General features: G+C 69.2%; 50 protein-coding genes, 1 tRNA gene and 1 other RNA gene (2 of these 52 cut by a window edge). 28 read left to right on the top strand and 24 right to left on the bottom strand.

The window, feature by feature from the left end; all coding sequences use genetic code 11:
- A protein-coding gene (locus tag ESP57_RS01370; protein WP_207904458.1) for a methyltransferase domain-containing protein crosses the window boundary here: on the top strand, positions 1-461 show its 3' portion. Its footprint begins 229 nt before the window's first position; only the last 461 of its 690 coding nucleotides appear in the window; its start codon lies beyond the left edge, outside the window; its stop codon occupies positions 459-461.
- 69 nt (positions 462-530) lie between these two features.
- On the opposite strand, the gene ESP57_RS01365 is transcribed toward ESP57_RS01370, so the two are convergent.
- From ESP57_RS01365 to ESP57_RS01345, 5 genes are all read right to left on the bottom strand, one after another.
- On the bottom strand, positions 531-962 hold the full coding sequence (locus ESP57_RS01365) for a cytochrome c oxidase subunit 4 (RefSeq protein WP_129230319.1): 432 nt from the start codon (positions 960-962) through the stop codon (positions 531-533).
- Complete coding sequence (gene ctaD / locus ESP57_RS01360; RefSeq protein WP_056008730.1) at positions 962-2,698, bottom strand: aa3-type cytochrome oxidase subunit I; 1,737 nt, start codon at positions 2,696-2,698, stop codon at positions 962-964. Before ctaD ends, ESP57_RS01365 begins: the two co-directional genes overlap by 1 nt.
- Before the next feature lie 6 nt (positions 2,699-2,704).
- Positions 2,705-3,598: an aa3-type cytochrome oxidase subunit II gene (gene ctaC / locus ESP57_RS01355; RefSeq protein ID WP_115958034.1), complete on the bottom strand. Its 894-nt coding sequence runs from the start codon at positions 3,596-3,598 to the stop codon at positions 2,705-2,707.
- Between the two features lie 198 nt (positions 3,599-3,796).
- Entirely contained in the window at positions 3,797-4,147 is a 351-nt protein-coding gene (erpA, locus tag ESP57_RS01350) for an iron-sulfur cluster insertion protein ErpA (RefSeq protein ID WP_022894430.1), read from the bottom strand.
- A gap of 79 nt (positions 4,148-4,226) precedes the next feature.
- Positions 4,227-5,669, bottom strand: a complete 1,443-nt coding sequence (locus tag ESP57_RS01345; RefSeq protein ID WP_129230317.1) for a dipeptidase — start codon at positions 5,667-5,669, stop codon at positions 4,227-4,229.
- Positions 5,670-5,705: 36 nt separating this feature from the next.
- On the opposite strand from ESP57_RS01345, the gene ESP57_RS01340 reads away from it, so the two are divergent.
- Positions 5,706-6,308, top strand: a complete 603-nt coding sequence (locus tag ESP57_RS01340) for a DUF3043 domain-containing protein (RefSeq protein ID WP_056008717.1) — start codon at positions 5,706-5,708, stop codon at positions 6,306-6,308.
- Between the two features lie 57 nt (positions 6,309-6,365).
- Here ESP57_RS01340 and ESP57_RS01335 read toward each other — a convergent pair whose 3' ends face one another.
- Entirely contained in the window at positions 6,366-7,514 is a 1,149-nt protein-coding gene (locus ESP57_RS01335) for an alkaline phosphatase family protein (RefSeq protein WP_129230313.1), read from the bottom strand.
- A 74-nt stretch (positions 7,515-7,588) separates the two neighbouring features.
- Between ESP57_RS01335 and ESP57_RS01330 the strand changes: the two genes are divergently transcribed.
- The 3 genes from ESP57_RS01330 to ESP57_RS01320 all read left to right on the top strand — a co-directional run bounded on the left by ESP57_RS01330 (position 7,589) and on the right by ESP57_RS01320 (position 12,506).
- The gene (locus tag ESP57_RS01330) at positions 7,589-10,063 is read left to right on the top strand and encodes a DNA gyrase/topoisomerase IV subunit A (RefSeq protein ID WP_129230311.1); all 2,475 of its coding nucleotides are present in this window, start codon (positions 7,589-7,591) and stop codon (positions 10,061-10,063) included.
- A 107-nt stretch (positions 10,064-10,170) separates the two neighbouring features.
- Entirely contained in the window at positions 10,171-11,523 is a 1,353-nt protein-coding gene (locus ESP57_RS01325) for an FAD-binding oxidoreductase (protein ID WP_115958044.1), read from the top strand.
- A gap of 173 nt (positions 11,524-11,696) precedes the next feature.
- Entirely contained in the window at positions 11,697-12,506 is an 810-nt protein-coding gene (locus tag ESP57_RS01320) for a M57 family metalloprotease (protein WP_056008706.1), read from the top strand.
- A 106-nt stretch (positions 12,507-12,612) separates the two neighbouring features.
- Here ESP57_RS01320 and ESP57_RS01315 read toward each other — a convergent pair whose 3' ends face one another.
- Positions 12,613-14,724 carry a DNA gyrase/topoisomerase IV subunit B gene (locus tag ESP57_RS01315; RefSeq protein WP_115958046.1) on the bottom strand — a complete coding sequence of 704 codons (2,112 nt, stop codon included), beginning with the start codon at positions 14,722-14,724 and terminating at the stop codon, positions 12,613-12,615.
- Positions 14,725-14,837: 113 nt separating this feature from the next.
- Between ESP57_RS01315 and ESP57_RS01310 the strand changes: the two genes are divergently transcribed.
- On the top strand, positions 14,838-15,071 hold the full coding sequence (locus tag ESP57_RS01310; protein ID WP_056008697.1) for a DUF7455 domain-containing protein: 234 nt from the start codon (positions 14,838-14,840) through the stop codon (positions 15,069-15,071).
- 135 nt (positions 15,072-15,206) lie between these two features.
- On the opposite strand, the gene ESP57_RS01305 is transcribed toward ESP57_RS01310, so the two are convergent.
- The 4 genes from ESP57_RS01305 to ESP57_RS01290 form a co-directional block, all read right to left on the bottom strand.
- Complete coding sequence (locus ESP57_RS01305; protein WP_115958048.1) at positions 15,207-15,944, bottom strand: type 1 glutamine amidotransferase; 738 nt, start codon at positions 15,942-15,944, stop codon at positions 15,207-15,209.
- A complete protein-coding gene (locus ESP57_RS01300) occupies positions 15,941-17,197 on the bottom strand; it encodes a Mur ligase family protein (protein WP_115958050.1) in 1,257 nt (418 codons plus the stop codon). Before ESP57_RS01300 ends, ESP57_RS01305 begins: the two co-directional genes overlap by 4 nt.
- 7 nt (positions 17,198-17,204) lie before the next feature.
- Positions 17,205-18,494, bottom strand: coding sequence for an RNA polymerase sigma factor (locus tag ESP57_RS01295; protein WP_056008684.1), 1,290 nt, complete (start codon positions 18,492-18,494; stop codon positions 17,205-17,207).
- Between the two features lie 251 nt (positions 18,495-18,745).
- Complete coding sequence (locus tag ESP57_RS01290; protein WP_056008681.1) at positions 18,746-19,672, bottom strand: proteasome assembly chaperone family protein; 927 nt, start codon at positions 19,670-19,672, stop codon at positions 18,746-18,748.
- Positions 19,673-19,760: 88 nt separating this feature from the next.
- Here ESP57_RS01290 and ESP57_RS01285 point away from each other — a divergent pair, with 88 nt between their 5' ends.
- The 3 genes from ESP57_RS01285 (at position 19,761) to ESP57_RS01275 (ending at position 24,303) form a co-directional block, all read left to right on the top strand.
- Entirely contained in the window at positions 19,761-21,233 is a 1,473-nt protein-coding gene (locus ESP57_RS01285; protein ID WP_129230309.1) for a leucyl aminopeptidase, read from the top strand.
- Between the two features lie 98 nt (positions 21,234-21,331).
- The gene (gene lpdA / locus ESP57_RS01280; RefSeq protein WP_129230307.1) at positions 21,332-22,705 is read left to right on the top strand and encodes a dihydrolipoyl dehydrogenase; all 1,374 of its coding nucleotides are present in this window, start codon (positions 21,332-21,334) and stop codon (positions 22,703-22,705) included.
- 68 nt (positions 22,706-22,773) lie between these two features.
- The gene (locus tag ESP57_RS01275) at positions 22,774-24,303 is read left to right on the top strand and encodes a 2-oxo acid dehydrogenase subunit E2 (RefSeq protein ID WP_129230304.1); all 1,530 of its coding nucleotides are present in this window, start codon (positions 22,774-22,776) and stop codon (positions 24,301-24,303) included.
- Here the strand turns inward: ESP57_RS01275 and ESP57_RS01270 are convergent.
- Positions 24,300-25,865, bottom strand: coding sequence for a serine/threonine-protein kinase (locus tag ESP57_RS01270; protein ID WP_129230302.1), 1,566 nt, complete (start codon positions 25,863-25,865; stop codon positions 24,300-24,302). The genes ESP57_RS01275 and ESP57_RS01270 overlap by 4 nt on opposite strands.
- Before the next feature lie 108 nt (positions 25,866-25,973).
- Here ESP57_RS01270 and lipB point away from each other — a divergent pair, with 108 nt between their 5' ends.
- The 3 genes from lipB to ESP57_RS01255 all read left to right on the top strand — a co-directional run bounded on the left by lipB (position 25,974) and on the right by ESP57_RS01255 (position 28,381).
- The gene (gene lipB / locus ESP57_RS01265) at positions 25,974-26,609 is read left to right on the top strand and encodes a lipoyl(octanoyl) transferase LipB (protein WP_129230300.1); all 636 of its coding nucleotides are present in this window, start codon (positions 25,974-25,976) and stop codon (positions 26,607-26,609) included.
- Positions 26,606-27,595: a lipoyl synthase gene (gene lipA / locus ESP57_RS01260; RefSeq protein WP_207904457.1), complete on the top strand. Its 990-nt coding sequence runs from the start codon at positions 26,606-26,608 to the stop codon at positions 27,593-27,595. The genes lipB and lipA overlap by 4 nt, the downstream gene beginning before the upstream one ends.
- Before the next feature lie 72 nt (positions 27,596-27,667).
- Positions 27,668-28,381: a DUF4191 domain-containing protein gene (locus ESP57_RS01255; protein WP_129230298.1), complete on the top strand. Its 714-nt coding sequence runs from the start codon at positions 27,668-27,670 to the stop codon at positions 28,379-28,381.
- Between the two features lie 99 nt (positions 28,382-28,480).
- Here ESP57_RS01255 and ESP57_RS01250 read toward each other — a convergent pair whose 3' ends face one another.
- A complete protein-coding gene (locus ESP57_RS01250; RefSeq protein WP_129230296.1) occupies positions 28,481-28,915 on the bottom strand; it encodes an RDD family protein in 435 nt (144 codons plus the stop codon).
- 137 nt (positions 28,916-29,052) lie between these two features.
- Between ESP57_RS01250 and glnA the strand changes: the two genes are divergently transcribed.
- The gene (glnA, locus tag ESP57_RS01245; protein ID WP_056008646.1) at positions 29,053-30,477 is read left to right on the top strand and encodes a type I glutamate--ammonia ligase; all 1,425 of its coding nucleotides are present in this window, start codon (positions 29,053-29,055) and stop codon (positions 30,475-30,477) included.
- 176 nt (positions 30,478-30,653) lie between these two features.
- Here glnA and ESP57_RS01240 read toward each other — a convergent pair whose 3' ends face one another.
- Positions 30,654-33,671: a bifunctional [glutamine synthetase] adenylyltransferase/[glutamine synthetase]-adenylyl-L-tyrosine phosphorylase gene (locus ESP57_RS01240; protein WP_129230294.1), complete on the bottom strand. Its 3,018-nt coding sequence runs from the start codon at positions 33,669-33,671 to the stop codon at positions 30,654-30,656.
- An 8-nt stretch (positions 33,672-33,679) separates the two neighbouring features.
- Positions 33,680-35,035 (bottom strand): glutamine synthetase family protein, encoded by a 1,356-nt coding sequence (locus ESP57_RS01235; RefSeq protein ID WP_115958064.1) that lies wholly within the window; start codon positions 35,033-35,035, stop codon positions 33,680-33,682.
- 99 nt (positions 35,036-35,134) lie between these two features.
- Between ESP57_RS01235 and panB the strand changes: the two genes are divergently transcribed.
- Positions 35,135-36,019 carry a 3-methyl-2-oxobutanoate hydroxymethyltransferase gene (gene panB / locus ESP57_RS01230; RefSeq protein WP_056008636.1) on the top strand — a complete coding sequence of 295 codons (885 nt, stop codon included), beginning with the start codon at positions 35,135-35,137 and terminating at the stop codon, positions 36,017-36,019.
- A 27-nt stretch (positions 36,020-36,046) separates the two neighbouring features.
- On the opposite strand, the gene ESP57_RS01225 is transcribed toward panB, so the two are convergent.
- Entirely contained in the window at positions 36,047-36,232 is a 186-nt protein-coding gene (locus ESP57_RS01225) for an SPOR domain-containing protein (RefSeq protein WP_056008634.1), read from the bottom strand.
- A gap of 11 nt (positions 36,233-36,243) precedes the next feature.
- On the opposite strand from ESP57_RS01225, the gene map reads away from it, so the two are divergent.
- The 3 genes from map (at position 36,244) to ESP57_RS01210 (ending at position 38,968) form a co-directional block, all read left to right on the top strand.
- Positions 36,244-37,110 (top strand): type I methionyl aminopeptidase, encoded by an 867-nt coding sequence (gene map / locus ESP57_RS01220; protein ID WP_129230292.1) that lies wholly within the window; start codon positions 36,244-36,246, stop codon positions 37,108-37,110.
- 36 nt (positions 37,111-37,146) lie between these two features.
- On the top strand, positions 37,147-37,899 hold the full coding sequence (gene ppgK / locus ESP57_RS01215; RefSeq protein WP_056008627.1) for a polyphosphate--glucose phosphotransferase: 753 nt from the start codon (positions 37,147-37,149) through the stop codon (positions 37,897-37,899).
- Positions 37,900-38,059: 160 nt separating this feature from the next.
- Positions 38,060-38,968 carry a patatin-like phospholipase family protein gene (locus ESP57_RS01210; RefSeq protein ID WP_129230290.1) on the top strand — a complete coding sequence of 303 codons (909 nt, stop codon included), beginning with the start codon at positions 38,060-38,062 and terminating at the stop codon, positions 38,966-38,968.
- Between the two features lie 54 nt (positions 38,969-39,022).
- Here ESP57_RS01210 and rnpB read toward each other — a convergent pair.
- The 4 genes from rnpB to ESP57_RS01190 all read right to left on the bottom strand — a co-directional run bounded on the left by rnpB (position 39,023) and on the right by ESP57_RS01190 (position 42,444).
- An RNA gene (gene rnpB / locus ESP57_RS01205) (RNase P RNA component class A) lies at positions 39,023-39,400 on the bottom strand.
- 95 nt (positions 39,401-39,495) lie between these two features.
- The gene (locus ESP57_RS01200; RefSeq protein WP_129230288.1) at positions 39,496-40,233 is read right to left on the bottom strand and encodes a zinc ribbon domain-containing protein; all 738 of its coding nucleotides are present in this window, start codon (positions 40,231-40,233) and stop codon (positions 39,496-39,498) included.
- 58 nt (positions 40,234-40,291) lie between these two features.
- Positions 40,292-41,110, bottom strand: coding sequence for a Nif3-like dinuclear metal center hexameric protein (locus ESP57_RS01195; protein WP_129230286.1), 819 nt, complete (start codon positions 41,108-41,110; stop codon positions 40,292-40,294).
- Positions 41,111-41,214: 104 nt separating this feature from the next.
- Positions 41,215-42,444, bottom strand: coding sequence for an NAD(P)/FAD-dependent oxidoreductase (locus ESP57_RS01190; RefSeq protein WP_243648363.1), 1,230 nt, complete (start codon positions 42,442-42,444; stop codon positions 41,215-41,217).
- A gap of 137 nt (positions 42,445-42,581) precedes the next feature.
- Here ESP57_RS01190 and ESP57_RS01185 point away from each other — a divergent pair, with 137 nt between their 5' ends.
- Entirely contained in the window at positions 42,582-43,283 is a 702-nt protein-coding gene (locus ESP57_RS01185) for a helix-turn-helix transcriptional regulator (protein ID WP_207904455.1), read from the top strand.
- Positions 43,284-43,332: 49 nt separating this feature from the next.
- Here ESP57_RS01185 and ESP57_RS01180 read toward each other — a convergent pair.
- Positions 43,333-43,405, bottom strand: a tRNA-Val gene (locus ESP57_RS01180).
- Positions 43,406-43,459: 54 nt separating this feature from the next.
- On the opposite strand from ESP57_RS01180, the gene ESP57_RS01175 reads away from it, so the two are divergent.
- Positions 43,460-44,161: a hypothetical protein gene (locus ESP57_RS01175; protein WP_243648362.1), complete on the top strand. Its 702-nt coding sequence runs from the start codon at positions 43,460-43,462 to the stop codon at positions 44,159-44,161.
- 42 nt (positions 44,162-44,203) lie between these two features.
- Here ESP57_RS01175 and ESP57_RS01170 read toward each other — a convergent pair whose 3' ends face one another.
- Positions 44,204-44,656, bottom strand: coding sequence for a peroxiredoxin (locus ESP57_RS01170; protein ID WP_129230844.1), 453 nt, complete (start codon positions 44,654-44,656; stop codon positions 44,204-44,206).
- 176 nt (positions 44,657-44,832) lie between these two features.
- Between ESP57_RS01170 and aceE the strand changes: the two genes are divergently transcribed.
- The 6 genes from aceE to ESP57_RS01140 all read left to right on the top strand — a co-directional run bounded on the left by aceE (position 44,833) and on the right by ESP57_RS01140 (position 52,461).
- Positions 44,833-47,559 (top strand): pyruvate dehydrogenase (acetyl-transferring), homodimeric type, encoded by a 2,727-nt coding sequence (gene aceE / locus ESP57_RS01165; RefSeq protein WP_115958083.1) that lies wholly within the window; start codon positions 44,833-44,835, stop codon positions 47,557-47,559.
- Between the two features lie 11 nt (positions 47,560-47,570).
- Positions 47,571-48,785 (top strand): PucR family transcriptional regulator, encoded by a 1,215-nt coding sequence (locus ESP57_RS01160; protein WP_115958085.1) that lies wholly within the window; start codon positions 47,571-47,573, stop codon positions 48,783-48,785.
- A 91-nt stretch (positions 48,786-48,876) separates the two neighbouring features.
- Positions 48,877-49,797, top strand: coding sequence for an ACP S-malonyltransferase (locus tag ESP57_RS01155; protein ID WP_115958519.1), 921 nt, complete (start codon positions 48,877-48,879; stop codon positions 49,795-49,797).
- A gap of 29 nt (positions 49,798-49,826) precedes the next feature.
- On the top strand, positions 49,827-50,831 hold the full coding sequence (locus ESP57_RS01150; protein ID WP_129230278.1) for a beta-ketoacyl-ACP synthase III: 1,005 nt from the start codon (positions 49,827-49,829) through the stop codon (positions 50,829-50,831).
- Between the two features lie 64 nt (positions 50,832-50,895).
- Positions 50,896-51,144 (top strand): acyl carrier protein, encoded by a 249-nt coding sequence (locus ESP57_RS01145; RefSeq protein ID WP_129230276.1) that lies wholly within the window; start codon positions 50,896-50,898, stop codon positions 51,142-51,144.
- A gap of 81 nt (positions 51,145-51,225) precedes the next feature.
- Positions 51,226-52,461: a beta-ketoacyl-[acyl-carrier-protein] synthase family protein gene (locus ESP57_RS01140; protein ID WP_129230274.1), complete on the top strand. Its 1,236-nt coding sequence runs from the start codon at positions 51,226-51,228 to the stop codon at positions 52,459-52,461.
- Between the two features lie 154 nt (positions 52,462-52,615).
- Here ESP57_RS01140 and ESP57_RS01135 read toward each other — a convergent pair whose 3' ends face one another.
- Complete coding sequence (locus tag ESP57_RS01135; RefSeq protein WP_115958091.1) at positions 52,616-53,137, bottom strand: DUF3145 domain-containing protein; 522 nt, start codon at positions 53,135-53,137, stop codon at positions 52,616-52,618.
- Between the two features lie 171 nt (positions 53,138-53,308).
- On the opposite strand from ESP57_RS01135, the gene ESP57_RS01130 reads away from it, so the two are divergent.
- On the top strand, positions 53,309-53,953 hold the full coding sequence (locus ESP57_RS01130; protein ID WP_129230272.1) for a PadR family transcriptional regulator: 645 nt from the start codon (positions 53,309-53,311) through the stop codon (positions 53,951-53,953).
- On the opposite strand, the gene ESP57_RS01125 is transcribed toward ESP57_RS01130, so the two are convergent.
- The gene (locus ESP57_RS01125) at positions 53,932-55,725 is read right to left on the bottom strand and encodes a bifunctional 3'-5' exonuclease/DNA polymerase (protein WP_129230270.1); all 1,794 of its coding nucleotides are present in this window, start codon (positions 55,723-55,725) and stop codon (positions 53,932-53,934) included. The two genes, ESP57_RS01130 and ESP57_RS01125, sit on opposite strands and share 22 nt — an antisense overlap.
- A 181-nt stretch (positions 55,726-55,906) precedes the next feature.
- Here ESP57_RS01125 and ESP57_RS01120 point away from each other — a divergent pair, with 181 nt between their 5' ends.
- Positions 55,907-56,581 (top strand): hypothetical protein, encoded by a 675-nt coding sequence (locus tag ESP57_RS01120; protein ID WP_129230268.1) that lies wholly within the window; start codon positions 55,907-55,909, stop codon positions 56,579-56,581.
- Positions 56,582-56,730: 149 nt separating this feature from the next.
- Positions 56,731-56,967, top strand: partial view of an NfeD family membrane protein gene (locus ESP57_RS01115; RefSeq protein ID WP_056008579.1) — the 5' portion only. The gene runs 234 nt beyond the window's last position; only the first 237 of its 471 coding nucleotides appear in the window; its start codon is at positions 56,731-56,733; the stop codon falls past the right edge of the window.

Raw genomic sequence — 56,967 nt, 5'->3', positions numbered from 1 at the left:
CCGTGAACCTGGAACTGTCGGACGCCTACGAAGGGAAGGCTGCGGAGTTGATTCGCCAGGCTGGAGTCGAATCCGCGGCAATGCGCATCGTCGGCATCGATCTCGCCGTGCCAGGCCACGACATCGCACCGGCCGATTTCGTGATCCTCCACCGTGTCGTGTGCTGCTATCCCGACTTCACGAATCTCCTCGGCGCTGCGGCCGCCCATGCGCGGCTCGCGATCGTCTTCACCTACCCGTCGCCGTCGTGGGTGACGCGCGCACTGGTTCGACTGGAGAACGCGTGGATGGCGATGCGTGGGAGTCGATACCGAGGCTTCATCCACTCCCCCGAGGCGATGATCGACGTGCTGCGACGCTCGGGCATGGTCGTCAGCGACCACGATCGCGTCGGCAACTGGAACGTCGCCGTGGCCCTCAGGGCACCGATCGGCAGCGCGGCGACAACGTCGACCGCCTGACGAATCGATGTCGCAGATACGCGAAGAGCCCCGAGACGGAAACCGTCTCGGGGCTCTTCGCGTTGAAACTCAGCGGGCGAAGTTACCGCGGTAGTACTCGTAGACCCAGCCGACGAGAGCGACGATTCCGAGGCCGACCGCGATGAACGAGATCCAGAACCCGATCGCGAGGCCCAGGAACATCAGCGCGGCAGCGGCGGCGAGCACGATCGGCCACCAGCTCCACGGGCTGAAGAACCCGAGTTCGGCGTCTCCATCGTCGATGTTCGCGTCGAGTCGGTCCTCGGGCAGTTCAGCGCCCTGCGCCTTGTGCACCCGACCGAGGTAGAACGCGATGAACGCGCTCAGGACCGCGGTCAGCGTGATGGCGACCGTGCCGGCCCACTCGGGGTGGTCGAGACCGTGCGCCGCGTTGTCGGCCCAGCTCCAGCCGATGTAGACGCCGGCGACGATCGCGAGGAAGACCGTCAGGATCCAGAAGAGGTTGACGTTGGCGCGCATTACTTGATCTCCTCCGTGGCAGCGTCATACGTAGGTGCCTGCGGTGCGTCCTTCGCCGGACCGATGCCGACCGGGATGCCGGCTTCGGGGTGGTTGAGGTCGAACGCAGGTCGCTCCGAACGGATGCGCGGGATCGAGGTGAAGTTGTGTCGCGGCGGCGGGCAACTGGTCGCCCACTCGAGCGAACCGCCGTAGCCCCACGGGTCGTTGACGGTGACCTTCGGAGCCCGACGAGCCGTGATGTACACGTTCAGGAAGAACGGGATCATCGAGACCGCCAGGATGCCGGCGCCGATCGTCGACAACTGGTTCATCCAGGTGATGTTGTCTTCGGGCAGGTACGAGTAGTACCGGCGGGGCATCGCCACGACGCCGAGCCAGTGCTGGATCAGGAACGTCGTGTGGAAGCCGATGAAGAGCAGCCAGAAGTGCCACTTGCCGAGCGTCTCGTTCAGCATCTTGCCGGTCCACTTCGGCCACCAGAAGTAGAAGCCGGCGAACATCGCGAAGACGACGGTGCCGAACACCACGTAGTGGAAGTGAGCGACGACGAAGTACGTGTCGGACACGTGGAAGTCGAGCGGCGGCGACGCGAGGATGACGCCGGTGAGGCCACCGAACACGAAGGTGATGAGGAAGCCGAGCGACCAGATGAGCGGCGTCTCGAAGGTGATCGAGCCGCGCCACATCGTGCCGATCCAGTTGAAGATCTTCACACCCGTCGGCACTGCGATGAGCATCGTCATGAGCGCGAAGAACGGCAGCAGCACGGAGCCGGTGACGTACATGTGGTGAGCCCACACCGTGACCGAGAGGGCCGCGATCGCGATCGTCGCGTAGATCAGGGTCTTGTATCCGAAGATCGGCTTGCGGCTGAACACCGGGAAGATCTCGGAGACGATGCCGAAGAACGGCAGCGCGATGATGTAGACCTCGGGGTGGCCGAAGAACCAGAACAGGTGCTGCCACAGGATGACACCGCCGTTGGCCGGGTCGAACACGTGGGCACCGAAGATGCGGTCGGCGCCGGCAGCCAGGATCGCCGCGGCGAGCACGGGGAAGGCCATGAGCACGAGGATCGACGTCACGAGGGTGTTCCACGTGAAGATCGGCATGCGGAACATCGTCATGCCGGGCGCGCGCATCGTGATGATCGTCGTGATGAAGTTCACGGCACCGAGGATCGTGCCGAAACCGGAGAGGCCGAGGCCGAGCATCCAGAGGTTTCCGCCGACACCTGGCGAGAACGTCGTCGACGCGAGTGGCTGATAGGCGAACCATCCGAACGACGCCGCACCCTGCGGGGTGAAGAAGCCGGCGACCGCGATCAGCGAACCGAAGTTGAAGAACCAGTACGCAAGTGCGTTCAGACGCGGGAACGCCACGTCGGGAGCACCGATCTGCAGCGGCATGAGCACGTTCGCGAAGCCCGCGAAGAGCGGAGTCGCGAACATGAGCAGCATGATCGTGCCGTGCATCGTGAAGAGCTGGTTGTACTGCTCACGCGTCTGGATGATCTCGAGGCCCGGCTCGAAGAGCTGCGCCCGGATGATCAGCGCCATGACGCCGCCGATGCAGAAGTAGATGAACGCGGTGATCAGGTACATGTACCCGATGACCTTGTGGTCGGTGGACGTGATCCACTTGACGAGGATGTTGCCCTTGCGTTCGACCTTGGAAGCGCCGAACGGAAGCGTGCTCGCAGAGGGGCGAGCCGGTGCGGTCGTGGTGCTCATCGCGGCTTAGTGCTCCTCTTTCAATTCGGGCGCGCCCGTACCGGGCAGGTTCTGGTTGCGGTCGTACTCGTTCGACAGCTGGCCTTCCTGGCCGGCGTCGCGGAGCGACTCGATGTAGTCGTCGTACTCGGCCTGCGAGACGACCTCGACGTTGAAGAGCATGAGCGAGTGGTACTCGCCGCAGAGCTCGGCGCACTTGCCCGCATACGTGCCTTCGCGCTCGGGCACGAACGACATGTAGTTGGTCTTGCCGGGGTACATGTCCTTCTTGTAGAGGAAGTCCACGACCCAGAACGAGTGGATGACGTCGCGCGACTCGAGTTCGATCTCGACGTTCGCCCCGACGGGCAGGTACAGGGTCGGCAGCTCCTCCTGGACGAGCGAACCCTTGGGTCCCTCTTCGGAGAGCTGGCCCTGGATGCCGGGCGAGTACACGTCTTCCTTGACGTAGTTGAAGTCCCACGCCCACTGCTTCGCGATGACCTCGACCTTGACGTCGATCTGGTCTTCGGCGAAGCGCTGCTCGATCGCCGCCTGGTCGCGTGCGGTGAAGGCGAAGAAGCCCAGCACGAGGATCAGCGGGATGATCGTGTAGAAGACCTCGATCGGCATGTTGTAGCGAAGCTGCACCGGGAGGCCGGTCTGGCCCTTGCGGCGGCGGTACGCGACGACGGCCCAGATCGTGAGGCCCCAGGTGATGACACCCACGATGAGCAGCACGATCCACGAGGTGACCCAGAGGCCTGAGACGCGCTCGGTGTGATTCGTCACCGGCGCCTCCCCCTCGACGAATCCGGGGAGGAATCCGTTCAACTGGGCCTGCGTGCACCCTGCGAGGACGAGACTGAGCGACGCTGCGATCGGGATTGCAGCCCATCGGAGTCGGCGGTTGTTGCGCACCGGTGACCTTTCGGGAGACTCGAAGGCGCTTCACAGTGAAGCGCGGTGATCGGTGTCTAGCCTACTCCGACTCGACCCCCGGGGTGTGCACTCGGGGCCGGTGTCGGGCGCGTCGATCCACTGATTTCCGGCTCCATCGGTGAAAACACAGAAGGGAGGCCGCTCTCGCGACCTCCCTTCGGAGCTGATCAGGATGCGTCAGTGGAACGAGTCACCGCAGGCGCAGCTGCCTTCCGCGTTCGGATTGTCGATCGTGAAGCCCTGCTTCTGGATCGTGTCCTCGAAGTCGATCGATGCGCCATCGAGGTACGGCACGCTCATCTTGTCGACGACGACCTCGACGCCCTCGAAGTCGACGACGGCATCGCCGTCGAGCAGGCGCTCGTCGAAGTAGAGCTGGTAGATGAGGCCCGAGCAGCCACCGGGCTGAACGGCGACGCGCAGACGCAGGTCGTCGCGGCCCTCCTGCTCGAGGAGGCTGCGCACCTTGTCGGCGGCGGGGTCGCTCAGCTTCACGCCGTGCGCGGTCTCGATGATCGTGTCGCTCATGTCTCTCCTCGGTGCGTCAGGGAACGCGGAACCTGCTTCCATGGTAACCGCAGGAACGGTGGTCGCGCCCTGCGCGCTCTCAGGAATCGCCGTTCCGTTCGTCGAGGCGGGCGAGGAAGAGCGCCTCGCTGAGCAGGGCTCGCTGGAACACGCCGAGGTGCAGCGACTCGTTGGGGCTGTGCGCACGTGAGTCGGGGTCCTCGACACCGGTCACGAGGATCTGCGCGGCGGGGAACTCCGCGACGAGCTCGGCGATGAACGGGATGGATCCTCCGACGCCGATCTCGACGGGCTCCTTGCCCCAGGCCTCCGCCATCGCCGCGTTCGACTCGGCGACGGCCCAGCCCGAGGTGTCGACGAGGAACGGGTTGCCGAGCTCCACCGCGTCGAACTCGAGCTTCGCGCCGAACGGCGCCCGTGCTTCGAGGTGCGAGCGGATGGCCGCGAGGGCGTCGACGTCGCGCTGGCCGGGCGCCACGCGAGCGCTCACGCGAACGGCGACGCTCGGCACGAGCGTGTTGGATGCGTTCGCCACCGTGGGGGCGTCTATGCCCGTGACCGTGATGGCCGGCTGCGCCCAGATGCGGGAGAGGATCTCGCCGCGCCCGATCGGCGAGACACCGTCGAGCAGCCCGGTCTCGGCGCGGAGCTGGGCCTCGTCGTAGGCCGGCGTCTCGAGGTCGGCTGAGGTCAGCCCTTCGACGGCGACGGAGCCGTCGGCATCGTGCAGGGTCGCGAGCAGCTGGATGGCGGCGAGCATGGCGTCGGGCACCGCTCCCCCGAACATGCCGGAGTGCGAGGCGTGCGCGAGCGTCGACACCCGCATGCGGAAGGCCACCGCTCCGCGGAGCGCGACTGTCAGGGCCGGCGTCTCGACGTCCCAGTTGCCGGAGTCGGCGACGACGATCGCGTCGGCTTCGAGCAGGTCGCGGTTCTCGTGCAGGAAGTTGGCGAACGAGAGCGAACCCGACTCCTCCTCCCCTTCGATGAAGAGCGCGATGCCGAGGTCGAAGTCGGTGCCGAGCACCTCCGTGAGCGCGCGGATGGCGCCGATGTGGGCCATCACGCCGGCCTTGTCGTCGGCAGCGCCACGGCCGTACAGGCGGTCCCCGCGAAGCGTCGGCTCGAACGGCGACGACTCCCAGTCGGCGTCGTCGCCGGGCGGCTGCACGTCGTGGTGCGCGTAGAGGAGGACGGTCGGACGTCCGTTGCGCGCAGCACGGCGCGCCACGACGGCAGGCTTGCCGAGCGCGGCATCCGGGCCTTCGCCCTCGCCGATCGCGGCGCGACGGATCTCGACGAGGTCGAAGACGCCGAGGCCGCGCACGAGCTCGGCGACCGCCTCGGCACTCGCCTCGACGTGGGCGTCGTCGAACGCCGCCCACGACACCGAGGGGATCTTCACGAGCCGCGTGAGATCGGCGATAGTGGTTGGGAAGGCGGCTTCGACGGCGCTGCGCAGCGCATCGCTCGTGGAGGTGGGGTCGGAAGTTCCGCCGGCGGCGGGATGAGACTCGGTCATGCCGGTAATCTTAAGGGGACCGATTCGAGGAATCCCGTGGCCAAGAACCCGAACAACACCGAAGAACCGAGCGCCCAGACGCCGAAGCAGGCAGAGACGCTCGAAGAGACCCAGGCTCGCCTGAAGGCCGGCAAGGGTGCGCCCACGCCGAGCCGTGCGCAGCAGGAGGCGGCGCGCAAGCGTCCGCTCGTGCCGAACGACCGCAAGGAGGCGGCGAAGCAGGCGCGCAGCAAGGCTGCCGAGTCGCGCGAGCGCGCCCGCATCGGCATGGCGGTCGGCGACGAGCGCTACCTGCCCGCCCGCGACCGCGGCCCCCAGAAGAAGTACGTGCGCGACTACGTCGACGCGCGGTTCTCCATCGGCGAGGTCCTCATCCCCGTGATGTTCGCCGTCATCCTGCTGACCTTCGTGCCGAGTCCCGAAGTGCAGTCCATCGGCATCCTGGCGCTCTGGGCGTTCTTCCTCGTCGCGGTCATCGACTCGGTCGTGCTCGGCTTCATCGTCACGAAGAAGCTCGCCGCCAAGTTCGGCGCCGACAAGGTCGAGCGCGTGCGCTGGTACGCCGCGATGCGCGCGCTGCAGCTGCGCCCGCTGCGCCTGCCGAAGCCGCAGGTCAAGCGCTGGAACTACCCCGAATGATCGGATGGCTCGGGGCGGCGCCGTCGCCCGCCTCGGGCCCCGTGATCGTCGACTGCGTCAGTTGCGGCTGAACACTCCGCCGCGGATGAGCGGAACCCGGGTCTCCTCGTCACTGAGCGACCCGTGCTGGCCGATCATGGCTTCGGCCTGTCGGTTCGGCTCCCGCCGGTCGTAGTACGCGATGCCCGCGCGAGCCGCGATCACGACGTCGCCGATGCGGTCGCGCACCTCATCGGCGACCTCGCCGTAGAGCCCGGACTCGATCGCCTCGTCACGGCTCAGCACCCACGACCGGTGGCCCTCGGCTGCGCGCCAGCCCTCGACGAGCGCGGTGCGAGCGGATGCCTCGAGCCCGGGTTCGAAGTAGAGGGCCACGCAGCGCGGCTCTCCCCCGACGTGACGCACCCCGACGAGCAGCTCCGGCCGGTCGTCGACGAAGACGTGTCGGTGCGCGGGCACATCGACCACCCCGTGGTCGGCGGTGACGAGCAGGCCCGTGCCACGCGGCATCCGTCGTTCGAACGCCGCGAGCTCGGCGTCGAGCGTCTCGAGCTGGCCGAGCCACTTGTCGGACTCCCAACCGTGCGCGTGGGCGGCCTGGTCGAGCTCGGGGACGTAGAGGTAGACGACGGCGCGCTCGCCGGTCGCGAGGATGCGGTCGGCTTCGGCGAACCGACCGGCGACGGATGCGCCGGGGCGGTACTCCGCCCCGCGGAGGACGGCGCGGGTGAACCCCGAGTCGGAGTAGCGCGCCGCGCCGATCGCGTAGCTCGCGATGCCGGCCTCGCGCATCGTCTCGAAGAGCGTCGGAAGCCGCTGCCAGGTCTCGGGCGGCATGCCCGCGTCCCACCCGCTGAGCTGGTTGACGAGACGATCGTGGGCGGCGTCGAGCACGCGGTAGCCCACGAGGCCGTGCTCCCCGGGAGGGCGGCCCGTCGCGAAGGTCGCGAGCGCTGCCGCGGTCGTCGAGGGGAACACGGTGCGCAGCACGTCGCGCCTCGCCATGCGCGAGGCGAGGAACCTGGCGTGCCCGGCCCGCGCCTGGATGTTCGAGGCGCCCAGCCCGTCGACGAGCACCACGACGACGGCCGATGCCGGAGGAAGGCCCAGTTCGTTCGGGAGGCCCTGGACGGCCGACATCGAACTGCCGAGCACCCCGGCAAGGCGCGGGGCGGTGTCGGCGGGCACCGGTAGCATGGCAGACATCGCGCCCAGTCTGGCACAGGCCGGGCGCGCCCCTGTTTCCCGCGTGCCCGGCACGCCCGCCCCAGAGACGACGGATGACCCGAGCAAAGAATCAGCCCGCTGAAGACCCGATCGTCGAGCGCATCGAAGACGTCGACGTCGCCGCAGAGATGCAGGGCTCGTTCCTCGAATACGCGTACTCGGTCATCTACTCCCGGGCCCTGCCCGACGCCCGCGACGGTCTCAAGCCCGTGCAACGGCGCATCCTGTATCAGATGACCGAGATGGGGCTTCGACCCGATCGCGGCCACGTCAAGTCGGCGCGCGTCGTCGGCGAGGTCATGGGAAAGCTCCACCCGCACGGCGACACCGCGATCTACGACACCCTCGTGCGCATGGCGCAGGCCTTCACGTTGCGCGTGCCCCTCATCGACGGCCACGGCAACTTCGGCTCGCTCGACGACGGCCCCGCAGCCTCGCGCTACACCGAGGCCCGTCTCGCCTCCCCCGCCCTGGCGATGACCGAGGGCCTCGACGAGAACGTCGTCGACTTCGTGCCGAACTACGACAACCAGCTCACCCAGCCCGAGGTGCTGCCTGCGGCCTACCCGAACCTGCTCGTCAACGGTGCGAGCGGCATCGCGGTCGGCATGGCGACCAACATGGCGCCCCACAACCTCATCGAGGTCGTCGGCGCTGCCCGGCACCTCATCGCGCACCCGAACGCCACGCTCGACGAGCTCATGGAGTACGTCCCGGGCCCCGACCTGCCCACGGGCGGCACGATCGTCGGCCTGTCCGGCATCAAAGACGCCTACGCCACCGGCCGCGGCAGCTTCAAGACGCGAGCCAAGGTCAGCGTCGAGTCGATCACGGCTCGCAAGACCGGCCTCGTCGTCACCGAGCTGCCCTACCTCGTCGGCCCCGAGAAGGTCATCGAGAAGATCAAAGACGGGGTGAACGCCAAGAAGATCAACGGCATCTCCGACGTCACCGACCTCACCGACCGCACGAACGGTCTGCGGCTCGTCATCGGCATCAAGACCGGTTTCAGCCCCGAAGCGGTGCTCGAACAGCTCTACCGGCTCACACCGCTCGAGGACTCGTTCAACATCAACAACGTCGCCCTCGTCGACGGCGGCCCCCAGACCCTCGGATTGCGCGAACTGCTCCAGGTCTACGTTGCGCACCGCATCTCGGTCGTCACCCGCCGATCCGAGTACCGCCTGGCCCGTCGTCGCGAGCGGCTCCACCTCGTCGACGGGCTGCTCATCGCGATCCTCGACATCGACGAGGTCATCCAGCTCATCCGGGGCAGCGACGACACCGCCGCAGCCCGCGCCCGCCTCATCGAGGTCTTCGACCTGAGCCAGGTGCAGGCCGACTACATCCTCGAGGTGCAGCTCCGTCGACTCACGAAGTTCTCGCGCATCGAGCTCGAGGCCGAGCGCGACAAGCTGCGCGCCGAGATCGCCGAACTCGAGGCGCTGCTCTCGAGCCGGCACCGCATCGAGGCCCTCGTGTCCGATGAGCTCGCCGAGATCGCCGAACGGTTCGACACTCCCCGTCGCACCCTGCTCACCGATGCCAGGCCGAGTATCGCCGGCGCAGCGGCCAAGCGCGCCGCCGCGATCCTCGAGGTCGCCGATGTGCCGTGCCGGGTCTTCCTCTCGGCCACCGGCCGCATCGCGCGCGTCGACCTGCCGGTCGGCGACGACGGTCCCCCGGTCATTACCGTGCCCGCCCGACGCAGCAAACACGATGCGATCCGCTCGACGCTCGACACGACGAGCCGGGCCGAGATCGGCGCGGTCACGAGCCTCGGCCGACTCATCCGATTCACGCCCGTCGACCTGCCGATGCTGCCTCCGACCTCGGTGCAGCTCGGGGCGGGGGTCAAGATCGGCGACTACCTGGCGCTGCCGAACCGCGACGAGAAGGTGCTCGCGATCGTCTCCCTCGACGCCGATCGCTCGATCGCGCTCGGCACGAAGCAGGGCGTCGTGAAGCGCGTCGCGACCGGCGCCTACCCGAACAAGCCCGAGTTCGAGGTGATCGGGCTGAAGGCCGGCGACGAGATCGTCGGCGCCGTGCAGGGCGACGAGGGCGACGAACTCGTGTTCGTGGCGAGCGACGCGCAGTTGCTGCGCTTCCCGGCTTCGTCGGTACGCCCGCAGGGTTGCCCGGCAGGGGGCATGGCCGGCATCAACCTCGGCAGCGGCGCGCACGTCGTGCACTTCACGAGCCTCGCCTCGAATGACGTGCCGCAGACCGTCGTCGTCACGATCGCGGCGACGACCGACACGCTCCTCGGCACCGACCCCGGCAGCGCCAAGGTCAGCGACTTCACCGAGTTCCCGGCGAAGGGCCGAGCGACCGGCGGTGTGCGGGCGCAGCGGTTCCTGAAGGGCGAAGATGCGCTGCACCTCGCCTGGGTCGGTCCCTCCCCCGCCCTCGCCGTCGGCCCTGACGGCACGGCTCGCACCCTGCCGGACAGCGGGGCCAAGCGAGACGCCTCCGGACAGCCCCTCGAGGCCGTCGTGGGTGCGATCGGCACGCGCATCGGCTGAACGACAACCCGGGCTTGACGCCGGCACTGCCGAGGAGCATATTCGGCCGTGCCGGCCGGTGAACGCCGCGTTCGCTCGCGCCGGTCCACGGGCGAACGGGAGCATTCATGGCGCACGCGACGTTGCACGACATCGCAGGGAACGTGCTGGAGCCCGGCGACGACGGGTACGACGAGGCCCGCACGGTCTGGAACGGCATGATCGACCGGCATCCACGCTACGTCGTCTGTTGCACTGATGCGACCGACGTCGCCGCCGCGGTGCGGTTCGCAACCCGGAACGACCTCGAGATCGGCGTGCGCTGCGGTGGCCATGGCATCGTCGGGCACGCCGTACCCGACGGCGGTCTCATGATCGACCTCCGCCCCATGGGCGACGTGCAGGTCGACGCGGTCGGACGGCGGGCGCGAGTGCAGGGCGGTGCTCTCCTCGGCGCTCTCGATCGAGCCTCGCAGGAGTACGGCCTCGCGACGACAGCGGGCAACGTCTCGCACACCGGCGTCGGCGGGCTCGCACTCGGCGGCGGCATGGGGTGGCTCGCGAGGCGCCTCGGGCTCGCCTGCGACAACGTGGTCGCATTCGAGCTCGTCACGGCCGACGGCGAGTCGCTTCGGGTCGACCACGACTCGCACCGCGAACTCGACTGGGCGCTTCGCGGTGGCGGCGGCAACTTCGGTGTCGTCACCGCGTTCGAGTTCGCACTGCACCCGGTGCCCGGCGACGCGATCGCCGTCGAGTTCCACTTCTCGCTCGATGGCGGCTCGACCACCGCCGCGATGCGAGCGTGGCGGGACCTCAGCATCGACGCCCCACGCGAGGCGACCTTCACCGCGACGATCTCGGGCCGGACGCTCGCCCTCGGCTTCGTGTGGGTCGGGGATGCCGTCGACGCTCGTCGCCACATCGACTCCCTCGAGACCCGCCTGCGCCAGGCGGCCGAGCCGATCGCGAACTCCGTCGATCCGCTCAGCTACTTGCAGCTGCAGACACGCGAAGACGACGTCGAGGGCCACGCTTGGCGCCGGTACTGGAAAGGTCACTACTTTCGCGAACTCGCCGATGACCTGATCGACGCTCTCCTCGACCGCGATGACGACCTCGCGCCCGACGTGAGCCTCCAGGCCTACGGCGGCGCCATCGCAGACGTTCCCGGCGACGCCACCGCCTTCTCGAGGCGCGACACCGCGTTCGAGTTCGTCGCCGCCTCCCGCTGGCGCTCGCCCGACGAGGATGCGCCGCGGATGGCGGCCGCCCGCCGCTACGCGAGCGGAATGGACGGCTACGCCAGCGGCGCCTACGTCAACGTGCTCGGCGATGATGGAGCCGCGGGTCTTCGGCGCGCGTACCCGACCGAACAGCTCGCACGATTGACCGCCGTCAAGGACGCGTACGATCCCGGCAACGTCTTCCACCTGAATCAGAACATCAGGCCGACCGATGGTCGCGCCGGTCACGCCTGACGCGGAACACCTGGAAATCCTTGACACGCAGGAATCGCACAGGCTACTTTTGTGCCCACTTCGGGGGACAAGCAATGACGCTCATCCACGGGCAACGACGCCCGTTCCATGGACCCGAATCCGCTCGCCGACCAGGCGAACGGAGATCGCTCATCTCAGAAGGAGCACACTGCATGAGAATCACGAGAACACTCGCGCTCGCCGCCACCGCGGCGGCCGCGCTCGCCGTCGGCACGGCAATCCCGGCCGCCGGCGCAACCCCGCTCGATGACGTTCCCTCCTACCAGGAGTTCGCGGAGTCGACCTACCGAGACGTCGACGGCAGCTACATCGTCAACGGAGACGAGGTGCTCTCGGACAAGGGCGACCTGAAGAAGTTCTACGACCTGCTCGTCGGTCCTGAGACGCCGACCGACGGTCTCATCGTCAACACGGTCAACGGCGCCGACGACAAGTGGTCGGCCTCGCAGGTCGGCAATCTCACCTACTGCGTCAGCACGAAGTTCGGAACGCGTCACGCCGACGTCGTCAACGCGATGGCGAGCGGCGCAGCACTCTGGGAGTCCGCATCCTCGAAGATCAACTTCGTGTACGTGGGCAGCGCCGACGGTCAGTGCACGACGCGGAACAAGTCGGTGCTGTTCTCGGTCGAGCCGGTGCAGACCTCGCAGTACATCGCCCGCGCGTTCTTCCCGAGCACGGCCGATCGTCAGCAGAACGTGCTCATCGACGACTCGATCTGGAGCTCCGGCTCCTGGACGCCGACCAACATCCTCGGGCACGAGCTCGGCCACACCCTCGGGTTCCGGCACGAGCACACGCGCCCGGAATCGGGCACGTGCTTCGAAGACAACAACTGGCGGCCGCTGACGCCGTACGACTCGTCATCGATCATGCACTACCCGCAGTGCAACGGTTCGTCCGACGACCTGTCGATGACGAACTCCGACCGCACGGGGGCCGTCGCGCTCTACGGCAACTGAGTCACCGCGCGCTCATCGGAGCGTTGTCAGAGTCCGCTGGGCTCGGTCGTCCTCGACCGGGCCCAGCGGCATGTCGTGAGTCGAAGCCCCGAGCACCGGTCGAACGTCACGCGTCGATGCGGTCGCGCTCGAGCGCGTCGGAACTCTCGATGATGAACTCCTTGCGAGGCGCGACATCGGTGCCCATGAGCAGCTCGAACACCCGACCGGCATTCTCGGCGTCGCCGATGCCCACGCGACGCAGTGTGCGCTGCCGGCGATCCATCGTCGTGGTCGCGAGCTGATCGGCATCCATCTCACCGAGGCCCTTGTACCGCTGGATAGGGTCTTGATATCGCTTCTTCTGGCGATCGAGCGTCGCGAGCACGCCCTTGAGCTCGGCTTCGGAGTACGTGTAGATCGTCTCGTTCGGCTTCGAACCCGGGTTCATGACAACGACCCGGTGCAGCGGCGGCACCGCGGCGAAGACTCGGCCGTGCTCGATCATCGGTCGCATGTAGCGGAAGAAGAGGGTGAGCAGCAGCGTGCGGATGTGCGCCCCGTCGACGTCGGCGTCGGCCATCAGGATGACCTTGCCGTAGCGCGCGGCCTCGAGATCGAAGCTGCGACCCGACCCGGCGCCGATCACCTGGATGATCGATGCGCACTCGGCGTTCGCGAGCATGTCGGCCACGCTCGCCTTCTGCACGTTGAGGATCTTGCCGCGGATCGGCAGCAGAGCCTGGTGCTCGCTGTCGCGGGCGAGCTTGGCGGTCCCGAGCGCCGAGTCGCCCTCGACGATGAACAGCTCGCTGTGCGAGACGTCATTCGATCGGCAGTCGACGAGCTTCGCGGGCAGCGACGAACTCTCGAGCGCGTTCTTGCGGCGCTGCGTCTCTTTGTGGGCGCGGGCGGAGATGCGGGACTTCATCTCGGCGACGACCTTGTCGAGCAGCAATGCCGACTGGTTCTTGTCGTCGCGCTTGGTGGAGGAGAAACGCGCACCCAGCTCTTTCGTCAGCACGCTCGAGACGATGGCGCGCGCCGCAGGAGTGCCGAGCACCTCCTTCGTCTGGCCCTCGAACTGCGGCTCGGGCAGACGCACGGTGACGACCGCGGTGAGCCCCGCGAGCACGTCGTCCTTCTCGAGCTTGTCATTGCCGGCCTTCAGGCGACGGGCGTTGAGCTCGACCTGCTGGCGCAGGAACTTCAGGAGCCCCTGATCGAACCCGGCCTGGTGCGTGCCGCCCTTGGGCGTGGCGATGATGTTGACGAACGAGCGGATGACCGTTTCGTAACCGGTGCCCCAGCGCAGCGCGATGTCGACCACGCACTCGCGCTTCAGCTCGGTCGGCACCATCGCGCCGCCATCGGTGAGCACGGGCACCGTCTCGGTGAAGTGGCCGATGCCGGTCAGGCGCCAGACGTCGGTGAGCGGAGCATCCGTCGCCAGGTGCTCGACGAACTCGGAGATGCCGCCCTCGAACTGGAAAGACGTCGTGTGCGGCGCCTCGCCGCGTTCGTCGGTGACGTCGATCGCGAGCCCGGGGACGAGGAATGCGGTCTGCCGCGCGCGACCGAGCAGCTCCTCGGTCTGGAACTCGGCGCCCTTCGTGAAGATCTGGCGATCGGCCCAGTACCGGATACGCGTGCCGGTGACGCCCTTCGCCACCTTGCCGACCACGCGGAGCTCGCTGCGCTGCTCGAACGGCGTGAACGGTGCGTCGGGCGACGGCGCACCGGAGTCGGCGAAGTTGCCGGGCTCACCGCGGTGGAACGACATGGCCCAGGTCTTGCCATCGCGATCGACCTCGACGTCGAGACGTTCGGAGAGCGCGTTGACGACCGAGGCGCCGACGCCGTGCAGGCCGCCGGAGGCCGCGTAGGAGCCCGACCCGAACTTGCCGCCCGCGTGCAGCTTCGTGAACACGACCTCGACGCCCGACAGCCCGGTCTTGGGCTCGATGTCGACCGGGATGCCGCGCGCTCGGTCGCGCACCTCGACGCTGCCGTCGGGGTGCAGCGTCACGCCGATCTCGGTGCCGTGACCCGCGAGCGACTCGTCGACGGCGTTGTCGATGATCTCCCAGAGGCAGTGCATGAGCCCCCGGGAGTCGGTCGAACCGATGTACATGCCGGGTCGCTTGCGCACGGCCTCGAGGCCCTCGAGCACGGAGAGATGGCGGGCGGAATAATCGGAGCTCACGTCGAACAAGCCTACTGAGCGCCGCCGACACATCCATTCAGCCACTACGCGCTGAGCGAAATGCCCGGCCCAACGGAAGGAACCTGCCCTCACTCGTGTTTTCATTGATGAACGGAACACCACGCGTGAGCGACGAAGGAGGAGCCATGACCCAGTACACCGAGACCACCGGTGCGGTCGATGAACTCGAGACCCCTTACGAGCTCACCGCGCTCGATCGATGCGATGCCTGCGGTGCGCAGGCGTACATCCGCGTCGTCGTCGCGAGCGGCGAACTGCTGTTCTGCGCCCACCACGGCCGCAAGCACCAGGAGAAGCTCTCGCAGATCGCGCACAGCTGGCACGACGAGTCGAGCAAGCTGCTCGCCGACCGCAGCTGACCCACCGGTTTCACGAACGAACGCCCCGGCTCGTCCGGGGCGTTCGTCGTTTCACCACTCGGGACGACGCGTGAGCACGGCTCGCCGACGCCCGGGTCGACGTGCGCACGTCCGACATCGCAGCGCGCGAACGCGTCAGGTCGTGGGCAGTGAGACGCCCGCCGCAGCCAGCTGCGCGGCACGAGCTGCCGAGGCGTAGGCGTCGACGGCCTGCGCCTGCTCCCCCGCCACGTATTCGAGCCCGGCCCTGGAGGCCATGGTCTCGAGCAGGCGATCGGCGAACACGGGGTTCTTGGCGAGCACCGGGCCGTGCAGGTGGGTGCCGTAGACGTCGCCCATGACCGCGCCCTCCTGCCCGGAGTCGCGGCCGTTGCCGTGACCGGCACGGATGCGGCCGAGCGGGGATGCCTCGGCGCCGACGTAGTCACGCGCGTGGTTCTCGAATCCGACGAGCATTCCGAAGCGCGGACTCTTCACCACGACGTCACCGGTCACGCGACTCGCGCGCGGCACCGAGCGGCCGGGCAGGATGCCGAGGCCCTCGACGCTCCGACCGCTCGCGAGCTCGATGCCCCAGCTCAGCAGCTCCCAGCCGGTGCCGATCGAGAGGATCGGCACGCCCTCGGTGCCCCACCGGCGGAACTCGTCGTGCATCGTGAGGAGCAGCCCGCGGCTCTCGTCGAGCGACGAGTCGCTCCCGGACCCGAGCACGATCGCGTCGACGCGCGGCGGCAGCTCTGCGGCCGACTCGACCTCGACGACCTCGGCGTCGAGGCCGGCCCACCGCGCGCGCGTCGAGAGCACGCGGGCGTTCTCGGCATCGCCGTTCGTGTTCTGCAGCCGGGGAAGCAACGAGACGATCGTGAGGGTCATTCTGCTCCAGCGAGTCCGAGGTGGGCACGAGTGCGGCGCATCGCGTCGGCGGTGAAGACGATCGTCTTGACGCCGGAAGCGGGTTCCGGCATCGCCAGGAAGTCGTCGACGGCCGTACCGAGGTCGGGCTCGACGCGATCGATCTCGACTCCGTCGTAGGCGAGCATGAGCGCGGCCTCGGCCGACTTCGAACCCGACACGATGGAGACCCTCCCGAGGGAGCCGGCATCCGTCGGCCAGAAATAGGAGGGATCGCGCACATCGGAACCGATCGCGAAGAGAATCTGCTCGGTGCCCGGCGCGATGCTGTCGACGTTGAGCTGGTAGCTCGCAGGGTTCTGCACGAGCACGAACTCGACGTCGTGGCCGCGAACGACGGTGCGCTCGCCACGCCCGAACACGGCGGGGATCGCGCTCAGCGCGTCGGCCGCGGTCGAGCTGGAGAAGCGGTCGCCGAGCACCGCCTTCGCGGTGGCGTACGCGGCGGCCGCATCGACGGCGTAGTGCACGCCGCGTGCCGGCAGGCCGATCGAGACGGATGCCCCGGCGTCGTCGAGCACCGCAGCGGCGCCGTCGACCGCCTCGACGAGCACATCGGTGCCGGTCGAGAGCCGGGTGTCGCTCGTCTCGGTGTAGCCGAGGCCGCGGGGCGACGCCGCGAGCACGGATTCGGTGACGCCGAAGCGGTGCACGGCGACCTCGGGGCGCACCCGTTCGGCGAGGCGCTCGAGGTACGCGTCGTCGGCGTTCACGACGATCGACTCGCCGGCCCGTGCCGCGATGCGGCCGAGCATTGAGGCGACCATCTCGGAGTCGTGGAACCGGTCGATCTGGTCGACCATGACGTTGGTGAGGCATACGACGCGGGCGTCGACGCCCTGCATGACGAGGGCGCCGTGGCCCTCGTCCATCTCGAGCACCGCGACGTCGCCTGGCACGCGCCCGCGCCAGTCGGCCTGTTCGAGCAGGGCGGAGGTGAGGCCCTGGCTGATGTTCGCCGTCGACGGATTGGTGAAGACGTCGACGCCGTGCGCACGGAGGATCGCGACGAGCATCTTCGTCGTCGTCGACTTGCCGCTCGAGCCCGAGACGACCACGAGCCCCTCGGGGAAGCCGGAGAGGGTGCGCTTCAGGTACTTCGGTGCGATGCGGTTGACGACGAGGCCCGGAACAGCCGACCCGCCGCCGGGCTTGCGCAGCCGGGCGGCGAATCGGGTGAGCCTGCCGACGAGGATCGCCGGGGCGTAGCGCACTGGCGGCCTACTCGAGGTAGTCGCGGAGCGACTGCGAACGCGAGGGGTGACGCAGCTTCGCCATCGTCTTCGACTCGATCTGGCGGATGCGCTCGCGCGTCACGCCGAAGGTGTCGCCGATCTGGTCGAGGGTCTTCGGCATGCCGTCGCCGAGGCCGAAGCGCATGCGGATGACGCCCGCCTCGCGCTCGCTCAGCGAGTCGAGGAGCGACTCGAGCTGCTTCTGCAGCATCGTGAAGCCCACCGCGTCGGCCGGCACGACCGCCTCGGTGTCCTCGATGAGGTCACCGAACTCGCTGTCGCCGTCTTCACCGAGCGGCGTGTGCAGCGAGATGGGCTCGCGGCCGTACTTCTGCACCTCGATGACCTTCTCGGGGGTCATGTCGAGTTCGCGGCTGAGCTCTTCGGGCGTGGGTTCGCGACCCAGGTCTTGGAGCATCTGGCGCTGCACGCGGGCGAGCTTGTTGATGACCTCGACCATGTGCACGGGGATGCGGATGGTGCGAGCCTGGTCGGCCATGGCGCGCGTGATCGCCTGGCGGATCCACCACGTCGCATAGGTCGAGAACTTGAAGCCCTTGGTGTAGTCGAACTTCTCGACCGCACGGATGAGCCCCAGGTTGCCCTCTTGGATGAGGTCGAGGAACTGCATGCCGCGACCCGTGTAGCGCTTGGCGAGCGAGACCACGAGGCGGAGGTTCGCGCCGAGCAGGTGGCTCTTGGCGCGCTGGCCGTCTTTCGCGACCCACTGGAGTTCGCGGCCGAGCTGCGAGCGCTTCTCGGCGTCGGTCATGTGCGAGAGCTTCTCTTCGGCGAACAGGCCCGCCTCGATGCGCATCGCGAGCTCGACTTCTTCGGCCGCGTTCAGGAGCGCGACCTTGCCGATCTGCTTCAGGTAGTCCTTGACGGGGTCGGCCGTCGCGCCGGTGATGGCGCTCGAGTAGACCGGGACCTCGTCTTCGTCGTCGACGGCGCGCAGCACGAGCGCGCCGGTGGGATGCGGCTCGACCGCGACGGCCTTCGTGTCGTCGTCGTCGCCGTCGGCTGCCGAATCGTCGGCGCCCTCGACGACCTCGAGGTCGACGACCTCTTCGCCCTCATCGTCGTCGCTCTTGGCCTTCGCCTTCGCGCGTGGCTTCGTCGCGGTCTTCGCGGTAGTTGCGCGCGGCGTCTTCGTCGCGGGGGTGGCCGCGGCTTTCGCCGTCGTCTTCGCGGCGGTCGACTTCGCGGCGGTCGCGCGCTTCGCAGCAGGCTTCTCCGCCTCGCTCGCAGCCGTCGTCGCTTTCGTCGTTGCCATTCGTTACCTCTCCTACCGTCGTGCCCGCGTGCCCTCGCGGACTCGGCTATGCACTCGGTCCGGTCGTTTTCGGACACTATGAGGACCCATGTCAAGTCCGCTGCATCGGCATGGTCTTTCACCACGCCAGCGGGCCAGAACGGGTCCTGCCCCCATTATACAGACGTCAGCTCCGCAGTACGCCTGATCGGGGTCCGACTCGCCCTCTCGTTGCTACAACATCGAGCCGCCGACGGGCATTCCCCCGCGGCTCAGCGCCCGCGCGGCGTGTCGTCGTCGTTCGCGCGGCGGAAGGCGAGGAACTTCTCGAGCTCGGCGGCGATCTCGTCGGCCGACGGCAGTTCGCCGTCTTCGTCGGTGAGGGGCGACCGGAGCGTGGTGCCCTCCATGTACGAGTCGTGCCGCTGCTCGAGCGTGCCGACGAGCTTCGCGAGCTCGGCGTTCTCGGAGACCTGCTCGTCGATGCGGGCGACGAAGTCCCGGCCCTGCTCGCGCAGCGCGTCGGTCGGGAAGATGCGCCCGGTCGCGGCACTGATCGCCTCGAGCGCGGTGATCGCGGCCGAGGGGTACTCGGCGTCGGAGAGGTAGTGCGGAATCAGCAGCACGAACCCCGTCGTGGGGTGATCGAGCGCCTGGAGCCGGAATTCGACCAAGTGGAGCACGTTGGCGGGCACCTGCGTCGTCGGGCGCCAGATCGACATCGCCTCGATGAGTTCCGAGCGGTTGCCGCTCACGGTCACGCCGACCGGTCGGGTGTGCGGCACGGGCATGGGGATCGAGTTGATCCACGTGGTCGACGACACCTCGAATCGCTCGATCAGGTCGAGCACCGCCGAGCTGAACCGCTGCCACTGGTAATCGGGCTCGAACCCGGTGAGCAGCAGGAACTGCTGGCCCAGTTCGTCGACGGCGAGGTCGAGACTCAGGCGCGGTGGCGTGTAGTCGGTGAGGTGGTCGCCCTCGAACAGGATGATCGGTCGGCGGGCGCGGTAGTCGAGCAGCTCGTCGGCCTCGAAGGATGCCACGACGGTGCTGTCGAGCGTTGAGAGCAGGTACTCGGTGGTCTGCGCGACGGCTCCGCCGGCATCGGCGTAGCCGGTGAGCCCCGCGACCAGCGGAAGCCCGGCGGGAACGTTCACGTCGGGGTTCAGCTCGTACAGGGAGCGGGGGTCTCGCATGCTTCCAGCCTACTGACGCCCGTCGCGGCCTCCTCCGGGTCACCGGTCGTCGACGTGATGCCGAGAGCGAACACGTACGATCGACCGCATGGCTGTTCCCACCCTCTCCGTGACCGACTCCCCCGCCTCCACCTCCGACGCCGACGTCGTGCTGCTGGCCGTCCGAAAGGGGGCCGAGGGCCCGGAACTCCTGGCCGAGGCCGGCTTCGAGTGGGTCGGCCCCGCGCTCGAGGCGCTCGAGCTGAGCGGCGCGGCCGAGGAGTTCACCCGCATCCCCGGCACGCCCGGCGGCCCGCGCGTCGTCGCGATCGTCGGCGTCGGCGAGCGAGCGGATGCCGCGAGCCTCCGTCTCGCCGCAGGTGCCGCCCTCCGCCAGCTGAAGGGCGAGCTCACGGTGGCGATCGCCGTTCCGACGGACGACGCCGACGCGGCAGCAGCCCTCCTCGAGGGCGCCGGCCTGGGCGCATACGGCTACGACGGGTTCCGTTCGGAGCCGAAGCCCCGCCCGACCGCCATCGTGCTGCACTCCGTGCTCGACGACGCCGTGGTTAGCGTCGACCGGGTCCGAGCGGTCGTGACGGCCGTCGCGACGACGAAGGACCTCGTCAACATGCCACCGGCCGACCTCTCCCCCGCACGGCTCGCCGACATCGCCGTCGAGACCGCCGCGGCCGTCGGCATCGCTGCGAAGGTCTGGGACGAGCAGGCACTCGCCGACGACGGCTTCGGCGGGATCCTGGCGGTCGGCCAGGGCTCGAGCCGCGGCCCCCGACTCGTGCGCCTCGACTACACGCCGGCCGGGGCATCCGTTCACCTCGCCCTCGTCGGCAAGGGCATCACGTACGACTCGGGCGGCATCTCGCTGAAGCCCATGAACTCCCTCGTCGGCATGAAGACCGACATGGCGGGCGCCGCGACGGTGCTCTCGGCCATGGTGGCCCTCGCCGAGATCGGCGTGCCGCTCCGAGTGACCGGCTGGCTCTGCATCGCCGAGAACCTGCCCTCGTCGACCGCGGTGCGGCCGAACGACGTGCTGCGCATCCGCGGCGGCAAGACCGTCGAGGTCATCAACACCGACGCGGAGGGCCGACTCGTGCTGGCCGACGGACTGGTGGCCGCGAGCGAGGAGCAGCCCGACGCGATCGTCGACGTCGCGACCCTCACCGGCGCGCAGATGGTCGCCCTCGGCCACCGCATCGCAGGCCTCATGGGCGACGACGACCTCGTCGGACGGGTGCGGGCCGCCGCGGACTCGGTCGACGAGTCGACCTGGCCGATGCCGCTCCCCCGCGACCTCATGCAGTACCTGAAGTCCGATGTGGCCGACCTCGCGAACACCAAGCTCGGCATGACCGTGCCGGGGATGCTCCTCGCGGGCGTCTTCCTGCAGGAGTTCGTCGGCGTCCGCGGCGAAGCCGAGACCCGGATCCCGTGGGCGCACCTCGACATCGCGGGGCCCTCCAACAACACCGCGGCCGGCTACGGCTTCACCGGGTCGGGCGCCACGGGGGTCGCCGTCCGCACGCTCGTCCGCCTGGGCGAGCAGCTCGCCGCAGGGTAGTAAGGTCATATGGGCGAGAACGTCGCCCATACACCCTGTCCCGGCAACGAACCGGGGGCAGTCCGTGTCGCAGATCTGGTGCGCAAGGGAGAGAGCGTTTGTCCGAGCAGAACTTTGACATTGTCGTCCTGGGCGGAGGCAGCGCCGGTTACGCCGCTGCGATCCGTGCCGTCGAACTCGGCATGACCGCCGTGGTGATCGAGAAGGACAAGCTCGGCGGCACATGTCTGCACCGCGGTTGCATCCCCACGAAGGCCCTCCTGCACTCGGCAGAGGTCGCCGAGGTGGCCCGCGAATCTGCGAAGTACGGCGTCAAGGCCTCCTTCGAGGGCGTCGACATCGCTGGCGTCTCGGCCTACCGCGAGGGCATCGTCGCGAGCAAGTGGAAGGGCCTGCAGGGCCTCCTGAAGGCTCGCGGCATCCCCGTCGTCGCCGGTGAGGGCCGCCTCGTCGGCACCAACGCCGTGGCCGTCGGCGACGACCGCTACGTCGGCAAGAACGTCGTGCTCGCCACCGGCTCGTACTCGCGTTCGCTCCCCGGACTCGAGATCGGCGGCCGCGTCATCACGAGCGAGCAGGCCCTCGAGCTCGACTTCATCCCCAAGAAGGTCGCCGTGCTCGGCGGCGGCGTCATCGGCGTCGAGTTCGCGAGCGTCTGGAACTCCTTCGGCGCCGACGTCACCATCATCGAAGCCCTGCCCCACCTCGTGCCCAACGAGGAGGAGACGATCTCCAAGCAGCTCGAGCGCGCGTTCCGCAAGCGCGGCATCGAGTACTCGCTCGGCGTGCGCTTCCAGAGCGTGACCCAGAACGACGACGGCGTCGTCGTGACGCTCGAGAACGGCACCACCTACGAGGCCGAGCTGCTGCTCGTCGCCGTCGGCCGTGGGCCCGTCACGCAGAACCTCGGCTACGAAGAGGCCGGCATCACGATCGACCGCGGCTTCGTCATCACGAACGACCGACTCGAGACGAGCGCCCCCGGCGTCTACGCAGCCGGCGACATCGTCCCCGGACTCCAGCTCGCGCACCGCAGCTACCAGCAGGGCATCTTCATCGCCGAGGAGATCGCGGGCCTCGCTCCGATCGTCGTCGAAGACGTGAACATCCCGAAGATCACGTACTGCGAGCCCGAGGTCGCCTCCGTCGGCTACACCGAGGCCAAGGCTGCCGAGAAGTTCGGCGCCGACCAGGTGTCGGCCTTCGAGTACAACCTCGCCGGCAACGGCAAGAGCTCGATCCTCGGCACGTCGGGTTCGATCAAGGTCGTCCGAGTCAACGAGGGCCCCATCGTCGGCGTCCACATGATCGGCGGCCGGGTGGGCGAGCTCATCGCCGAGGCGCAGCTCGCCGTGAACTGGGAGGCGTACCCCGAAGACATCGCCCCCTTCATCCACGCCCACCCGACCCAGGGCGAGGCGTTCGGCGAAGCCGTGCTGAAGCTGGCCGGCAAGCCGCTCCACGCCATCTGATCCCGTCGATCCCATCCACGACTGCAATAAGCTAGAAAGCGTTCCCACGCTGTGAAGGAGACAAGCGCATGAGCGAATCCGTCAGCCTCCCGGCACTCGGAGAGAGTGTCACTGAGGGCACGGTCACCCGCTGGCTGAAGAATGTCGGCGACCGTGTCGAGGTCGACGAGCCGCTGCTCGAGGTCTCGACCGACAAGGTCGACACCGAGATCCCGTCGCCCGTCGCGGGTGTCATCGAAGCGATCCTCGTCCAGGAGGACGAGACCGTCGAGGTCGGCACCGCGCTCGTGACGATCGGCGATGGATCGGGTGCAGCTGCTGCTCCCGCCGCGCCCGAGGCCGCAGCGCCCGCGACCGAGGCTGCTCCGGCGGCCCCTGCAGAGCCCGAAGCACCGGCTGCCCCCGCGGCGCCGGCCGCCGAGCCGGTTGCCCAGGCACCCGCAGCTCCGGTCGCCGAGCCGGTCACCCAGGCACCGGCAGCTCCTGCTGCGCCGGTCGCCGAGCCGGTCGCCCAGGCACCCGCTGCTCCTGCTGCGCCGGTCGCCGAGCCCGTTGCCCAGGCACCCGCTGCTCCTGCTGCGCCGGTCGCCGAGCCGGTCGCCCAGGCACCGGCTGCTCCTGCAGCGCCGGTCGCTGAACCCGCCGCCCAGGCGCCGGCAGCTCCCGCCGCGCCTGCCCCGACCGGTGGCTCGCACGCCGGTCCCGCCGGCTACGTCACGCCGATCGTCCGCAAGCTCGCGAACGAGCAAGGCGTCGACCTCGCCAGTGTCACCGGCACCGGTGTCGGCGGTCGCATCCGCAAGCAGGACGTCATCTCCGCGAACGTCGCGCCTGCGGCGTCCGCTGAAGCGGCTCCCGCACGTCAGCCGCTCGAGGTCTCGCCGCTGCGCGGCACCACCGTGCCGATGACGCGCCTTCGCAAGGTCGTCGCCGAGCGCGCCGTCGTCTCGATGACGTCGACCGCGCAGCTCACGACGGTCGTCGAGGTCGACGTGACCCGGGTTGCGCGCCTGCGCGACAAGGTGAAGGGCGACTTCCTCGCGAAGACCGGCAACAAGCTCTCCTTCCTGCCGTTCTTCGCCATGGCCGCGGCCGAGGCACTGCGTGCGTACCCGATCATCAACTCCACGGTCGACGGTGACAGCATCGTCTACCCGGCGCAGGAGAACATGAGCATCGCGGTGGACACCGAGCGCGGACTCCTCACCCCGGTGATCCGCGACTCGGCCGAGCTCGACATCGCCGGCCTCGCCGCGCAGATCGCCGACCTCGCCGAGCGCACGCGCAACAACCAGCTGAAGCCCGACGAGCTGTCCGGGGGCACCTTCACCCTGACGAACACCGGTTCGCGCGGTGCGCTCTTCGACACGCCGGTCGTGTTCCTGCCGCAGTCGGCGATCCTCGGCACCGGCACCGTCGTGAAGCGCCCCGTGGTCGTCTCGACCGACGGCGCCGACGCGATCGCCGTTCGCTCGATGGTCTACCTCGCACTCTCGTACGACCACCGGATCATCGACGGCGCCGACGCAGCCCGCTTCCTCACCGCCGTCAAGCAGCGGCTCGAAGAGGGCGCGTTCGAGTCGGACCTCGGCATCTAGTCGAAGATCTCTCGGAGTCGCCAACCGGCCTCGCCCCTCATCACGAGGAGCGAGGCCGGTTCTCGTTCGCCCGATGCATAGGGAACGGTGACGAGTACCGCCGAACCCATCTCGGCGGTCACGGCGGCGCCAGAAGCGTCGAACGCCGGCGGCGCGTCTCCGCCGTCGCGCGCGATGCCCATCGCCGCGACTTCGGCGGCTTCAGCAGCGGAACCGGGCTGGACGATCGACTCGAGGCATGCCAGATCGAGCCGGTCGAAGCACTCGGCACGCTGCACGAGCAGCGCCTGAACGGCAGCCACAGGGTCGTCGCCGGAGACCGCATCGAGCGAGGGCGGGTTCGTCGCCGGGTCACGCTCGGAGGTCTCGGCCACCGGCGCAGCGGTCCGGGCTCCAGTCTCGGAGGGCGCGGCATCGACCGACTTCGGCGGCACGAGCGTCAGCAGCAGGACCAGCGCTCCCCCGCCGATGAGCGAGGCGACGACGAGTGCCGGGCGTCGCCGCCGCAGCATCGCCTGCACCCCTTTCCTGACGTCCGGCGGCGCGCCTCGTGCTTCGGGAGCCTCGGCGACGTCGCCGCTCCGACGACCATCGGCGAGGAATGCAGGCCACTGCGCGAGGTCGAGGACGGCACGGATCGCGCTCCGCACCGGCGGGTCGGATGCGCCCCCGTCATCTCCGACGTACGCACCGTCGCGCCGGTCGACCCGCGTCCCGAGCTCGAGCGGCACCGTCACCCGCGAAGGCAGCCCCCTTGGAGCGGCGGCGGCGATGCCGCGGACCGGAGCCGGATCGGCGGCTGCGAAGAGCGCACGCTCGAGTTCCGCCTCGCACGGAGCGAACGGCCGCATCGAAAGACGTGACTCCACGAGATCGAGGACGTCCGCGAAGACCTCCGGTCGCTCTGTCGCCGCCACGACCTCGGCGACCAGCTCGGCAAGGGCGACGTGGCCCGCGCGAAGCAGCGGTGTGCGTTCCTGGGGCGACGCCGAGAGCCGCTCGAGCCCGCCGAGGCCGATCAGTCGGGGTCGCCCTCGGCCGTCAAGCAGCACGTCTCCGGGCGACAGCCGGGTGTGGACGAATCCACGACGCGCGAGTTCGCCGACCGCGACGGCGATCGGGGCGAGCACGGTCACCGCTTCGCCCGGGGCGAGACGGCGCTCGGCGATCACGCGGGAGATCGGGGCGCCGGCGATTCGTTCGACGGCCAGCGCGCAACGCCCGTCGTCGAGTGTCGCGATGTCGATGAGGGCGGGCAGCGACCCCGACGCATCCGTCGACATCGCCTCGATCTCGAGAGCGATCGCCGCTCCGTTCGCTGCGGCGTCGTAGACCCGCACGACCACGAGCGGCGCCGGATCCTCGGCAGGGCCGTCGACGGCCGCGAGGAAGACATCGGCACGCTCACCCGATGCGATGCGCCGGAGCAGGCGATAGCCCGCGAGCGTCGTCTCCGATGGCGGGCGTCGATCGCGCGCCGGCTCGGTGCTGCCGCCGGTACTGGAGGCGGAGTCGGGTGCCTGTCCGTGGCCACGGACCTTGCGTCTGCTGGATCGAACCATGCAGCCAGCGTGCTCCTCGATCCGCGCCGCCGAGGCACCCGCCGCATGTCTGGGGAAGCCGCCCTGTCGACGACCGCTGTCGAGGACGAGTGACCTAAGCTGGATCCCATGCTCGACATCGTCGTCACGGGGCTAAGCGCCAACTCCGTGCCGTACATCGAGGGTCTCGACCTTCAGCGCGCCGTCCATCGCGCGGTTGTCAGGGGCGAACGCCCCGACACCGTACTCCTCCTGGAGCACCCCTCCGTCTACACCGCCGGCAAGCGCACAGCGCCCGACGAACGGCCGACCGACGGGACTCCCGTCATCGACGTCGATCGCGGTGGCAAGATCACCTGGCACGGCCCCGGCCAACTCGTCGGCTATCCGATCCTTCGCCTGCCGGAACCGATCGACGTCGTCGGATACGTCCGGCGGCTCGAGGGCATCCTCATCGACGTGCTCGCGGGCATCGGTCTCGAGTCGCGTCGCGTCGACGGCAGGTCCGGCGTCTGGGTCGGGCCGCCCGGCCACGAGAACAAGATCGCCGCCATCGGCATCAGGGTCGAGAACGGCGTCACCATGCACGGCTTCGCCCTCAACGCGAGCAACGAGCTCGATGCCTACGAGCGGATCGTCGCCTGCGGCATCCGGGACGCGGGAGTGACCACGATCAGCCGTGAGCTGGGTCGCACCGTGACCCCGGCCGATCTCGTCGAGCCGATCTCCGCGCGATTCCGCGCCGAGGCGGCGATCGCCGCGTGAGCACCGCACCCGAGGGGCGCAAGATGCTGCGCCTCGAGATCCGCAATGCCCAGACGCCGATCGAGCGCAAGCCCGAGTGGATCAAGACGCGAGCGAAGATGGGGCCCGAGTACCGGGCGCTGCAGTCGCTCGTGAAGAGCGAGGACCTGCACACCGTGTGCCAGGAAGCCGGATGCCCCAACATCTACGAGTGCTGGGAGGACCGCGAGGCGACCTTCCTCATCGGCGGATCGCAGTGCACCCGGCGCTGCGACTTCTGCCAGATCGACACGGGCAAGCCCGCAGACTTCGACGCCGATGAACCCCGTCGCGTCGGCGAGTCCGTGCTGCGCATGCAGCTGCGCTACTCGACCGTCACGGGCGTCGCCCGCGACGACCTGCCCGACGGCGGCGCATGGCTCTACGCCGAGACGATCCGCGAGATCCACCGTCAGTCGCCCGGCACCGGAGTGGAAATCCTCGTGCCGGACTTCAACGGGGTGCCCGAGCTGCTGCAGCAGGTGTTCGACGCCGAACCCGAGGTGTTCGCGCACAACGTCGAGACGGTGCCGCGCATCTTCAAGCGCATCCGCCCGGCCTTCCGGTACGAGCGATCGCTCGACGTGATCACGCAGGGACGCGAGGCCGGCCTCATCACCAAGTCGAACCTCATCCTCGGCATGGGCGAGGAGCGGGACGAGGTGTCGCAGGCGCTCCAGGACCTGCACGACGCGGGGACCGACATCATCACGGTGACCCAGTACCTGCGTCCGAGCCCCCGGCACCTGCCGGTGGCCCGGTGGGTACGGCCCGAGGAATTCGTCGAGATCAAGGAGGAGGCAGAGGCGATCGGATTCCTCGGCGTGCTCGCCGGACCGCTCGTGCGCTCGTCCTACCGCGCAGGTCGCCTCTGGGCGCAGTCGATGCAGGCGAAGGGGCGACAGCTGCCCCCCGAGCTCTCGCATCTCGCCGATGCGTCGCTCGGCTTCGCCCAGGCGGTCGGCTAACGGCATCCGCCGTCTCGGACCGTGCGCAGATCGCGGTCCGAGACGGCCCTCCGCGCCGGTATCCTTGAGAACATGGCACGCACCAAGGACGCATCGAAGGCTCAGAAGGAGCCCGGCCGCATGAAGCAGATGTGGCAGGTCTTCCAGATGACCCGCCGCTACGATTCCACCGCGCAGTGGCTGATGCTCCTCGGTTTCCTCGCTCCGGTACTCGTGAGCCTGGGCCTGGCGCTCTGGCTGAGCGAGGGCAACGGCTTCACGATCGCCCTCTGGGTCGTCGCGGGCGTGCTCGCCGGCCTCCTCATCGCGCTCGTGATCCTCGGTCGTCGTGCCGAGCGCGCCGCGTACTCGCAGATCGAGGGCCAGCCCGGCGCGGTCGGTGCGGTGCTCCGCAGCGGCCTCCGCGGCGGATGGGTCGGTAACGAGATGCCCGTCGCCGTCAACGGCAAGACCCAAGACGCCATCTACCGCGCCGTCGGTCGCGGCGGGGTCGCGCTCATCAGCGAGGGTCCCGTCTCTCGCACGAAGCGCATGCTCGACGAGGAGCAGCGCAAGGTCACCCGCATTCTCCCGAACGTCCCGGTCACGCAGATCTCGGTCGGCGACGACGAGGGATCGATCGCGCTCCACAAGCTTCCCGTGACGCTCCGCAAGACGAAGAAGGCGCTCACCAAGCCCGAGGTCCTCGCGGTCTCGAACCGCCTCAACTCGCTCCAGTCCTCCCTGCCGATCCCCAAGGGCATCGACCCGATGAAGGCGCGCCCGCAGCGCGGCAAGATGCGCTGACCCGGCACTGAACGAAACGAACGCGGCATCCGATGACGGATGCCGCGTTCGTGCTTCAGGCGAGCGGATGCCTCGGCGCCGCCGGAGCGGATGGGGACCTCAGTAGCGGATGAGCACCGTGCCGGCGACCTTGTCGTGGAAGCCGCGTTGGTCGGAGTCCCACACGAGGGCCGGCACCACGATGAGCAGCAGCGCGGTTCGCTTGACCGGGCGCCAGATGCCGATCCAGCCGCCCTCGAGCGGGATGACCCGCATGCCGAGCAGTCGATGTCCGATGCTGCCGCCGATGGTCGGGATGAAGACGATCTGCAGCACGGCGAACACGAGCGGAGTGACCCAGGTGTAGGCGACCGACTCGTACGGCGTGAAGAGCAGCGAGATGAGCATCGCGCTCGCCCAATCGACGAGCAACGCGGCGATGCGGCGACCGGCTCGGGCCACGGAGCCGCGCCCTTCACTCGGCAGCCCGAGCCGCTCCCCCGGCCACCGGCTCGGCTCGAGGTCTCCGAAGGTCTGGGGTTTCGCGTCAGGCACCCGATGAGTCTACCGAGCCCCGCTGGGCGTAACATGGCCGAAACATTCCGGTCACGGGTGGGAAACGGCACCCGGCTAGCGTCGCTACCGGCTGTGAAAGTCCGTCCGGTACTAGTCCTCTTGGAGACTGCGCAAACATGTTCAGCGATTCGTCCGAAGTTCTCAAGTTCATCAAGGAGACGGATGTCAAGTTCCTCGACATCCGCTTCACCGATCTTCCGGGCGTGCAGCAGCACTTCAACATCCCGGCCTCCACTGTCGATGAAGAGTTCTTCACCGTCGGCCAGCTGTTCGACGGCTCCTCGATCCGCGGCTTCGCGAACATCCACGAGTCCGACATGCAGCTCATCCCCGACGTGACGACGGCGTACATCGACCAGTTCCGCGCCGAGCGCACGCTCATCATGGTGTTCGACATCTACAACCCGCGCAATGGCGAGATCTACTCGAAGGACCCGCGTCAGGTCGCCAAGAAGGCCGAGAAGTACCTGGCTTCGACCGGCATCGCCGACACCGCGTTCTTCGCCCCCGAGGCCGAGTTCTACATCTTCGACGACGTGCGCTACGAGGTCAACCAGCACTCGAGCTTCTACTCGGTCGACTCCGAAGAGGGCGCCTGGAACTCCGGCCGTGTCGAAGAGGGCGGCAACCTCGGCAACAAGACCCCCTACAAGGGCGGCTACTTCCCGGTCAGCCCCGTCGACAAGACCGCAGACCTGCGCGATGACATCACCCTCAAGCTCATCGACGCAGGCTTCGTGCTGGAGCGTTCGCACCACGAGGTCGGCACCGGCGGCCAGCAGGAGATCAACTACCGCTTCGACACCATGGTGCACGCGGCCGACGACATCCTGAAGTTCAAGTACATCGTCAAGAACACGGCCGACCAGTGGGGCAAGAGCGCGACGTTCATGCCGAAGCCGCTCTTCGGCGACAACGGCTCGGGCATGCACACCCACCAGTCGCTCTGGAGCGAGGGCAAGCCCCTCTTCTACGACGAGGCGGGCTACGGCGGGCTCTCCGACCTCGCGCGCTGGTACATCGGCGGCCTGCTGAAGCACGCCCCCGCGGTGCTGGCCTTCACGAACCCGACGGTGAACTCCTACCACCGCCTCGTTCCGGGCTTCGAGGCTCCCGTCAACCTCGTGTACTCGGCGGGCAACCGTTCGGCATCGATCCGCATCCCGATCACGGGCACGAACCCCAAGGCCAAGCGCATCGAGTTCCGCGCGCCGGATGCCTCGGGCAACCCGTACCTCGCGTTCGCCGCGCAGCTCATGGCGGGCCTCGACGGCATCAAGAACCGCATCGAGCCGCACGAGCCCGTCGACAAGGACCTCTACGAGCTTCCCCCCGAGGAGGCCAAGGCCATCCCCCAGGTCCCGGGCTCGCTCGGCGAGGCGCTCGACGCGCTCGAGGCCGATCACGACTTCCTCCTCGAGGGCGGCGTGTTCACCAAGGAGCTCATCGAGACGTGGATCGACTACAAGCGCGAGAAGGAGCTGAAGCCGCTGGCTCAGCGTCCCCACCCGTTCGAGTTCGAGCTCTACTACGGCGTCTGATCCTGCAGCCCCCTCTGCAGTCCCCAGGATCCGAAGCTGCATCCCCCCTGCAGCCGTAGGATCCGACCTTGGATGGGCCCGCACCGCTTCGGCGGTGCGGGCCCATTCGTCGTTCCACGGCAGCGCGACGCCAAGCACCGATCGCGGTGGGATCGCCGTCTACAGCGCGGTCCGGCTCAGCTGATGGATGGCTCGCGCCGCGGTTCGACCCCGTAGAAGCCGCGATCGAAGACGACTCGAGCGCGTCGCGTGACGTGCAGGTAGTCCTGTTCGAGCTGGGTCGCCGAGCCCGGTGGGTAGCCCATGATGCGGGCGACGCCCTCGAGCTGCGAGCGCTCGACGGGCAGCACGTCGGTCGTGCGGTCGAGCCAGAGCGTGAGGGCGGACCGGGCTCGCGAGGCGAAGATCCACGCCGCGCGAAGGGTCTCGGCATCGGATGCCTCGACGAGATCATGTTCGACCGCAGCGGCCAGCGCGTCGAGCGTCGACGTCGTGCGCAGCGCCGGAACGGCGGCGGCGTGCTGCAGCTGGATGAGCTGCACGAACCACTCGACGTCGGACAGCGATCCGCGCCCGAGCTTCAGGTGGCGGGTCGGGTCGGCACCCTGCGGCAACCGCTCGTTCTCGACGCGAGCCTTGATGCGCTTCACCTCGCGCACGTCGCGCTCGCTGATCGCCTCGGGGTATCGCACGGTGTCGGCGAGCTCGGTGAACTCTTCGATGAGTGCGCGGTTGCCGGCCACCCCGCGGGCCCGCAGGAGTGCCTGGGCCTCCCAGGTCAGCGACCACCTCGCGTAGTACGCGCGGTACGCGTCGAGTGAACGGGCGACGACGCCGTTGCGGCCCTCGGGGCGGAGATCCGCATCGAGGTCGAAGGGCAGGCGCGCGTCTTCGCTGAGGCGCACGAGTTCGGAGACGATGCGGAGCGCCCGCGAGTGGGCCGCGTCGGGCGCGGCATCCGTCGGGCGGTAGACGTAGATGATGTCGGCGTCGGAACCGATGCCGAGCTCGCGGCCGCCGAAGCGGCCCATGCCGATCACTGCGAACTCGATGCCGTCGGACTCGGCGCCGCGGATCGCGGCGACGAGGGCGGCGATGTGGTTCTCGGTGACGTCGCTGAGCGCGTGGCCGAGCTCCTCGACGGTGCAGACGTCGAGGATTCCGGACAGCGCGAGCCGCAGCACCTCACGGCGACGGATGGCGCGGAAGATCTTGGCTGCGACGTCGGGCTCCTCGTGGCGCCGCAGCACGGCCCGGCCCTCGTCTTCGAGGGCCGCGATCGATCGAGGCCGCAGCTCGTCGAGGTCTTCGAGCCACGCGACCGATTCGGGGCTGCGCTCGAGCAGTTCGGCGGTGAAACGGGATCCCGAGAGCACCCTGGTCAGCCGCAACGCCGCGTCGGAGGAGTCGCGGAGCAGCCGCAGATACCAGTGGGTCGTACCGAGGGTGTCGCTGAGACGCCGGAACGAGAGCAGCCCGAAGTCGGGGTCGGTGCCGTCGGCGAACCACGAGATGAGCACGGGCATGAGGTTGCGCTGGATCTGCGCGCGCCGCGAGACGCCGGTCGTGAGCGCCGCGATGTGGGCGAGCGCTCCACGCGGGTCACGGAAGCCGATCGCGGCGAGACGCGCTTCGGCCTGCGCGCTCGTGAGTCCGAGACCGGATGCCGGCAGCGCCGCCACAGCCGACAGCAGCGGCCGGTAGAAGAGGCGTTCGTGCAGGCCCCGCACCCGCAAGCGGGTGGCGTGCCAGACGGCCATGAGTTCGTCTGCTGTGCGACCGAGGCCCGAAGCACGGGCGAGCACGCGGAGCCGGTGCTCGTCACGGGGCATCAGGTGCGTGCGGCGCAACCGCTCGAGCTGCACCCGGTGCTCGAGCACGCGCAGCACACGGTAGTCGCGCGCGAACTCGGCCGCCTCCTCGCGGCCGACGTAGCCGAGCTCGGCGAGTGCGGCGAGGGCGGGCAGCGTTCCGCGCTGGTGGATGCCGTCGTCGGACGCGCCGTGCACGAGCTGCAGCAGCTGCACCGTGAACTCGATGTCGCGGATGCCGCCGGGCCCGAGCTTGATCTGCACGTCGACCTCGTCGGCCGGGATGTGCTGGGTGACTCGCTCGCGCATGCCCTGCACGGACTCGACGAAGCCCTCGCGACCAGAACTCGACCACACCTTCGGCGCGACGCCGGCGATGTAGCGCCCGCCGAGCTCGAGGTCTCCGGCGAGCGGCCTCGCCTTCAGCAGCGCCTGGAACTCCCAGCTCTTCGCCCACCGGTCGTAGTACTGCAGATGCGACTCGAGCGTGCGCACGAGCGCGCCGTCCTTGCCCTCGGGGCGCAGGTTCGGGTCGACCTCCCAGAGCGGTGGCTCGATGCCGGGCTCGCCGATGATGCGCATCGTCAGCATGGCGAGCCTGGTCGCGATGTCGAGCGCCCTCGGCGTGGAGACGATCTCTTCATCGGCGGACTCGGCGACGAAGATGACGTCGACGTCGCTCACGTAGTTGAGCTCGCGAGCGCCGGCCTTGCCCATGCCGATGATCGCGAGCCTCGTGGCCGCGACCTCCGCGATGGGATAACGCCCAGGCGCCGCCGGCTCCGCCGGTGTGCGGCCGACGACACGACGAGCGGCCGCGAGCGCCGCATCGAGCGTCGCGCCGGCGAGATCCGCGAGACCCGCGGCGACGACGTCGACGACGTCGACCGCATCGGCACGGGTGAGGTCGTACACCGCGACATCCGCGAGCAGCCGGCGGTACCGGATGCGGATCGCCCGAGCCGCCGCCTCCGTGAGGTCGGCGGTCGCGGCGGGGACGTCGTCGAGCGCCGCCAGCAGTGACGCACGCGCCTCGCCGACGCTCGGCGGCGGGCCCGGCACCTGCGCGAACATCGCGAGATCCGACGGGTGCCGCAGCAGGAAGTCGGCGAAGCCGCGTGACGCCCCGACGAGGCGAACCAGGCGCGCCGCGGCGTTCTCGTGCTCGAGCACTGTCGCGAGCTCGTTCGGCGCCTGTTCGCGGAGTCGCGCGACGACCGCGAGCGCCTCGTCGGGATCGGCGGCCTGGGCGAAGACCTCGAGGAGCGAGTCGAGCTCGACGCCCGTGCCGGTCGACAACGATTCGAGCGCCGACGCGGCGCCGCTCAGATCGCCGAAGCCCGCACGAGCGACTCTTCCGAGCGTGGGGGCCTGACGAGACATCCGCTGCGTCAGAGGATCTCGAGGTTGCGCTGCAGCTCGAACGGGGTGACCTCGGAGCGGTAGTCGCGCCACTCGGCCCGCTTGTTCGCCAGCACGTAGTTGAACACCTGCTCGCCGAGCGTCTCGGCGACGAGCTCCGACTCCTCCATGAGCTGCACCGCGTGATCGAGGCTCGCGGGCAGCGGGTCGTAGCCGAGTGCACGTCGCTCACGATCGGTCAGCGCCCACACGTCGTCTTCGGCCTCGGGCGGAAGCTCGTAGCCCTCCTCGATGCCCTTCATGCCCGCGGCCAGCAGCAGCGAGAATGCGAGATACGGATTCGCCGCGGAGTCGATCGCCCGATATTCGACCCGAGCGCTCTGCCCCTTGCCGGGCTTGTACAGCGGCACGCGCACGAGCGCCGAACGGTTGTTGTGCCCCCAGCAGACGAAGCTGGGCGCCTCGGCGAGCTTGTCGGGCCCGACCCCGCCCCAGAGCCGCTTGTACGAGTTCACGAACTGGTTCGTGACGGCGGTGATCTCTGGAGCGTGGGTCAGCAGTCCGGCGATGAACTGCCGGCCGACCTTGGAGAGCTGGTACTGCGCGCCGGGCTCGTAGAAGGCGTTGGCATCGCCCTCGAACAGCGACATGTGCGTGTGCATGCCACTGCCCGGTTGGCCGGAGAACGGCTTCGGCATGAACGTCGCGTAGACGCCCTGCTCGATCGCGACCTCTTTGATGACCGTGCGGAACGTCATGATGTTGTCGGCGGTCGTCAGTGCATCTGCGTAGCGCAGGTCGATCTCGTTCTGGCCGGGACCCGCCTCATGGTGGCTGAACTCCACCGAGATGCCGAGGTCTTCGAGCATGCGCACCGAGCGGCGGCGGAAGTCGTGTGCGGTGCCGCCGGGAACGTTGTCGAAGTAGCCGGCGGAGTCGACGGGCTCGGGGCCGGATGCCCCGTACTTCGACGACTTCAGCAGGTAGAACTCGATCTCGGGGTGCGTGTAGAACGTGAATCCGCGATCGGCTGCACGTGCGAGGGTGCGCTTCAGCACGTTGCGCGGGTCGGAGACCGCGGGCTCGCCGTCGGGCGTCGTGATGTCGCAGAACATGCGCGCCGTGGGGTCGATGTCCCCGCGCCACGGCAACGTCTGGAACGTCGTCGGATCGGGGTAGGCGAGCAGGTCCGACTCGAAGGTACGGCTGAGGCCCTCGATGGCCGAGCCGTCGAAGCCGATGCCCTCGGTGAACGCTCCTTCGACCTCGGCCGGCGCGATCGCCACCGATTTCAGGGTTCCGACCACGTCGGTGAACCAGAGCCTGACGAACTTGACCCCTCGCTCCTCGATCGTGCGAAGAACGAAGTCGCGCTGCTTATCCATCCACACCCTCTCTCGCACCTCTCAGCGTACTGGCTCGCGGTGCTCGCTCGCGCGCGCTCGCGAGGCTGCGACGGATGGCGCGTGTGCCAGACTTGCCCCATGTCAGGCGAGCCCCAGAACGCAGCATCCGACACGTCGGCCGGCACCGAGCAGAACCCCTACGGCGGTGCCGCCGCATCCGGAGGGCCGAAGCGCGTGCGCACCCGGCATTTCCAGAATGCCAAGCGCGACGGCATCAAGATCACGGGCCTCACGAGCTACGACCAGCTCACCGCTCGCATCTTCGACGAGGCCGGCATCGACTTCCTGCTCGTCGGCGACTCGGCCGGCAACAACGTCTTCGGCTACGAGACCACGCTGCCCGTCACGGTCGACGAACTGATCCCGCTGACCCGCGCGGTCGCCGGGGCCGTCAAGCGCGCCTTCGTCGTCGCCGACATGCCGTTCGGGTCGTACGAGAACGGCCCCGAAGACGCCCTCCACACCGCCGTGCGGTTCATGAAGGAGACCGGGGCGCACGCGGTGAAGCTCGAGGGCGGAGAGCGAAGCCACAAGCAGATCCGTCGCATCGTTGCTGCTGGAATCCCCGTGATGGCGCACATCGGCTACACGCCGCAGAGTGAACACGGCCTCGGCGGCCACGTCATCCAGGGTCGCGGCGAGGGCGTCAAGCGGCTGCTCGCCGATGCCAAGGCCGTGCAGGACGCCGGCGCGTTCGCCGTCGTGCTCGAGATGGTTCCGGCAGATGCCGCGCGTCAGGTCACCGAGCTGCTCGAGATCCCCACGATCAGCGTCGGAGCCGGCCCGCACACCGACGGCCAACTGCTCGTCTGGACCGACTGGGCGGGCCTCACGATCGGTCGTGTGCCGAAGTTCGTGAAGCAGTACGCCGACCTCTCGGGCATCCTCAGCGCCGCCGCCAAGGAATGGCGCACCGACGTCGAGGCGGGCGTGTACCCGAACTCCGAGCACTCGTACGAATAAGGCAGGCGGCGAGGCCGACCCGACGACTCAGTCTTCGGCGGCCTCTTCTTCGGCCCACTTCGCGCTGTTCGCGCGCAGGATCTCGAGCGCCCGTTCGGCCTCGGCACGAGTCTCGAAGGGCCCGACCCGATCGACCGACGGCGACACGAATCCCTGCTCCACCTCACCGGTGTTCAGGTTGTACCAGAACATGTGCTCGACATCCTCGGCCATAGGCTGATCCTATGCCCAAGGACGCCTCAGGCCACCTGATCCCCGGACGCCTGTCGCCGCTTCGAGCGGTGCCCGCCTCGATCCCGCGACCCGAGTACGTGGGCAAGCGTGCGCCCTCCCCGTACTCCGGCGGCGACCGGTACACGCCCGAAGAAGTCGAGCTCGTCCGTGCGGCCGGGCGTGTCGCGGCCGGAGCGATCGAGGCGGCGTCGGGGGCGATCCGTCCCGGCGTGACGACCGATGAGCTCGATCGAATCGCGCACGACTTCGTGGTCGCGCATGGCGCCTACCCGTCGACCCTCGGCTATCGGGGGTTCCCGAAGTCGTCGTGCACCTCGGTCAACGAGGTGATCTGCCACGGCATCCCCGACGACACCGTGCTCGCCGACGGCGACCTCGTGAACATCGACGTCACGGCGTACCTCGACGGCTACCACGGCGACCTCAACCACACGTTCGTCGTCGGCGAGGCGGACGAAGCGACCGTCCAGCTCGTCGAGCGCACCCGTGAAGCGCTGCGCCGCGGCATCCGTGCCGTCGCTCCCGGCCGCGAGGTGAACGTGATCGGCCGCGCGATCGAGGCGTACGCGAAGCGCTTCGGCTACGGCGTCGTTCGCGACTACACGGGCCACGGGGTCGGACGGGCGTTCCACTCGGGGCTGATCATCCCCCATTACGACGCCCCCGAGTTCGACACCGTGATGGAGCCGGGCATGGTCTTCACGATCGAGCCGATGCTGACGCTCGGCGGCGGCATCGAGTGGGACGTCTGGGCCGACGACTGGACGATCGTGACGCGCGACCGCTCGCTCACCGCGCAGTTCGAGCACACCCTCGTCGTCACCGAACGCGGAGCCGAGATCCTGACGCTCCCCTGAACGGCACCCGAACGGGCCCGCGATAGTGTGGCCGCTATGGCGACACAGCACGCGATCGGGATCGACATCGGCGGCACGGGCATCAAGGGCGCGGTCGTCGACCTCGGCACCGGCGAGCTCCTCTCGGATCGGCGCAAGGTCGCGACGCCCGAGGGTGGTCGCCCGACGGACATCCTGGCCGCGACCGCCGAACTGCTCGACGGTCTCTCCGACGAGTTCGGCGACGCACTCCCCCTCGGCGTGTGCTTTCCCGCGATCGTCAAGCACGGCCGCACCCTCTCGGCGGCGAACATCTCGAAGGAGTGGATCGGCCTGCCCGCCGAGGAGCTCTTCGAGGAGACGTTCGGCCGCGAGATCCACTTCATCAACGACGCGGATGCCGCCGGCTACGCCGAGGCCCGCTACGGTGCCGCCGTCGACGCCGACGGCCTCGTGATCCTGACGACGCTCGGCACCGGCATCGGCTCGGCGTTCCTCTACGACGGCGTGCTCGTACCGAACACCGAACTCGGCCACATCGAGCTCGACGGCCGCGAAGCCGAGAAGAACGCGGCCTACTCGGCGATGGAACGGGACTCGCTCGACTGGCAGGAGTGGGCGAGCCGGCTGCAGCGGTTCTACGCGCACGTGGAGTTCATCTTCTCCCCCGATCTCTTCGTGGTCGGCGGGGGCGTGTCGAAGCACCATTCCCAGTTCTTGCCGCTGCTCGACCTGAAGACGCCGATCGTGCCGGCGGTGCACCGCAACAACGCGGGCATCCTCGGCGCGGCGTCCCTCGCGGTGCACTAGGGCGGGCGTGCTACCGTACCGATGATCGTGATCGACGACCAGGAGGTGAGACCCATGAACGCAGTATCCGCAATGGGTGCTCCCCCGCAGTCCGCGATCGCGCGACTGAAGTAGTCGCAACAGGGAGCGCCCCACACGCAATTCGCGAAAGGCGACTCCCATGCACACGACATCTTCAACGCACGACCACCACTCGCGAGCCCTGGTGCTCGCCGGCGCCGGCGCGGCCGGCAACGCCTGGCAACTCGGGTTCATCGCGGGCCTGTTCGACGACGGCGTCGATCTCACCGAAGCCGACGTCATCATCGGCACGTCCGCGGGATCGACGGTGGCTGCCCAGATCACGAGCGGCACCCGGCCGGCCGAGCTGTACGCGCCCATCCTCGCCGAGCCGCACCAGCCGCAGGCAGCCTCCGTCGGATCCGATCAGAGGCGGGCACCGGCGCTCTCGGGGCCGGACTACATGGCGTGGTCGAGCCGGATCATCGACTCTGCTGCTGATGCGAGCGACATGCGTCGACGCATGAGCGCTGCAGCGCTCGACCTCGATTCCTCCGACGGCTCGGATGCGTCCCGCTGGCGCGACATCGTCGCCGCCCGGCTTCCCAACCACGACTGGCCGCGGCAGCGCGTGCTCATCCCCGCCCTCGACGCTCGCACGGGCGAACCGGTCGTGTTCGACCGCGAGAGCGGAATCAACCTGGTCGACGCCGTCGCCGCCAGCACCTCGGCCCTGACGCCGTATCGCATCGGAGACGACCGTTATCTCAACGGCGGATACCGTCGCAGCTCGAATGCCGACCTCGCGGCCGGGTACGAACGTGTTCTCGTGCTGGAACCGTTCAGCGGGAGGTCGCGAACGCCCGCCGAGTGGGGTTTGGACCTCGCAACGCAGGTCGACGAACTCCGAGCGGGCGGCAGCCTGGTCGAGACGGTCTTCCCGGATGCCGCCTCGGGCGACGTGTTCAACGCCAACGCGCTCGACCCGGCAACCCGCCGTCCGGCGGCGCGAGGCGGCTACGACCAGGGTCGATCCCTCGCAGCGGCGCTCGCCGAGTTCTGGAGCTGACGCTCGGCAGGGCCCTCTCGGGAGATGGTGCCGCCAGTCGCTGTGCGAAGAGTGCGAATGGGCCGGCTGATACGCCGGGTTCTGTTCACCGGGCGCTTTCGCGACACCGGCTGGACGGCCATCTCTCTCGGGACTACGTTGCCGCAGCCCTCCAGCGGTCCACCCGGGAACGGGACGGGCAGCCCCATCGTTCCCTGTCTGACCTTGCTCCGGACGAGGTTTACCGAGCCGACCGCGTCACCGCGGTCGCTGGTGGGCTCTTACCCCACCGTTTCACCCTTACCCGGCGCTTGCGCGCCGGGCGGTCTGCTTTCTGTGGCACTGTCTCGCGGGTTGCCCCGGGTGGGAGTTACCCACCGTCCTGCCCTGTGGAGCCCGGACGTTCCTCGGCGCACGATCGAAACCGTGCGACGCGACCGTCTTGCCGACCCACTCGCGGTTCAAGTCTATCGTCGGCGGCCGGGACCGGATCGCCGAGGCATCCGATCGCCGACGACCGTTGCCCGATCCCCGGGGTCGGGTGCGGCTCAGAGACCCGACTCGTCGGTTCGCACGAGGATGCGATCGCACTCGGGGCACAGCACCACCTCGTCGGGCGCTGAGCGACGGACCGACTCGAGGTCGGAACCGGTGAGCGTGATCCCGCAGCCACCGCAGGTGCGGGCCCGGAGGAGCGCGGCTCCGACTCCCCCGCCGCGCACACGACGCTGCTCGTAGAAGGCGAGCAGCGGCTCGGCGACGCCCTCGGCGACGACGGCACGATCGCGTTCGGTCTGCTCGCGCTGGACGCCGAGATCCCCGGCAGCCTCGTCGCGCTCGGCCTCGAGCGCCGCCACCTCGGTGACGATCGCCTCGCGCTGCAGGTCGATGCTCGAGACGGCCACATCGGCCTCCTCGACCCGCTCCATCACCACGAGCTCTTGCTCTTCGAGGTCGTTCAGCCGCCGTCGGAGCGAGGCGAGCTCGGACTCGAGCGCCGAGACATCCTTCACTGACGAGGTGTGCTGCAGGCGCTCGCTGTCGCGCGCGATGCGGGCCTCGACGACGGCGACATCGGACTCGAGGCGCTTGAGTTCGACGCGGGCGTCTTCGAGCGTGCCGAGCGCCTCGGCACGCGTGCCGCGCACGGCCTGGTCGCGTGCCGCGAACTCGGCGAGCCGGCCGGCCTGCGGCAGCGAGCCGAGCTTGTGCGCGAGCTGCGCGAGGCGGGTGTCGAGGGATTGCAGTCGCAGCAGCTGTTCCTGTTCGGCGGGGCTGGCCTTCACGTGGTGCTCCTCAAGGGATCGGGTCGTCGGTGAGGACGGGGGTCGGTGGGGCGGCTGGTCACTGCACGATCTGGAAGTCCCAGGGATCGGTGCGCAGTTCGGAGACGGTGACGGTGAGCTCGGGGTGGGCTGCACGCAACTGCGCGGCCGCGACGTCGAGCCAGAGCCACTCGCTCGCCCAGTGGGAGACATCGAGCAGCGCCGGTCCGCCGGTGAGCTTCGCCTGCTCGCGTGCTTCCGACGCGGGATGGTGGCGGAGGTCGGCGGTGATGTACGCGTCGGCGCGGCGCACCGCGGGGTCGCCGAGCAGCGAATCGCCGGCGCCGCCGCAGACGGCGACCGTCTCGACGGGGTCGTCGAAGCCGCCTGAGACGCGCACGCCCGTCGCCGTCGGAGGAAGGAGGTCGGCGAGCATGCGTGCGAGACGACCGACGGTCGTGGGTTCGGGCAGGCGACCGACGCGGCCGAGCCCGAGCGACGGGTCGGTCGACGGCTGGATGGGCGTGGTCTCGACGAGCCCGAGGCGGTCGGCGAGCACTGCGGAGGTGCCCGCGGAGACGACATCCGCGTTGGTGTGGGCGGTGACCAGTGCGCACTCCGCACGGATCAGTCGCGCGAGCAGCGAGCCCTTGTACCGGTCTTCGGCGATCGAGGTGACGCCGCGCAGGAGCAGCGGATGGTGGGCGATCACGAGGTCGGCACGCTCGGCGATCGCCTCGTCGACGGTCTCGACCACGGCGTCGACCGTGAAGAGCACTCGCCGCACCGGGGCGCTCGGGTCGCCGGTCACGAGCCCCGGCGAATCCCACGACTCCGCACCCGCGGTCGGCCAGAGACGTTCGATCGTCGTCAGCAGGTCGGCGAGGGTGGCGGTCACCCGCTCAGCCTACCTTCGGAGCACCGTCTCGGTCTGCTGCGGCATCCGTCATCGCCGTCCGGTCCCTGCGCTCTCGAGTGCAGCGGTCGAGGATGCCGCGGGGTTCACAGCTCCTCCAACGGAACCCGCTCATCGGCGAGACGCAACGGGTCGACGTGGTTGCCGCGACGGATGACGCCCTGCACCGCTTCGTTGACGTCCCACACGTTGACGTTCATGCCCGCGACCACCCGGCCGTCGGCGATCCAGAATGAGATGAACTCGCGGGCCGCCCGATCGCCGCGGTACACGATGTCGGCGCCGCCTGCGAGCGGACCGAAGCCCGAGTACTCCATGCCCAGGTCGTACTGGTCGGTGTAGAAGTACGGGATGTCGTCGTAGGAGACCGGGATTCCGAGCATCGAGCGGGCGGCAGCGGCGCCGCCGTGCAGGGCGTTCGCCCAGTGCTCGCTCCGGAGTCGTATGCCGGCCAGCGGCTGATACGCCTCGGCGATGTCGCCCGCCGCGTAGACATCGGGCAGATCGGTGCGGAGGGCGGCGTCGGTGAGCACCCCCGAGTCGATCGCGACGCCGGCGTCCCGGGCCAGGTCGAGATTCGGGATCGCGCCGACCCCGACCAGCACGAGGTCGGCGGCGAAGCGCTCGCCGCTGTCGAGTCGCACACCCGTGGCGCGGCCGTGCTCGCCCGTGATCTCGGAGACGACCACTGAGGCTCGCAACTCGACGCCGTGCTCGACGTGCAGTTCGGCGAACATGCCTCCGAGCTCATCGCCGAGCGCGTTCGCGAGCGGCACCGGATCGCGCTCGAGGATGGTCACCTCGTTGCCGAGGGTACGCGCCGTCGCGGCGACCTCCATGCCGATCCAGCCGGAGCCGATCAGCACGAGTCGCCGTCCGCCGTCGGCGAGCTCGTCGTGCAGCGCCTCGGAGTCGTCGAGCGTGCGGAGCGTCCGCACGCCGTGCAGATCTGCGCCGGGGATCGTCAGCCGCCGAGCGGTCGACCCGGTCGCGAGCAGCAGCGCGTCGTACTCGAGCGGCGGCCCGGAGTCGAGGTGCACGCGATGGGCCACCGGATCGAACGAGGTGGCCGTGGTGCCGAGTCGGAGGTCGATCAGGTGTCGGCGGTACCACTCCGGCGACTCGACGAACACCGAATCGCGATCGGCGGCGCCGGCGAGGAAGTCCTTCGACAACGGCGGACGGATGTACGGATGATGCGCCTCGCTCGCGATCAGGTGGATGCCGCCGTCGAAGCCCTCCTCTCGGAGTGTCTTCGCCGCGGTGGCGCCGGCGAGTCCCCCGCCGACGATGACGAAACTCGGCGCCTGGGTCACGATGGTCCGCCTCTCGATGCGATTCGAGCACATCTCATGTTCCCGACCCTACGAGTCGCGATTTCTTAAGTCAACGACGCTTGTTTTAGATTCCTTCTTTCGTCAGGAAACCCTGTTTTAGAGTTAGGATGTCGCGCATGGACGACTCCGCACGTCAGGACGACCTCGCGGCGGTCGCCTCGATCGCCGACCCGCAACGACGGGCTCTCTTCGAGTTCGTGGCGAGGCATCCGGAGCCCGTCGGGCGCGACGAAGCAGCCTCCGCCCTCGGCATGGCGCGCGGAACGGCGGCGTTCCACCTCGACCGGCTGGTGGAGGCGGGCCTCCTCCGCACCGAGTTCCAGCGTCGGAACGGTCGCACCGGTCCTGGCGCCGGTCGCCCCGCGAAGCTCTACCGCGCGATGCCCGGCGAGATCTCGGTGTCGGTGCCCGAGCGTCACTACGACCTCGCGGCAGAGCTGCTGAGCCGCGCGGTGGAGGAATCCGATCGGGCGCGCACGCCGATCGGCCCGACACTCGAGCGCGTCTCGGCGAGGCTGGGGCGTGCGCTCGGCGGTGCCGCCGACTCGATGCCGGCGGTGCTCGAGCGGCTCGGCTATGCGCCCGTCGACGACGGCGACGACGGCATGCTGCTCACCAACTGCCCGTTCGATCGTGTGGCGCGCAACCACACCGCGACCATCTGCGCGGCGAACGCGGCGCTGCTCGACGGCGCGGTCCGCGGTCTCGGTGAGCGCGACGTCGCAGCCGTGCTCGAGCCTCGCGACGGCTACTGCTGCGTGCGACTGAGATCGACGCGGCAGGGCGCTTCGACCAGCCATCGGACGACCGAGGCGTGAGGCTCGGAGAACCCGACCACGTGTCGTCGGGGACCACCCTCGGTTCCGGTGGGCCCTGCCGGGCTCGAACCGACGACATCCACGGTGTAAACGTGGCGCTCTACCAACTGAGCTAAAGGCCCGCGACCGCGCGCGGCGCACGCCAATGCTACCGCGGGCTGCCTAGACTCACGGCCATGGAGCCGATGCAGCAGCATCCGAGCCGGAGCACGCCGACGGAGCACCGGTGGCCCTCCGTCGTCGCCCTCGTCGTCGCGCTGGGCCTCTACGCGGCGCTGCCGAACGAGTTCCTCGGCCCGCAGCGCTTCATCGTCGTCGTCTTCGGCGTCGCCCTTCTCGTGCCGCTCGTCGTCACCAACCCGCACCGGCTCACGCGACGGTCGACGTTCACGAAGTGGGTGTCCATCACCCTCGCCGGCGGTCTCGTCGTCGCGAACCAACTCACGCTCGTGCTCCTGCTCGCGGCACTCGCCGGTGGGGATGCCGACGACGCCCACGGACTGCTCCTCGCCGCGCTGCAGATCTGGGTCGCGAACGTCATCGGCTTCACGCTGCTGTACTGGGAGCTCGATCGCGGCGGCCCGGTCATGCGCACCATGGAAGCTCGTGCCGACCTGCCTCCGGCCGATTTCCGCTTCCCGCAGGACGAGGACGACGACGCCGTCACCGAGGTCGCGGCGCGCTCGTCTGCGGTGCGCGACTGGATGCCGCGATTCGTCGACTACTTCTACACCGCCCTGTCGAACTCGATGGCGTTCAGCGCGACCGACGCGATGCCGCTCTCGCCGCGATTCAAGCTCCTGATGGCGCTCCAGGCATTCGGCGGGTTCCTCATCCTCGCGCTCGTGATCGCCCGCTCCGTCAACATCCTCGGCTGACGTCCGAGGCGGTACGAGCGAGCGGATGCCGCATCTGCTCGCTCAGAGCGCCGCGAGCGCCTGCCGATACTGATCGAGCGACCTGGCCTCGCCGCGAGGGGTCGCGAAGCTCGCGGCGACCATCCCGTCGGCGTCGATCACGAACGTCGCCCGTTCGGCGAGCCCGGTGCCGGCATCGAACGCGCCGAACGAGTCCGCGACCGCGCCGTGCGGCCAGAAGTCCGCGAGCAGCGGGAAGTCGTAGTCCTCGCGTTCGGCCCACGCGCGCAGGGTGTGCTTCGAGTCGACGGAGATCGCGTGCAGCGCGACATCCGGCCCCTCGAACATGGCGATGTTGTCGCGCAGCTCGCAGAGCTCGCCATGGCAGATGCGCGAGAAGGCCAGTGGGAAGAAGACGAGCGCGACGGGGCGACCGCGGAGCCCGGAGAGCCGCACGGGCTGGCCGAACTGGTTCACGAGCGTGAAGTCGGGCGCAGCAGCGCCGGGAGCGAGGATCACGGGACGGCTTCCTTCCGCGGGACGTTCGGTCGACCGGGGCCTCAGCCTAGCCCCCACCTCGCGGGCATAGAATCACTAGGATGGCGTGGTGCCACCCGGCCGTGAACCGGCCCATTCGGCGTGCGCACATCCCACACCCCGCAGGCACGATCTGCTGAAGAGAGAGGTCGAGTGTGACTGTCAACGACCAGGATCCCTACTCGGTCGAGGCGATGGACGCCGATCCGGAAGAGACTTCCGAATGGGCTGAATCCCTTGATGCACTTGTCGCCGAGAAGGGACACCAGCGCGCGCGAGAGATCATGCTCAGCCTGCTGAAGCGCTCCAAGGAGCTGCACCTCGGCGTGCCGATGGTTCCGACCACCGACTACCTGAACACGATCGCCCCCGAGAACGAGCCCGAGTTCCCCGGCGACGAGGAGATCGAGCGCCGCTATCGCGCCTGGATCCGATGGAACGCGGCGGTGCTCGTGCACCGTGCGCAGCGCCCCGGCATCTCCGTCGGCGGTCACATCTCGACCTACGCGTCGTCGGCGGCACTCTACGAGGTCGGCTTCAACCACTTCTTCCGCGGCCAGGACCACCCCGGTGGCGGCGACCAGATCTTCGTGCAGGGCCACGCCTCCCCCGGCACCTACGCCCGCGCGTTCCTCGAGGGCCGCCTCTCGTCCGACCAGCTCGACGGCTTCCGCCAAGAGAAGTCGCACGCGCCCGACGGCCTCTCGTCGTACCCGCACCCGCGCCTCATGCCGGAGTTCTGGCAGTTCCCGACCGTGTCGATGGGCCTCGGGCCGATCAACGCGATCTACCAGGCGCAGGCCAACAAGTACCTGACGAACCGCGGCATCAAGGACGCGAGCGACCAGCAGGTCTGGGCGTTCCTCGGCGACGGCGAGATGGACGAGGTCGAGAGCCGTGGCCAGCTCCAGGTCGCCGCGAACGAGGGCCTCGACAACCTGAACTTCGTGATCAACTGCAACCTGCAGCGTCTCGACGGTCCGGTGCGCGGCAACGGCAAGATCATCCAGGAGCTCGAGAGCTTCTTCCGCGGCGCCGGCTGGAACGTCATCAAGGTCGTCTGGGGCCGCGAGTGGGACGACCTGCTCGCCCGCGACCACGACGGCGCGCTCCGCAACCTCATGAACGTCACCCCCGACGGCGACTACCAGACCTACAAGGCCGAGTCGGGCGCGTACGTGCGGGAGAACTTCTTCGGCCGCGACCCCCGAGCGCTCGAGCTCGTCTCGCACCTGTCCGACGACGAGGTGTGGGGCCTGAAGCGCGGCGGTCACGACTACCGCAAGGTCTACGCGGCGTTCAAGGCGGCCAGCGAGCACAAGGGCCAGCCGACGGTCATCCTGGCGAAGACGATCAAGGGCTACGGCCTGGGTCCGGCCTTCGAGGGGCGCAACGCGACCCACCAGATGAAGAAGATGACCCTCGACAACCTCAAGACGTTCCGCGACCAGATGCGCATCCCGATCACGGACGCGCAGCTCGAGGAGAACCCCTACCTGCCGCCGTACTACACGCCCGGCGATCAGGACGAGGCGATCCAGTACCTGCACGAGCGTCGCCGCGAACTCGGCGGCTACCTGCCCGAGCGCCGGTCGAACCACACGGCGATCTCGCTCCCCGACGACTCGGCCTACGCGATCGCGAAGAAGGGCTCCGGCACGCAGGAGATCGCCACGACCATGGCGTTCGTGCGACTGCTGAAGGACCTGATCCGCTCGAAGGACTTCGGCCACCGCATCGTGCCGATCATCCCCGACGAGGCGCGCACCTTCGGCATCGACGCGTTCTTCCCGACCGCGAAGATCTACAACCCGAACGGCCAGCACTACACCTCGGTCGACCGCGAACTGCTGCTCGCCTACAAGGAGAGCCCGCAGGGCCAGATCATCCACGTCGGCATCAACGAGGCCGGCGCCATGGCGGCGTTCACCAACGTCGGCACGTCGTACTCGACGCAGGGCGAGCCGCTCATCCCGGTGTACGTCTTCTACTCGATGTTCGGCTTCCAGCGCACGGGCGACGCGATGTGGGCCGCCGGCGACCAGATGGCCCGCGGGTTCATCATCGGCGCGACCGCCGGCCGTACGACGCTCACGGGCGAGGGCCTCCAGCACGCCGACGGCCACTCGCCGCTGCTCGCCTCGACCAACCCGGCCGTCGTCTCGTACGACCCGGCGTACGGCTACGAGATCGGGCACATCATGCGCTCGGGCCTCGAGCGCATGTACGGCGGTTCGCACGACGACCCCAACGTCATGTACTACGTCACGGTCTACAACGAGCCGCTCGTGCAGCCGGTCGAGCCCGAGGGCGTCGACGTCGACGGGATCATCCGAGGCATCCACCGCCTGAACGAGTCCGGCGTGGCGGGACCGAAGGCGCAACTGCTCGCCTCCGGCGTCTCGGTGCCGTGGATCCTCGAGGCGCAGCAGCTCCTCGCCGAAGACTGGGGCGTGTCGGCCGATGTCTGGTCGGTCACGAGCTGGGCGGAGCTGCGACGCGACGGCCTCGCCGCCGACGAGCACAACTTCCTGAACCCCGACGCCGAGCGCAAGGTCCCGTACCTCACGCAGAAGCTCACCGGGGCGAACGGCCCGTTCGTGGCGGTCTCGGACTACATGCACGCGGTCCCCGACCAGATCCGCGCGTACGTGCCCGGTCAGTACGCCACGCTCGGCGCCGACGACTTCGGGTTCTCCGACACGCGCGCGGCCGCGCGTCGCTTCTTCAAGATCGACGGACCGTCGGTCGTCGTCCGCACGCTCGAACTCCTCGCGGACCGCGGTGAGGTCGACCGTTCACTCCCCGCCCAGGCGATTGAGAAGTACCGCCTGCACGACGTGAACGCCGGCACCACCGGATCGGCCGGCGGAGAGAGCTAGCAGGCGACGAGGTGGCGACGAGGCCCAAGACGAAGGCGGAGACGCTCGCATGGTTGCGCACCATCGCGGGCGAACTCGCGACGGCGACGCTCAAGCGTCTCGAAGACACGTTGCCGTGGTACGGCGACATGCCTCCGAGCCGCCGCTCTGCCGTGGGCCTCGTCGCCCAAGCCGGCATCTCCTCGTTCGTCGCCTGGTTCGACGACCCGCGGTCGACCCCGTGGATCGCGGCCGACGTCTTCGGCGCTGCCCCTCGTGAGCTGCTCCGCTCGGTGAGCCTGCAGCAGACGCTGCAGCTCATCCGGGTGACGGTCGAGGTCGTCGAAGACCGCGTGAAAGACGGCGGCGAGCCGCTGCGTGAGGCGATCCTCCTGTATTCGCGGGAGATCGCCTTCGCTGCGGCCGACGTCTACGCTCGCGCCGCTGAGGCGCGAGGACTCTGGGACGCGCGCCTCGAGGCGCTCGTGGTCGACTCGATCCTCTCGGGCGAGGCCGACGACGAGCTGCCGAGCCGCATCGCGGCGCTGGGCTGGCACGGGCACGGCGAGGTGTCGGTGCTCGTCGGCACCGCGCCGAAGCAGCTCGACGTCGATCACGTGCGCCGAGCAGCCCGCCACATGCACGCCGACGTCCTCATCGGCGTGCAGGGCAACCGCCTCGTGCTCGTCATCGGTCGCGCCGACCCGCTCGCCCGTGAGGCCGAAGAGGCGATCGGAACCGCCCCGGCGCTCACCTTCATGGAGATCGCGAGCCAGCTCGAGCCGCACTTCGGCCCGGGGCACCTGGTGCTCGGTCATGCCGTGCCGAATCTCGTCGACGCCTCGAAGAGCGCCAAGGCGGCACTCGCCGGGTTCGCGGTCGCCCGATCGTGGCGGCACGCGCCCCGCCCGGTGCACGCCGACGACCTGCTGCCTGAGCGTGCGCTCGCCGGCGATCCGCTCGCCCGGGCGACGCTCGTGCACCGCATCTACCGGCCGTTGCAGGCGCACTCGACCGAACTCCTGACCACGCTGTGGAGCTACCTCGACAACGGGCGTTCGCTCGAGGCGACGGCGCGCGAGCTCTTCGTGCACCCGAACACCGTGCGCTACCGCCTCAAGCGCGTCTCCGACGTGATCGGCTGGGACGCGACGGGGGCGCGCGAGGCGCTCATCCTGCAGTCGGCCCTCATCATCGGTTCGATGAGCGACCACGAGCTGGCACCGCGTCGGCGACCCACCAGCTGAGCTCGCTTCTGTACCGTTCGTACAAGGCTTCTGCCGAGAGCTTGTCGCGTGTGCACACCCGGGGCCGCCCACCGGTTGGCAGACTGGGGTGGTGATCGTCGTCGTCTGCCCTGGACAGGGCTCTCAGACCCCCGGATTCCTCGCTCCCTGGCTGGCCGAGTCGGCCTACGCCGAACGGCTGTCGGCGTTGTCCGACGCCGCGGGGCTCGATCTCGCGCACTTCGGCACGGAGGCCGACGCCGATACGATCCGCGACACCGCGGTCGCGCAGCCGCTCATCGTCGCGGCGGGCATCCTGACGCTCGGCTCACTCCTCGCCGACGGCCGTGCGGCTCGCATCGGCGGCATCGCGGGCCACTCGGTCGGCGAGATCACGGCTGCGGCCGGGTCCGGCGTGCTGAGCGAGACCGACGCGATACGCTTCGTCGCCGAGCGCGGCCGGGCGATGGCGGATGCCGCTGCGCTCGAGCCCACCGGCATGAGCGCCGTCATCGGCGCCGACGAAGCCGCCCTGCTCCCCCGCCTCACCGAGCTCGGACTCGAGCCGGCCAACTTCAACGGCGGTGGTCAGATCGTCGTGGCGGGCGCGCTCGACGCGCTCGAGGCGCTGAAGACGGAGCCCCCGGCCGGATCGCGGGTCATCCCGCTCCAGGTCGCCGGCGCCTTCCACACCCGCTACATGCGCCCGGCGGTCGACCGTCTCGCCGAGGTCGCGGCCGGTCTCGCTCCGGCCGATCCCACGCTTCCCCTCTGGACGAACCGCGACGGCAGCGCCGTGACCTCCGGTGCAGCATTCCTCGAACTGCTCGTCGGCCAGGTCTCCTCGCCCGTACGCTGGGATCGCTGCATGGAGTCCTTCCAGGCGGCAGGAGTCACGGGAATCATCGAACTCGCACCGGCCGGCGCCCTCGTCGGCCTGGCGAAGCGCGCGCTCAAGGGCGTGCCGACGGTCGCCGTGAAGACTCCCGAAGACCTGTCGGCGGCGATCGAGCTCATCGAGCAGCACGCCTGAGCCGGCGACGAACGACGAGAAAGCCGAGCATGACGAATCCCACCCTCCAGCAGTCGCACGGGCCCGCCTTCACGCGCATCTATGCCGTCGGTGCGGCGCGCGGTGAGAACGCGGTGCCCAACGCCGATCTGATCGGCCCGATCGATTCGTCCGACGAGTGGATCCAGCAGCGCACGGGCATCGTGACACGCACGCGTGCCGGCGCCGACGTGTCGGCGACGGACCTGGCCACGACCGCCTCCCGCGAGGCGATCGAGCGGTCGGGCGTCGCCCCCGAGCTCATCGAACTCGTCATCATCGCGACCATCTCCAACGTGCAGCAGACGCCGTCGATGGCGGCCGTCGTCGCCGACCGGGTCGGAGCCAATCCGGCGGCCGCGTACGACATGAACGCCGCGTGCGCGGGCTACGCCTATGCGGTCGCCCAGGCGGACGCGCTGATCCGATCGGGGGCGGCGACCTACGCCCTCGTCGTCGGCGCCGAGAAGCTCTCCGACGTCGTCGACCCGACCGACCGCTCGATCTCGTTCCTCCTCGGCGACGGCGCCGGTGCCGTGGTCGTCGGCCCGAGCGAGACGCCCGGCATCGCGCGCACGATCTGGGGCTCCGACGGCTCGAAGGCGGGCGCGGTCGGGATGAACGGCACGCTCACCGAATACCGCGACGGGGCCGCCGAGTGGCCGACGCTCCGTCAGGAGGGCCAGACGGTCTTCCGCTGGGCCGTGTGGGACATGGCGAAGGTCGCGAAGCAGGCACTGGATGCCGCGGGCGTGACGAGCGACGACCTCGCCGCGTTCATCCCGCACCAGGCGAACATGCGCATCATCGACGAGTTCGCCAAGCAGTTGAAGCTGCCCGACACCGTCGTGATCGCCCGCGACATCGCCACCACCGGCAACACCTCTGCCGCCTCGATTCCGCTCGCGACGCACCGCCTGCTCGAGGAGCACCCTGAACTTTCCGGAGGCCTCGCCCTCCAGATCGGCTTCGGCGCCGGACTCGTGTTCGGCGCCCAAGTGGTGGTTCTTCCCTGAACCACCTCCCCCTGTCCATCTAGACTGTCTCTCGGTCAAACGAGACACCCCCAAGGAGAAAACAATGGCATTGTCCACCGAAGAAGTGCTTGCCGGCCTGGCCGAGCTCATCAACGACGAGACCGGCATTGCGACCGACACGGTTGAGCTGGACAAGTCGTTCACCGACGACCTCGACATCGACTCGATCTCCATGATGACGATCGTCGTCAACGCCGAAGAGAAGTTCGACGTGAAGATCCCCGACGAAGAGGTCAAGAACCTGAAGACCGTCGGCGACGCCGTCACCTTCATCGTCAAGGTTCAGGCCTAGCAGCTGCGTGGAGCGGGCCGGCGCCTTCTGCCCGGCCCGCTCGTTCAGTGCGACCAATCCCTCCATCGGAGTGTTTCTCGAATGACCAAGAAGATCGTCATCACCGGCATCGGTGCGACCTCGCCGCTCGGCGGCACCGCCCCTGAGAGCTGGAACGCCCTGCTCGCCGGCGAGTCCGGCGCGCGCTCCCTCGAGCACGACTGGGTTGCGAAGTACGAGTTGCCCGTCACCTTCGCCGCCGAGGCGAAGGTCCGGCCCGAAGAGGTGCTCGAACGCCCCGTCGCGAAGCGCCTCGACCCCTCGAGCCAGTTCGCCCTGATCTCCGCGAAGGAGGCGTGGGCCGACGCAGGTTCACCCGATGTCGCCCCCGAACGCCTCGGCGTCGACTACGCCACCGGCATCGGCGGCATCTGGACCCTGCTCGACGCCTGGGACACGCTGCGCGAGCGCGGCCCGCGCCGCGTGCTGCCGATGACCGTGCCGATGCTCATGCCGAACGCCGCCTCAGCCGCCATCTCGATGCACTTCGAAGCCCGCGCCTTCGCACGCACGGTGGCGTCGGCGTGCGCGTCGAGCACGGAGTCGCTCGCGAACGCCTACGAGCACCTCCAGCTCGGCTACGCCGACGTCGTGATCGCCGGCGGCTCCGAGTCCGCGGTGCACCCGATCACGCTCGCGTCGTTCTCGTCGATGCAGGCGCTCTCGCGTCGCAACGACGACCCTGCGCACGCCTCTCGCCCGTACAGCGTCGACCGCGACGGCTTCGTCATGGGCGAGGGTGCCGCGAGCCTCGTGCTCGAGACCGAGGAGCACGCCCTCGCACGTGGCGCACGCATCTACGCGGAGCTCGCGGGCGGTTCGGTGAGCGCCGACTCGTACCACATCACGGCCAACGACCCCGAGGGTCGCGGCGCCAGCCGCGCAGTGCTCGACGCACTCGCGCAGGCCGGTGCGACGGTCGACGACGTGACGCACATCAACGCCCACGCGACGAGCACGCCCGTCGGCGACATCGCCGAGTACACGGCGCTGCGCAACGTCTTCGGTGATCGAGTGCACGACATCCCCGTCTCCGCCACGAAGGCGTCGACCGGTCACCTCCTCGGCGGCACGGGTGCGCTCGAGGCGGTGTTCACGATCCTCGCGCTCCAGAACCGCCTGGCTCCGCCGACGATCAACCTGACCACGCAGGATCCCGCCATCCCGCTGCGGGTCTCCGGCGAGCCGCAGCCGCTCGGCGACGGACCGCAGCTCGCGATCAGCAACTCCTTCGGGTTCGGCGGCCACAACGCCGTCGTGGCGATCCGCACCCCGTAGCAGGTTCGGGCTCAACTGAGCCGGACGCATGAGAAGACCCCGGTCGCACCCGCTGCGCCGGGGTCTTCTCGTGAACGGTCCGAGGGTTTCGCTCATGCGCTGCCGGGAATGGTCATCCGACCTCGCGTCACGCCGCCGGCGGACCGAGGTTCGCTCAGCCCACCTGGTGCAACCAGACGACCGGGGCGAAGTCGCTCGCGTGACGGAACGGTTCGAGTTCGTCGTCCCACGCCTGGCCGAGGGCGAGACGCAGTTCGCGGTGGAGCTCGATGGGGTCGGTTCCGCCGACGTCCATCGCGTACCGGATGCGGTCCTCGGGCACCACGGTGTTGCCCGCGGTGTCGGTCTGGGCGAAGAAGACGCCGAGTTCGGGCGTGTGCATCCATCGGGCGCCGTCGGAGCCGGGCGTCGGGTCTTCGCTCACCTCGAAGCGCAGCTGCTCCCAACCGCGCAGCGCAGAGGCGAGCTTCGCGCCGCTGCCGGCGTCGCCCTCCCAGTAGAACTCCGCGCGCATGGCACCGCGAAGCACCGGCTGCTCGCTCCAGTCGAAGTTGACCGCGACACCGAGTGCGGTGCCGGCGGCCCATTCGACATGCGGACACAGCGCCCTCGGCGAGGAGTGCACGAACAGCACGCCTCGCGCGGTGCGCGCTGCCCGCGTGGCATTCTTCGTCATGTCTGTCTCCGTTCTCGAGGTGCGTCTTCCCCAACGACCTCAAAACGGACAGATGACGGTATTCGGTTGTCGACGAGCGAGCCGTCACCGCCGATTATGCCCCGCATCAGGCTCATTGACAAGGCACGAAACCATATACTCAGTGAAACGTTGACTTCGATCGGAGTACGAATGGCTGTTCGCGACGCACTGCTCGCCCTGCTCTCCGCCGGCCCCGGGTACGGGTTCCAGTTACATGGCGACCTCGCCGAGCGCACGGGCGGCCGGCGGGAGGTCAACGTGGGGCAGAGCTATGCCACGCTCGAGCGCCTCGGCAAGCAGGGTCTCATCGAGTCGGCGGGCGCCACCGACGACGGCCTGCCGCTCTACCGCGCGACCGGGGCGGGCTCGGCGGCGACGTCGGCCTGGTTCGCCGGAGCGGATGCCTCGGGCAGCGACCCGTGGGACGAGACCGTCGACCGGGTGCTCGTCGCGGCCTCGTTGCCGGGCGTCGACGCCGGCCCGATCGTCGCGGCGGAGCGGTTGCGCTGGCAGGAGCGAGCGGTCGAGGCATCCGCTCGGGCCGTGATCGACGAGGCGGCGGGTGACGGTGCCGATGCGAGCCCCCTCCCCCGATTGGCAGCGCTGGCCGCCGCCGCGGAAGCGGCGCGGGCTCGCGCCGCCCTCGAGTGGCTCGACGAGGTGACGGCGGTCGCCGGTCGGCATGAACTGGCCTTCGCGCCGCGCATGGAGCGGCCCCGACGCGGCCGTCGCCCATCGAAGCGATCGGCGTCGTCGAATGGCGCAGCCGCCGCTCAGGCGTCGGCCGACGCGTAGCTCTCGACGATCGCGAGGTCGAGCGGGAACTCCACGGGGAAGTCGCCGAAGAGCAGCCGGCCGGCCTCGGTCGCTGACGACAGCACGGCAGCGGCGACGTCGTCGGCGACCTCGGCGGGCGTGTGCACGATGATCTCGTCGTGCAGATAGTAGACGAGGTGGGGCATCCGCTCGAATGCCGGCCCCGAGCGGGAGGCCATTGCACGCGGCGCGGCGGTATCGCCTGCGATCGCCACGAGCCTCGAGCGGAGGCCCGCCATCCAGCAGAGCGCCCACTCGGCCGCGGTGCCCTGGACCACGAAGTTGCGGGTGAACCGGCCCCAGTCACGCGCTCGCGACCGCGCACGTCGTTCGTCGGCCGGTGTCGCGTCGGGTTGGGAGGCGAGGGACTGCGCGGCGCGCCACTCGGCACCCGGCAGCGGCGACGACCGGCCGAGCAGCGTCGTGACGCTGGCACCGCGCTCCCCCTCGGCAGCCGCGCGGTCGACGAGCGCCATGGCACGCGGGTAGGCACGGGCCAGACGCGGCACGAGCCGGCCGCTCTCGCCGGTCGTCGCGCCGTACATGGCACCGAGGATCGCGACCTTCGCCTGATCGCGCGTCTCGACGACGCCCGCGCCGACGATGCCGCTGTAGAAGTCGCGACCCCGGCCGGCGGCCGCCATCGCCTCGTCGTGGGCCAGGCCGGCGAGCACGCGCGGCTCGAGCTGGGCCGCGTCGGCGACGACGAGCGACCAACCGGGATCGGCGACGACCGCGCTGCGCACGTTCTTCGGCAGTTGCAGGGCGCCGCCGCCCGACGTCGCCCAGCGCCCGGTGGCCGTGCCGCCGGGAACGTAGTCGGGCCGGAACCGGCCGTCGACCACCCACTCGTCGAGCCATGACCAGGCGTTCGCACTGTAGAGGCGGGCGAGCTTCTTGTACGCCACGAGGGGCTCGATGGCCGGATGCTCGTGCTCGCGCAGCTGCCAGCGACTCGTCGACTCGACCTGGATGCCGGCACGGCGGAGCGCTTTCAACAGGTCGATCTGGGAATCGAGGTTCACGGCGGGGGCGCCCAGCAGCGTGCGCACCTCGCTCGCGAGCTCCTCCATGCGGGCGGGCTTGCGGCCAGGCGCCGGCTTCGGGCCGAGCTCGGTCTCGAGCACGCGCTCGTGCACGCCTCGGTGCCACGGCAACCCGGCGGCGTGCAGTTCGGCGCCGATGAGCGCACCGGCCGATTCGGCCGCGAGCAGGAGCCGAAGCGCGCCGGGCCGCTCCGACGCCTCGACGAGAGCGAGCTGCCGTGCGTGCTCGGCGAGCACGGCCTCGACCGGCACGCCGAGCACGTCGCGAGGGCCGTGGTCCGGCTCGCGCGACGCGGCATCCGTCTCGTCGTCGAAGTCGAGCAGGTCGAAGAGCGCCGACTGCGCCACGGATGCTGCGGGCGCGGCCGGTATCGGCTGCCCGGCTTCCGCCGGCCCGAGCGGCAGCCAGTCGGGCCGCGGATGCATCCCGCCGTCGCGCGCCGTCGTCGTCGCCGTCGAGTGGTCGAGGATCGCGGAGGCGAGCACCAAGTCATGGCAGCGTTCGACGCGCACCCCTTCGGCGAGCAGCCGTGGGTACCACCGGCGGGTGTCGGCCCAGATCCAGCGTGGACGGCGCGCCGATTCGAGCTCACGAACGACCGTCGGGAGCTCGAGCAGCGGCACCGTCTCGAACGGTGCGTCGGAGACCGCGGGGTCGACCAGTGCGACCCGGCCGGGGCCGTTCGCGCCGACCACGATCCGCATGGTCCCATTCTCGCCGCTGCGTCCGACATCCCGTGCCGGCGATGTCGGTGGCGGCGTCGATGATCGGATCCATGAACGAATGCGGGCGGCGCTCATGGTCGCGGTGAGCTTCCGGTGCGGACACGGTGCAGACCCTGGGGATGCCGGCGCGGTCGCCCTGGCACGCGTGTGCCCCCTGTGCATGCTGCTCCACGAGACGCAGCGCTCACGCTCCGAGCTGCTCTCGCGCGTCGCCCCGCCGCAGCGTGCCGCACTCGCACGAGAGACGCGCATCGGCGCGAGCTACGAATGGCGTTGCGCTCGCGGGCACGATCGGTACCCGGCGACGGTCGGCGAGGTGCTGACCGGCCCGAGCTGCGCGAAGTGCCGATCGAATGCGGCTGCGCCCGGCGCGCGCCGTGAGGCGGGTATGGCCTTCATGAAGCCCGGGCTCAGGCTCGGCACCTCGCAGGTCGAGCAGCGACTGCGCATGCTCCTCGGCGAACGCATCCGCCTCCACCACCGCGTGAACGCGGTGCGCATCGCGCGCATGTTCTACGGCAAGCAAGAAGTCTGGCCCGACATCCTCGTGCCGCAGTTGCGCGTCGCCGTCGAATACGACGATCCCGGTCGCTCGAGGCGCGCGCATCTCGGTCTGAAAGAGGCCTCCGACCTCGAGAAGGACGAAGCGCTCCGCGAAGTGGGCTGGGAGGTCATCCGCATCCGCGCCGGCGGGCTCGAATCACTCGGCCCCGGCAGCATCGTGTGCCGAAGCCTCACGGTCGAGGTCGTCGACGAGGTGGTGGCGCAGATGCGGCGCATTCGGGGAGATGCCGCGGTCGACGCCCTCCTGGTGACCCGCCGGCACGCGGTCTGAGCGTCGGCGACACCGCGCGCACATCGCGTCCCTGATCCCCACCGACACCCTGTGGAGACATCGCTGCACGGAGCGCGTTCGACCGATAGGGTGAGTCGACCCGAGCACCCCTCTTCGCCCGGGCTTTCGCGCGCGCAGAGAGGCAGTCGATGCTCCTTCCGTTCCTCATCGTCGGAGGCATCGGCCTCGTCCTCCTCGTGATCTCGCTCGTGCTCGGCGACATCTTCGACCATCTCGAGATCGGCGACGGTGCCCTCTCGGGCACGGCACTCGCGGTCGGCATGGTTGTGTTCGGTGCCTCCGGCGCGCTCGTCTCCAGCATGGGCCTCGAGATCGTCTGGGTCTACGTGCTCTCGATCGTGCTCGCCGCGGTCGCGTACCTGCTC

This window comes from Agromyces fucosus (assembly GCF_004134865.1).
GTDB classification, from domain to species: domain Bacteria; phylum Actinomycetota; class Actinomycetes; order Actinomycetales; family Microbacteriaceae; genus Agromyces; species Agromyces fucosus.
This window is presented reverse-complemented; position numbering and strand designations above follow the sequence as displayed.

Coding starts and splice junctions, on each gene's coding strand:
- ESP57_RS01365 (WP_129230319.1), bottom strand. CDS start 962: ATGCGCGCCAACGTCAACCTCTTCTGGATCCTGACGGTCTTCCTCGCG.
- ctaD (WP_056008730.1), bottom strand. CDS start 2,698: ATGAGCACCACGACCGCACCGGCTCGCCCCTCTGCGAGCACGCTTCCG.
- erpA (WP_022894430.1), bottom strand. CDS start 4,147: ATGAGCGACACGATCATCGAGACCGCGCACGGCGTGAAGCTGAGCGAC.
- ESP57_RS01345 (WP_129230317.1), bottom strand. CDS start 5,669: ATGACCGAGTCTCATCCCGCCGCCGGCGGAACTTCCGACCCCACCTCC.
- ESP57_RS01335 (WP_129230313.1), bottom strand. CDS start 7,514: ATGTCTGCCATGCTACCGGTGCCCGCCGACACCGCCCCGCGCCTTGCC.
- ESP57_RS01330 (WP_129230311.1), top strand. CDS start 7,589: ATGACCCGAGCAAAGAATCAGCCCGCTGAAGACCCGATCGTCGAGCGC.
- ESP57_RS01325 (WP_115958044.1), top strand. CDS start 10,171: ATGGCGCACGCGACGTTGCACGACATCGCAGGGAACGTGCTGGAGCCC.
- ESP57_RS01320 (WP_056008706.1), top strand. CDS start 11,697: ATGAGAATCACGAGAACACTCGCGCTCGCCGCCACCGCGGCGGCCGCG.
- ESP57_RS01315 (WP_115958046.1), bottom strand. CDS start 14,724: ATGTGTCGGCGGCGCTCAGTAGGCTTGTTCGACGTGAGCTCCGATTAT.
- ESP57_RS01310 (WP_056008697.1), top strand. CDS start 14,838: ATGACCCAGTACACCGAGACCACCGGTGCGGTCGATGAACTCGAGACC.
- ESP57_RS01305 (WP_115958048.1), bottom strand. CDS start 15,944: ATGACCCTCACGATCGTCTCGTTGCTTCCCCGGCTGCAGAACACGAAC.
- ESP57_RS01295 (WP_056008684.1), bottom strand. CDS start 18,494: ATGGCAACGACGAAAGCGACGACGGCTGCGAGCGAGGCGGAGAAGCCT.
- ESP57_RS01290 (WP_056008681.1), bottom strand. CDS start 19,672: ATGCGAGACCCCCGCTCCCTGTACGAGCTGAACCCCGACGTGAACGTT.
- ESP57_RS01285 (WP_129230309.1), top strand. CDS start 19,761: ATGGCTGTTCCCACCCTCTCCGTGACCGACTCCCCCGCCTCCACCTCC.
- ESP57_RS01275 (WP_129230304.1), top strand. CDS start 22,774: ATGAGCGAATCCGTCAGCCTCCCGGCACTCGGAGAGAGTGTCACTGAG.
- ESP57_RS01270 (WP_129230302.1), bottom strand. CDS start 25,865: ATGGTTCGATCCAGCAGACGCAAGGTCCGTGGCCACGGACAGGCACCC.
- lipB (WP_129230300.1), top strand. CDS start 25,974: ATGCTCGACATCGTCGTCACGGGGCTAAGCGCCAACTCCGTGCCGTAC.
- ESP57_RS01255 (WP_129230298.1), top strand. CDS start 27,668: ATGGCACGCACCAAGGACGCATCGAAGGCTCAGAAGGAGCCCGGCCGC.
- glnA (WP_056008646.1), top strand. CDS start 29,053: ATGTTCAGCGATTCGTCCGAAGTTCTCAAGTTCATCAAGGAGACGGAT.
- ESP57_RS01240 (WP_129230294.1), bottom strand. CDS start 33,671: ATGTCTCGTCAGGCCCCCACGCTCGGAAGAGTCGCTCGTGCGGGCTTC.
- ESP57_RS01235 (WP_115958064.1), bottom strand. CDS start 35,035: ATGGATAAGCAGCGCGACTTCGTTCTTCGCACGATCGAGGAGCGAGGG.
- panB (WP_056008636.1), top strand. CDS start 35,135: ATGTCAGGCGAGCCCCAGAACGCAGCATCCGACACGTCGGCCGGCACC.
- ESP57_RS01225 (WP_056008634.1), bottom strand. CDS start 36,232: ATGGCCGAGGATGTCGAGCACATGTTCTGGTACAACCTGAACACCGGT.
- map (WP_129230292.1), top strand. CDS start 36,244: ATGCCCAAGGACGCCTCAGGCCACCTGATCCCCGGACGCCTGTCGCCG.
- ppgK (WP_056008627.1), top strand. CDS start 37,147: ATGGCGACACAGCACGCGATCGGGATCGACATCGGCGGCACGGGCATC.
- ESP57_RS01210 (WP_129230290.1), top strand. CDS start 38,060: ATGCACACGACATCTTCAACGCACGACCACCACTCGCGAGCCCTGGTG.
- ESP57_RS01185 (WP_207904455.1), top strand. CDS start 42,582: ATGGACGACTCCGCACGTCAGGACGACCTCGCGGCGGTCGCCTCGATC.
- ESP57_RS01175 (WP_243648362.1), top strand. CDS start 43,460: ATGGAGCCGATGCAGCAGCATCCGAGCCGGAGCACGCCGACGGAGCAC.
- ESP57_RS01150 (WP_129230278.1), top strand. CDS start 49,827: ATGACGAATCCCACCCTCCAGCAGTCGCACGGGCCCGCCTTCACGCGC.
- ESP57_RS01145 (WP_129230276.1), top strand. CDS start 50,896: ATGGCATTGTCCACCGAAGAAGTGCTTGCCGGCCTGGCCGAGCTCATC.
- ESP57_RS01140 (WP_129230274.1), top strand. CDS start 51,226: ATGACCAAGAAGATCGTCATCACCGGCATCGGTGCGACCTCGCCGCTC.
- ESP57_RS01135 (WP_115958091.1), bottom strand. CDS start 53,137: ATGACGAAGAATGCCACGCGGGCAGCGCGCACCGCGCGAGGCGTGCTG.
- ESP57_RS01130 (WP_129230272.1), top strand. CDS start 53,309: ATGGCTGTTCGCGACGCACTGCTCGCCCTGCTCTCCGCCGGCCCCGGG.
- ESP57_RS01125 (WP_129230270.1), bottom strand. CDS start 55,725: ATGCGGATCGTGGTCGGCGCGAACGGCCCCGGCCGGGTCGCACTGGTC.
- ESP57_RS01120 (WP_129230268.1), top strand. CDS start 55,907: ATGCTGCTCCACGAGACGCAGCGCTCACGCTCCGAGCTGCTCTCGCGC.